This window comes from Chitinophaga sp., from assembly GCF_035538455.1.
GTDB lineage: Bacteria > Bacteroidota > Bacteroidia > Chitinophagales > Chitinophagaceae > Chitinophaga.
The window spans coordinates 1-57671 of the sequence record NZ_DATLKJ010000097.1 but is presented as its reverse complement, the minus strand read 5'-3'; the positions used below and the strand labels follow the sequence as shown (position 1 = coordinate 57671).

Sequence of the window (57671 nt, the reverse complement as noted above, 5' to 3'; positions counted from 1 at the left end):
TTTTTTATTAATTAGGGGACAATGAATAATTATTGTATTTTTTCCGAAGTTTGACCCTTTTTTGTTATCCATTTTGTTGGAGTTATGTATAACCTATACCTGATCATCATACTTTCATTTGCCAACTGTCTTGCTTTTGGTCAGCAGTCAAAAGACAGTATAGTCGCCCATGCGAAGCAGTTGCCTGCGAAAGCGGAGCAGATACCTGGTAAGTACCTTTCACAGGTAAGCCAGAAAACAAACCAATTTAACAAGCAACTGACCCGCAGGTCTGAGAAAGCGCTGAATCGTTTTCTAAAACAGGAAAAACGCATGCAGGAGAAGTTATCGAAGATCGATTCCCTGGCAGCGAAAAACCTCTTCACACGTTCTATTGATTCTTTGTCCAACATGAAGGCCAGGTTAAAGGGCAAGCTGGGAAAGCTCCCGTTGGCGGGCAATTCAGGCTATACGGGTTATCTTGATACTTTACAGAATTCACTTGCCTTCCTGAAAGGTTCCAAAGACCTGTTACAGCAAACAAAAGGTATTTCCGACAAATTGGGCAATGCCACCAAAGGTGTGCAGGCGTTGCAGGACAAACTGAAAGAGGCAGAAGCTATCAAAGCGTTTATACGTGAACGCAAACAACAGCTGAAGGAACAGCTCGGGCAATTTACCGGCTTCACCAAGGACCTGCAGAAAATGAATAAAGAGGCCTACTATTATGCTCAGCAGGTAAAAGAGTATAAGGAAATATTCAAGGATAAGAAAAAAGCTGAGCAGAAAGCAATGGAACTGATGCAGAAAGTGCCTGCTTTCAATGATTTTATGCAGAAGAATTCACAGCTGGCCAGTTTGTTCAACCTTCAGAGCGGTGGTGCTGCTACTGCGCAAAGTCTGGAAGGCTTGCAAACCCGCACGCAGGTGGAGCAGTTGATACAACAGCGTATCGGCAGCGGCCCCAATGCCTCCGCGGCGGTGAGCCAGCAGATGGCAGAGGCCCGCGGTAAATTCGATGAACTCAAAAAGAAATTCCCCGATCTTGATAATGCAGCGGATATGCCCAATTTCAAACCGAATGAAATGAAGAGCAAGACATTCCTGCAACGCCTGGAGTTTGGCAGCAACATACAATTCCAGCGTAGTAACCGCTTTTTCCCTACCACCAGCGATCTCGCAGGACAGGTAGCATATAAATTCCATAAGAACGGTAGCGTGGGAGTAGGTCTGGCCTATAAACTTGGTATGGGTACCGGTTTTGATAATATCCGCTTTACCAGTCAGGGCATGGGTATCCGTTCATTTATCGACTGGAAGCTCAAAGGAACCTTTTTTGCCAATGGCGGCTTTGAACAGAACTATCAGCCAGACTTCGCCTCCGTACAGGATGGCGCTGGTAAAGCCTGGACACAAAGCGCCCTGCTGGGTATCAGCAAAAAATACAAGATCAACAGTAAACTGAAAGGAAACATGATGCTCCTGTTTGATTTTCTCTACAATCAGCATGTGCCGCGTACCGATCCTGTGAAGTTCAGGCTGGGGTATACCTTTTAGTTGTTAGCATGGTAACTGAAAGTTCTCCTGTCACCCTGCATAGATCAGGAAAATAGCGGGCCTCTTATGCAGCTCCGGCAGCGCTTTTTTCCATTCCTTTACGGTTTTGGTTTTAATGTATTCTGTGGGGGCAGTAATATCTGCCGCGATGCATATTTTCGTGTGGTCTTTACAGTTATCCAGCAGATCTTTTAATAGCTGGTTGTTTCTGTAAGGCGTTTCAATGAATATCTGTGTCTGTTTTTTGCGCATGGATTCTTCTTCCAGCTGGCGCAATACCTTGTTTCTTTCCGGTGATTTGATGGGCAAATAGCCGATGAACTGGAAGTTTTGTCCGTTCATACCGGAGGCGATAAGGGCCAACAGTATGGAGTTGGGCCCTATCATAGGGATCACCTGTGCATCGATGCTGTGTGCAACTTCCACTACCAGGTGGCCGGGATCTGCTATGGCGGGGCATCCTGCTTCACTCATGATACCAATGTCTGATCCTGCCAGTAATAGCTTTTTAGCCAGAGCAAGGTCAGGTGGATGGTTTTCATGCATTAGCAACAGCTGCAGTTCGTCTATGTTGATATTCCTGTCGAGTGCCTTCAGATACCGCCTCGCAGTGCGTTCATTTTCCACATAAAATACCTTCAATTGTTTTGCGATGTCTGTAACATACGCGGGGATGCTGAAAAGGGCATCCTGGCTCAGCACAGTAGGTATCAGGTACACTTTGCCCGGAGTATTCATTACATCAGTCTTTTATCCTGTAAATCAATAGTAGCAGCTATTACAGCGTAGGATGGCGCCAGCATCCAGCCGATTACCGGTATCAGCATGAACATATAGAATACCATGCCGTTGCCCAGGGCCATACCGCGGTGCTGGCGTATAAAAGCAATACTCTGCTTCATCGTCAGGCGGTGACGCTCGCAGCTATAGTCCATCATGGAGAATCCATAAAAATATGCTTCAATGAAAAAGCCCACCATCGGGGTAATCCAGCCTACTATTGGTATGAAAGAAACTACCAGCAAGACCAGGATGGCGGCGGTCTGGTATACCAGGTTACGGAGCGACATCCTGACCCCTCTTACTATGTCATGCCAGAGCTGTGCCCAGCTGAAAGGGAATTCGCGTCTTTCCAGAATAGCTTCTGTTTTTTCAGACAGATAGGAGAATACGGGGGAAGCCACTATCAGGAACAGGTATTTGAAGCAGGAGAAATACCAGAATACAAATGCAATCTTCACGGAAAAGCCCACCAGTATGAACAGGAAGCTCAACCAGCCGCTTTCCCGGTCCTGTATCCATTCTGTAACGTGCAGAAGCCCCGTCAGGTATTCTACAAAATCTCCTGAGAATCCCCATACAAAGTAGAATCCAAGAAAAAATAACAGGCAGTATATGATGCCCGGTATCAGTATCCACTTCCACAACTTATGCTTTAATATGAACTGGTGTGCTTTCCCATACGACTGTATCGCCGCCAGTACTTCTCTGAATGAAAACAATGCCTGATTTTTTTGTGTAACAGAAAATAGCTTTTAATCGCCTGATTGAAAGACGGTTAAATAAATGAACGAAACTAAGGCAAAAATTATTTCAATCATTTATGAATTTGGGGATTTCGAGATTTTGGAATTTATAAATACAGCGAAGCCCAATTAGTGCTGGTTTTACCAAAATCGGGCTTCGCTGTATTTATAAATTCCAAAATCTCAAAATCCCCAAAATTCCCTAATATCTAGAAGCGGGGACAGAGTGTCTTGTATTTGTTATTTTCGTTCCGCGTATGAATGTAAATAAGTGATATTTCAAGACCACCGCGGTAGTTGGAGGCCGGTTTCAGGCTAGAAACGTTGGTATCATAAGACAAGCCAACCTGGAAGCCTTTGATCTCGATGCCTACATAAGGGATGATGGCGTCTTTCAGGCGGTACCAGCTGCCGATATAGAAGGTAGCCGGGTTATCATCCATATCATCCAGGTTAAAGCCGTAAGCACCGCCAAAAGTGAATTCTGTAGCAGTGCTCTGTTTCATGTAGAGGACGCTGCCGTGGAATCTGTCTTTTCCGTTCACCGGTACAGAGCCGCCGCCATGTAATGTCCAGCGGTAGCTGAGTCTGTTCTGTGTCAGGTTCATGAACGATTCAGTAGGCTGTGTAATATGATAATAGGAAGCACCCAAGTAAATATTGGAAGCTTCCCCAATAAGTCCGTTGTAAAGAATACCAATGTTGGGATCGAAGTAAGAGATCTTGGGATTCACCAGCGTTTCATTGCTTGGAATGGCAGGATTATAGCCATTGTTGTCAAACTGGTTCTCAAACTGGAGCTTGCTGTTGTCTATTCTTTTCTGTACCAGCGTTCCCTGAAGACCGATGGCCAGTGTGTGATTACCTTCAGGATCAAGCCCTTTGTGGTAGGCAGTACTCATGGAGAGGTAAGTAGATGTAAGGGCTCCACCGCCGCTTCGGTCATACATCGCCATTAATCCAACGCCCCATATATCGGTATACGAAATAACATTTTTCAGGATGCCGAAATCTACAGCCGCAGTACCGGTTACAAAAGGAGAAGAGATACTTCTCCATTGTGATCTGTAGTTACCTGACAGGCGGTAATCGCCGGAAAACAAGCCCGTAAATGCGGGGTTGAGTGTCAGGGGAGAAGCAAAGAACTGTGAAAAATGAGGGTCCTGTGCCCGGGTAGTCGGACTCAGATAAAGGAATATGGTCAGGAGTAGTAAAGCTCTTTTCATATAGTAAAGCTTATAGCATAGGGTTTATGCACAATCTTGGTGAAGGTACATCGAATTATGTCATATTCCAAATTAAATTCATGTATAAAAATATCCCCGGCAGTGTCTGATATAAAAAGAACAGGATGCATGGCGCTGGTACTGAGTACCTTAGTGACTGGCATCCTGTTCTTTTATCTGTAGTCAGAGAATTATTGCTGTAGTTTGTTGCCGAACGCGAGATCTCCGGCATCGCCAAGCCCCGGAACGATATAACCTTTTGCAGTAAGCTCATCGTCAATATCTCCTGCCCAGATGGTCAGGTTGGCTTTGGTATTGCGGAGTACATATTCAATACCCACCGTACATGCAATGGCTACTACCAGGTGAATGTGGCTCGGCTTTCCTATCTCTTCCAGGTGTTCGATAGTCTTCACGAGAGAAGAGCCTGTTGCCAGCATCGGATCGGAAAGGATCAGGACCTGCCCTTCTATAGAGGGGCTGCTCACATATTCCAGGCTGATGTCGAATGAACCATCGTGGTTATGTTTGCGATAAGCTGAGATAAACGCGTGGTCAGCTTTATCGAAGTAATGGAGCAATCCCTGATGCAGAGCCAGTCCTGCGCGCAGAATGGTGGCCAGTACGGGCTGTTGCTTTAACACACGGCAGTTGGCAATACCCATTGGGGTGGTCACCTCTTTTTCAACATATTCCAGCGTTTTGCTGATTTCGTAAGCGGCTATTTCTCCCAGCCTTTCCATATTACGTCTGAAACGCATACGGTCCTGCTGTACATCCACACTTCTGATCTCGCTTAGCCATTCTCCCACCAGCGAGTTGGTCTCACTTAAATTTATTATCATGAACTTACCCTTTGAGGCGGCAAATTACCGAAAATTTTAAACTACTCCTTATCCAGCAGCCTCGCTTTTTTCACCAGCTGTACAAACTCGGCGCGATAACCTTCTTTGTCAACCCCGCGGGCACTGCCAGCCCAGTTCAACACCTGGTCATAGGTAACGTCACCTTTAAAGGCGGAGTTACGCAATAGTTGGCCGAATGCAGCCGCGGCACAAGCCATCCGGAAATCTTCAGAAACCTGTTCTATTTGCTGACGGCGGTAAGGTAATGCCTGTTGCAGCAGTTTACTTTTGTCTGCATCCGGTTCTTTGTAACGGAGCTTCACGGTGAGCACCTCTGTACTATTGCCAATGATCTTTGACTGCTGGTATTTGAGCGGGTCTACCCAGTTTACGCCTGTGAGGTTACTGTTGGTGGGTATGATCTCGTAGAGAGCCGTTACAGTATGGCCTACGCCCATGTCGCCGGCGTCTTTTTTATCATTGTTGAAATCTTCATTCTGCAATGTCCTGTTTTCATAACCTACTAACCTGTATGACTGTACGAATGTTGGATTGAATTCTACCTGTAATTTCACATCTTTTGCAATAGTGAAGAGCGTACCGCCAAACTCTGTAACAAAGGTTCTGCGGGCTTCTTCAAAGTTGTCAATGTAGGCGTAGTTACCATTGCCTTTGTCTGCCAGGAGTTCCAGCTTGTTATCCTTGTAATTGCCCATGCCAAAGCCCAGCACAGAGAGGAAAACGCCTTTCTGCCTTTCGGTTTCGATGATCCGTTGCAGAGCGCCATCGCTGGAGGGGCCAACGTTGAAATCTCCGTCTGTAGCCAGTATTACCCGGTTATTGCCTCTCTTTACAAAATTCTCTTCCGCAATTTTATAGGCCAGCTTTATACCTTCACCACCTGCTGTAGAGCCACCTGCTTCCAGTTTATCCAGTGCATCCAGTATTTTGCCTTTCTCGCTGCCATTGGTGGAAGGCAGCACCATACCGGCTGCACCGGCATATACAACAATAGCTACTTTGTCTTGTGGCCTCAATTGGTCGGTGAGCGCTTTGAAAGCTTTCTGTACCAGCGGTAATTTATTTTCGTCTGCCATAGAGCCAGAAACGTCTATCAGGAAAACCAGGTTCGAGGCTGGCAGTTCGCGGGCGTCTACCTGCTTGCCTTTCAGTGCTATGCGCACTACGTGGTGAGCTGTGTTCCACGGGCATACAGCAATATCTGTGTAAATAGCCACGGGGTCTTTGCCTTTGGGGCTGGCGTAATTGTAATCAAAGTAGTTGATCATCTCTTCTACCCTTACTGCATCTGCAGGTGGTAACTCTCCATTGTTGAGAAAGCGGCGCACATTGCTGTATGAAGCCCTGTCTACATCTGCGCTGAAAGTACTGAGTGGCTGATCTGTAGCCTTATGAAATGTATTTTCATTGATAGGGCTGTAATCTTCCGTATTCATTTTAGGAGCAGGTGATATCATCATGGCAGGTTCGGATACTGCAAGATCCGCTGCAGCATAGGTTTTACGCTCCAGTATCAAAGTTGGCCGCCTGGAAATGACCCTGTTCTTTTCATTGGGAGCAAGTACCGGCGCCAGCACCTGTAATTTGAACTGAACCTTGCTCTGTTTAGCACCCACTGTTTGTTCGGCCTGCTGGAAGTTAACAGCTATCACTTCTATGATAACGTCACCAACCGGCACTTTAAGACTGAATGCTCCCTGAAGATTGGTACGGGTGCTGATCTTGGTACCCTTTACTTTTACCACAGCGTTGTATATACTGTTATTGTGTACGTCTGTTACGGTACCGGTAATCACACGTGTCTGGCCAGCAACGCCAAACGCCATCAGCAATGAAAGAAGTAATAAAGAAAGATATTTTTGCATAGCGGTATGATTTTTCTGACTGCATGATGCTGTTAAGAATCAGATTTCCATAAATAGCAGGAAATTTTTTTAAAAACTACCTTTGCCAAAATTTTAGTCGATGGTATATAACGTGATAGGCACAATGTCTGGAAGTTCGCTGGATGGACTGGACATTGTTTTTGCAGAACTGACGGAGATCCGGGGACAATGGAGCTATGTGATCAAAGCGTCTGAAAGCCTGCCCTACGAACAGGAGTGGGTGGAAAGCCTGGCATCAGCAACTTCGTTGTCTGCACAGGATTACCTGTTACTGCATACGGCTTATGGCCATTATTCAGGACGGCGTATTGCTGCATTCATAGAAAAGAACCAGTTGGATCATAAAGTGCATTTCATTGCATCGCACGGCCATACTACATTTCATCTGCCAGCCAGCCGTACTACAGCCCAGCTGGGCGATGGCGCTGCCATAGCAACAGAAACGGGCCTGCCGGTTATCACAGACCTGCGTGCAGTAGATGTGGCGCTGGGCGGACAAGGCGCACCTATTGTGCCTATAGGCGAAAAGTATCTTTTCTCCGGATACCAGTACTGGCTCAATCTCGGAGGGATTGCCAATATATCAGCACAATTGCCGGGAGGCTTCACAGCATTCGACATCTGCGCCTGCAACAGGGTGCTGAACGAACTGGCAGCTGCCCTGAACAAACCTTATGATGATGGCGGAGCACTTGCTGCTGGCGGGGTTGCTGATACTGCATTGCTGGAGCAGTTGAATGCATTGCCTTACTATAGTCAGTCCTGGCCCAAGTCGCTTGCCAATGATTTTGGAACAGGTACCGTACTGCCTATGATAGCTGCTTTACGGTTGTCAGTACAGGGAAAGCTCCGTACGTACACCGAGCACATTGCAGCCCAGATTGCCAATGCTGTAGCAGCGTTGAGGCAGCAGCAACCGGAAGGCCCTGCAAAGATGCTTATTACCGGAGGCGGTGCTTTCAATACTTTCATGGTGAGCCGCATCCGCGAATTACTGGCGCCGATGGGAATAGAAGCGGAAGTTCCTGATGAGCAGACCGTTGGCTTTAAAGAGGCCCTGGTAATGGCACTGATTGGCGCTTTGAGATGGAGACAGGAAAGTAACGTCCTTTCATCTGTTACAGGCGCTTCACGGGATTCCATTAACGGCGCGTTGTGGACCAGCCAATAGGATTTATGAATCAGTTATAAAAAACGGATCGTATGATAGCATACGATCCGTTTTTTATAACTGATTCATAATCCTACATTTTCACAGTGGTAAAACTGAAAGTGTCTCCATCAAACAAGCCTTTGTCACTGAGTTTCAGCTGTGGTATCACCAGTAAAGCCATAAATGACAAGGTCATGTAAGGAGATGCTAATGTTGATCCCAATACTTTAGCCGCCTTGTCAAAAGCACTGTAACGTTCTGCTACCACATAGCCGTCGAGGTTACTCATCAGCCCTGCAACGGGTAACGGTAATACTTCGGTACCATTCTTACTGCTGACGCTTATTCCGCCTTGTTCGGCTATTACTGCATTGATAGCTGCTGCAAGGCTTTCGTCGTCAGTGCCTACGGCAATGATGTTATGGCTGTCGTGTGCTACGGAAGACGCAATAGCGCCATGCTGCATTCCGAAGCCACGTATGAAGGCAACCGCTGCGGGGGCTTCTTTGTAACGATTCACTACCGCCAGTTTCAGGATGTCTTTACCGGTATCGCTGCTGATCGCGCCGGCAGTAACGGGCAACACATCGTTGATCGTATTGGTGATCAGTTGTCCGTCCATCGCGTCAATGACTCTTACCCCAATCGTTGAAGCAGAATTATCGTCTGCGGGTACGCGAAAATCAGCTGCTGTTTTTGGTGTACACACGAAGTTGTTGACAGGAACAGATGGCACAGAAGGTATAAGTGTACGGCCATTTTCAGCTACTTTAACGCCATTAATGTAGGTAGCAAGGACATTGAAATCCTGCAGATTGTCAACAACAATAAAGTCTGCTGCATCATTCACACGCAGCAGTCCATTGCCGAGCTTGTAGTGTAATACGGGATTGATACAGGCTGCGCGCAGGGTATTGAAAAGGCTGATACCATGTGCCAATGAGCGTTTCACAAGTTGGTTGATATGTCCTTCCACAAGATTGTCGGGATGTTTGTCATCGCTGCAGAACATCACTTTGTCGGGCCAGTCGTGCAGTAACGGAATGAGTGCTTCAAAGTTTTTGGCAGCGCTGCCTTCGCGTATCAGCAGATGCATGCCATATTGCAGCTTTTCGAGCGCTTCCTCAAGTGTAAAGCATTCATGATCCGTGCTGATACCTGCCGCTATATAATCACGGGCGGCTTTACCACGCAGACCCGGTGCATGACCGTCTACAGGTTTATTATACTTTTGAGCCACCGCTATTTTGGCCATCACTTCAGCATCTTTGTTCAGTACACCGGGAAAGTTCATCATTTCCGCCAGGTATTTCACATCATCGCGCTGCATCAGTTGTTCGATGCCATTTACATCCACTGTGGCGCCTGCTGTTTCAAACGCGGTAGCCGGTACGCATGAGGGCGCACCGAAGTAAAAACGAAAAGGTACCTGACTGCCGTTTTCAAGCATAAATTCCACGCCCTGCACTCCCATCACATTAGCTATTTCATGCGGGTCGCTGACAGTGGCAACAGTACCGTGAACAACAGCCAGCCGCGCAAATTCAGAAGGAATAAGCATAGAGCTTTCAACATGCACATGCGCATCGGTGAAGCCGGGGATAAGGTAATGGGAATAACTGCCATTGTTCCTCTCTATGCTGGTAATACGACCGTCCTGTATTTGCAGGGTGGCGGGGTATATTTCTTCTTTCAGTATATCTACAAGATTACCGGAGATCTGATATGTGTTCATGGCGTAAAACTAAGGAATAGACGGCATTTTCAGCTTGTATCAAATTTTTATGAAGATGAAGGGCCGTAATGTTTTTTAATTATCTTTATTCGGATAAATTACTATTAAATCAGACTATATGAAATACTTAAAAGCGTTATCACTGTGTGCCGGACTGATAATAGGCGGCTTAAGCCTGCAGGCGCAGTCGCTGGATGAAATCGTCAATAAGAATACCGCTGTCATGGGGGGCGCTGACAAACTGAAAGCAATCAAAACGCAGTATACAGAGGGCAATATGGAAATCCAGGGTATGCAGGTACCCGTGAGGAGATGGGTAAAGCAGGGAGAAGCGATGCGACTGGAGTTTGATATAATGGGTACTAAAAATATCCAGGTGGTTACCAAAAATAACGGCTGGCAGCTGATGCCCGCAGCGATGAAGAACGATGTAGAAGATATAGATGGCAATATGCTGAAGCTGATCAGATCTCAGCTGGATGTAACCGGAGAGCTCTTCGACTATGCAGCCAAAGGAAAGAAAGTGGAGCTGGTGGGCAAAGACACTGTAAATGGTGCACCGGCATTTAAGCTGAAAGTAACCAATACGGAGAACATTACTGGCATTGCATATGTGGACGCCGCTTCTTTTTATCTGGTGAAAGCTACCAATGAGGTGGAAGTACAGGGACAGAAGGCACAGATAGTAACATTGCTGTCTGACTATAAGAAAACACCTGATGGATATGCATATCCGGGAACTACGGAGCAGTCGCCAATTGGTATGAAAATGAATATCACCAAAGTGGAAGTGAACCAGCCGATAGCCGACTCTCTGTTTACCAAACCTGTGGTACAGTAAGCGCGATCTTCAAAACATAAAATACAAAGGGAGCAAAGATCAGTCTTTGCTCCCTTTGTATTTTATGTTTTGCAAAAGAATTACTTGTAAAGCGCGGTCATTTCTTTCGCTTCAGCAGCCAGTTTTTCAGCGAGGTGTTTAGGCTGCAGTACTTTTACCTGTGCACCATAGCTGAGAAGCGTCATGGTCAGTTCCGGATTGATGACAACGTTAAGGGATATCCGACATTCTTTGCTATTGTCTTCTATCACCTGTTGAGATGCATGTATCGGTTGCGACTTCACGTATTTGCCTTGCCGTGGGGTAAATGACAGCACAACGTTTTCCGGCTCTCCGTCATTAACGGTGATACCTATGGCGTGTTTGAAATAGCTGGCGTCATCAAAATTCTTTTCATCGAAATGTTTGCGGGTTGGCCATAGCTTCACAACTCTATCCAGCGCAAAGGTTCGCACCTCGCCGTCCCTGGTCTGCTGGCTTTTTCCGATAAGGTAGAAGCGGTGCTGGTACTCGCGCAGGTGATACGGTTCTACCCAGTGTTCTTTGGGCTCGTTGCGGTCAAAGCTCTGGTAGGCGATGCGGATCACTTCCAGGTTTTTGATGGCGTCCACAATTTCAGGAATATGTTCAGCGCCTTTGTATTGCGAGGCGCGGCTGAATTTGATCAATCCTTTATGTTGCAGGGCTTCCCTGTTCATTTTCAGGCTGGCGGCTATTTTCAGGATAGCATCTTCAAACTGTTGTATAACGGGGAGACTACGAAACTGTTCGAGAATACCGATGGCAATTTCGAGGCCTTGCAGATCAGCTTCATCAATAGGAATATTGCTTATGGAGAAGCTTTCATCAGAATAGCGGTAGGTGCGGCTGCTGCGTTCATAAACAATAGGCGCCATGTAATTCAGTTCGGGGTCCTGGCGCATATCCTGTATATCTTTTTGTATGGTGCGTGTGGATACCGCAGTATCCATTTTGTCCGATACGTATTCAATCAGGTTTTCGAGTGTTGGTTTCGGTAGCCGCTTATTGCGTAATCTTTCGTCGATCCAGCGATAGCGGGATACTGCATCCTTATTCTTTGGCACACTAGTACGATTTTAGAAAATAAAAATAAACAATTCCCGCAGTTAGCAGGAGGAATAAAATTTTTTTAAAGAAGATTTCACTGCGCAAATCCCTTGCGTGCAGTGAAAATAATTTCGTACTGTCAATAAAAGCTGACAGTTATGAATAAAGCACGTACAACAACAGCTATTTGGGAAGTAAAGGCTATTGCTATCAGCCAGATCATCATGGATGATTCCAACTATCTCACGCTCTGGGGGCAGGTGCAGCAGGATGGCGTGTGGTATCCTTGTGATTTTGTAACTACTTACGAAGTAATGAATACAATGTTAAGGTACAGCCATGATAAGCATGATGCCGTACAGATGACCATTGTGCAGAAGCTGGAAGATATGCGGCGTATCCCTGAGATCATTGATCTTGAGGTGGAGCTGGGAGCGGCGGTTATTTTTGATAACATGACATTCTTTCTGTCTAAGCCAGAAAACCATGAGTGGGAAATCTGTGCAGATGACGGCTGTTACTTTATTCAGAAAGTGATAGCGATACCAGTACCGCCGGTAACTCCGCCACCGATACGTGCTGAGCTTAACGGAAAACTCGGGATGTGTCTCGAAACACTCCGTAATAACTACGATTTATACTTAGGATTTATTGAAATAGACCTGGAAGATGAAGCTGCCCGCATGAAGGCCGGCCTTACAGACGACCTGAGCTTTACCATGGCCTACTATGCCTGGCAGCTACATGCTTCCCAAGCCTGATTAACCCCTAACGATTTGCAAGCCATAATGTTATCATGTTGATTGAATCCGTTTGTTAACCTGTTTGTTAACCCCCATCCCTTCTGGCTTTTAGAAAATAGCATTAATTTGAGAAAAAATTGACCGAAAAGAGAAAAAATTCCTTTAAAGTCTATAATTTTTGTAGGAAAATGCTATTTTTGAACAAGTAAATCGTGAAACTATGAGTTTAAGACTGGGCGATACGGCCCCTAACTTTAAAGCCAAAACAACTTTAGGAGAAATAGATTTTTACGATTACCTCGGCGACAGCTGGGGAGTGTTATTCTCCCACCCGGCAGACTTTACGCCTGTGTGTACCACCGAACTCGGCAAAACCGCACTGCTGAAGGAAGAATTCGCTAAACGCAATGTAAAAGTACTGGCTCTCAGCGTAGATCCGCTGGACAAACATCAGAGCTGGATCGGAGATATCAATGAAACTCAGCATTGTGACGTAACTTTCCCTATTATTGCAGACGAAGATAAAACAGTGGCCAACCTTTATGGTATGATCCACCCTAACGCGTCTGAAACTTTTACTGTAAGATCCTTGTTTATCATAGGACCAGATAAAAAGGTAAAACTCACAATTACCTATCCGGCGTCTACTGGCAGAAACTTCAATGAAGTACTGCGTGTAATAGACTCCCTGCAGCTGACAGCCAAATACAGCGTGGCTACACCAGCTGACTGGAAAGACGGAGAAGATGTAATCGTTACGGCAGCAGTAGCTACCGCAGACATTCCGGAGCGTTTCCCGAAAGGCCATAAAATCATTAAGCCTTATCTGAGAACAACACCGCAGCCTAACAAATAACGAAACACCTGAAAGCTGTTCAACATACAACCAACGACCAGCTTTCCTACATAAAGATTTTTTAATGGTTGGTTTTTGATTTTTACGAAACGGGGATTTTTCCCCGTTTTTTTTTGACAATGATTTGTGTGGTTGAAGTGACGGCGATGATGAGCGAAGTTCAGTAAGAATTATGACCGCGAGCATAAAATTGAAATGCCCGTCTTGCAATAGTTTCTGCAGGACGGGCATTTCAATTTTATACTCCTTTCAGGAAAATCAAATTAGAAAAATCACAGTTTGCTTTTTCTCAGCTGATTCAGTACTGCGCTTATATCTTTAGGCAGTGGTGCTTCAATGCAATATTCCTTACCTGATGGATCTTTGAATACCAACATGGCGGCGTGAAGCGCCAGCCTGCTGAGTAATGGGCGTTCTTCCTCGGTGTGTTTACCCAGCTTGAACTTCTTTTTTATCGTAGATAATAACACTGGTTGCCCGTTGCCATAAAGTTCATCAACCGCGATAGGATGACCCAGGTGTTTCATGTGCACCCTGATCTGGTGAGTACGGCCCGTGTGTATCTGCATTTTTACAAAGCTGTACAGGCCAAACTCTTCCACTACTTCATAGTCAGTAAGAGACGCTTTACCTCTGCGGTTGGTAACCATTTTGCCCTTTTGTACAGGATGCTCCATGATGGGCTCATTCACGCTTCCTTTCTTTTCGGGCAGTTCTCCATGCACAAGGCCCAGGTAATATTTCTGTACATCCCTGCTTTCGAACAGCTGTGAGAAATATTTATGTGCCGCTTCTGTCCGGGCAAAGAGGATGATGCCACTGGTGTCCCTGTCAAGTCTGTGCACGGTGAATATCTGGCCATACGCCTTCTTCATGATGGCTATCAGGGAAGACAGCTCATTATCATGCCGGTCAGGCAGGGTAAGCATACCGGCTGGTTTGCTTACAATAACAAATTCGGGCGTCTCCAGTAAAATATGATCTTCTAAACGCATCAGGTTCGTAGTGGTTATTTTTTAAAATGTTTAAGCAGGATCACTTCTTTGTCAGTGAGATGGCGCCATTGGCCACGGCCGATATTTTTCTTGGTAAGGCCGGCATACATCACGCGGTCCAGCTTTTCCACTGTATATTCCAGGTGCTCGAAGATGCGGCGCACGATACGGTTTTTGCCGCTGTGAATCTCAATACCAATCTGCTTTTTATCCTTGGGGTCTACATAGCCCAGCGCGTCTACAATAGCTACGCCGTCTTCTAAGGTGACGCCCCCGATTATTTTCTCGAAATCCGCTTTGGTGAGGGGTTTGTCGAGTTCTACCTGGTATATTTTCTTGATGTTATGTTTAGGGTGTGCCAGTGCTTGTGCCAGCTCACCATCGTTGGTGAGTAGGAGCAGGCCAGAGGTATTGCGGTCAAGGCGGCCTACAGGGTATACTCTTTCGCTTTCTGTGGCGCCTTTGATCAGGTCCATTACTGTTTTACGGCCTTCGGGATCATCAGTAGTGGTGATGAAACCTTTGGGTTTGTTAAGCAGGATGTATACAAGATTTTTGGTTATCTGCAGTTTCTTGTCCTGCAGGGTAACATTGTCTTTGGCAGTAACTTTGGTGGCTGGTTCGGTAACCGTTTGACCATTTACAGCCACTTTACCTTCCTTGATATAATCTACGGCTTTCCTGCGTGAGCAGAGGCCGGAATGGGCGATATACTTGTTGAGCGGCATTTCACCAGGACCATATACACTTTCCTTTTGCTCTTTCGGATTTTTCGTAGCGGTTTTACCGTTACCTGGTTTTTCTATCTTATGACGACGGCGTTTTTCCTGCTTGTCAGTAGAACGGTCCTCCCTCTTGTTAGCAAAACTTTTTCTATTGGTAGAACGGTCGTCTCTCTTGTCAGTAAAACTTTTTCTATCGGTAGAGCGGTCGTCTCGCTTATCAGTAAAACTCTTTCTGCCAGCAGAGCGATCATCTCTCTTGTCAGCAGATCGATCATGCTTCTTGTCAGTAAAACTCCTCTTGTCAGCAGATCGATCATTCTTCTTATCTGTAAAGCGATCTTTTTTATCTGCGAAGCGATCATTGGTACGATCGAAGAATTTCTTCCGGTTAAATCCGCTAGGAGTCTCTCTGTTGGCGGATTTATCGGTACTTTTTTTATTGAAGTCTCCGTGGAAGGAGCTTTCTTCTTTGTTGTTGTAGTTATCGGCAGGTTTCTTGCCGAAGCTGCGTTTGCGTACCGGGCTACCTTCTCCGTTGCTTGGACGTTTGCGAAAATCGCCGCTGGTATTGTCTTTTGCTGATGCTGCTCCTGGCCTTTCGCCGTCAGTGGAGAAGCGGTTGCGGTTGCCTGCTGCCGGCTTCTTGAATTTGCCAGTGTTCTTTTCGTTAAAAGGAGCAGCGCCCTTTTTAGCAGGTTGTTTCTTCTTCATAAAGTAATATTAATTGATGGCCTTCGTTTGTCGAAGGCCCATAGAAATTTAGTTTTAGTATCAGCCTTTGTTAGCCAGCTGTCCGCATGCGGCATCAATATCTTTACCACGGCTGCGGCGTAATCTTGCATTCACGCGGTTTTTGGAGAGATACTCCATAAACTCTTCTGCGGTCTGTGAATCAGGTTTTTGAAAGCGTGCATTATCGATAGGGTTGTATTCGATAATATTAACGAGATCGGCAGGAACCTGGCGGAAGATTTTGATGAGTTCATCAGCATCCTGCCTGGAATCATTGAAATCCTTGAACAGTATATATTCGAAGGATATTTCATTACCGGTAGCTTTATAGAAGTGGTTCAGTGCGGCCATCAGCTCCTTCAGATTGTTGGAATCGTTGATGGGCATGATCTCGCTGCGTTTCTTGTCATTGGCGGCGTGGAGGGATAGCGCCAGGTTGAAGCGTACTTTATCGTCGCCTAGCTGACGGATCATTTTGGCCACGCCTGCTGTGGAAACGGTAATACGCTTGGGTGACATACCCAGCCCGTCAGGTGAAGTGATGCGCTCAATAGATTGCAGCACATTCTTATAGTTGAGCAGGGGTTCACCCATGCCCATAAATACAATGTTGGTAAGTTTTTTTCCATTATGCTCAAGGGCCTGCTGATTGATCAGCGCCACTTCATCATAGATCTCGTCGAAATCCAGGTTACGCTTGCGGTCCATATAACCGGTAGCGCAGAACTTACAGCTCAGGCTACAACCCACCTGCGATGATACGCAGGCTGTCTGACGGGTATCTGTTGGGATCAGCACGCCTTCGACGAGATGATTGTCGTGCAGACGGAACCTGCTTTTAATGGTTCCGTCGGTGCTTTGCTGTAAGGTGTCTACTTTTACGGCAGGGAGGGTGAAGTGTTCTTCCAGTTTCTGGCGTAGTTCCCTGGAAAGGTTAGTCATTGCATCAAAACTGGTTGCATGGCGCAGCCAGAGCCACTCATACACCTGTTTTGCGCGAAAGGCCTTCTCATTGATAGACCCGAAATATTCCTGTAATCCCGGCAACGTTAAATGCCGGATATTCTTCTTGTCAGACTTCATTATTGACTGTTAAATAAAAAATTGGCTGCCTTACGGCAGTCGGCAAGCATCTGCAAAGATACAAAATATTAAGTTAGTGCCAGAATGACGTTGTAATGCAATTGTCAGCTTACAGCCTGCTTATTAAATAAAAGAATAATGGGTAAAAAATCCCGAACCTAAAAAGTGCTTTATTTGCAGATAAACCAACATCAAACATGCAAGTTGCTTATATAGTCGATGCGGTACGTACACCAATAGGCCGGTATGGCGGAGCATTAAGTACAGTTCGCCCGGATGATATGCTGGCGCTGGTGATCAGGGCCTTACTCATCAGAAATCCGTCACTTGATCCGGCAGTTATTGAGGATGTAATTGCCGGGGCTGCCAACCAGGCGGGGGAAGATAACCGGGATGTGGCCCGTATGGCTGCACTGCTGGCTGGCTTGCCGGTAACGGTTGCCGGCAACACCGTGAACCGCCTCTGTGCATCCGGTATGCAGGCAATTATGGATGCCGCCCGGGCAGTAATGTGTGGGGAAGGCGATGTATACATCGCCGGTGGTGTGGAGAGCATGACCCGCGCGCCTTTTGTGATGGGCAAAGCGGAAGGGGCTTTCAGCCGTAAATCTGAGATCTATGATTCTACCATAGGTTGGCGTTTTGTGAATAAAAAACTGACAGACGTACACTACCCGTATTCCATGGGCGAAACAGCGGAGAATGTGGCGAAGCAATGGAATATCGGAAGAACGGAACAGGACATATTCGCACTGCGTAGCCAAACGCTTTATAAACAAGCCTTTGCGGCCGGCAAGTGGGAGGATGAGATCATTCCGGTTGCCATTACGCCCAACAAGGAAGAGCAGGTACTTTTTGCAAAAGATGAGGCCCCGCGTGACACTTCGCTGGAAAAGCTGGCTGGTCTGAAACCCGCTTTCATCAAGGATGGCACGGTTACCGCAGGTAACTCCTCTGGTATCAATGACGGCGCTGCGGCGGTGCTGGTAGTTTCCGAAAAGGCGCTTAAGCAGTTTAATCTCAAGCCATTGGCTATGATCCGCTCGATGGCTGTTGCCGGTGTGGACCCTTCCATCATGGGAGTAGGCCCCGTGCCTGCTACCCGTAAGGCGTTGCAACGCGCAGGACTGACCATTGATCAGCTTCACCTGGCTGAACTGAACGAGGCATTTGCTTCGCAGGCGCTTGCTTGTATGCGTGATCTGCAGGTGAATCCTGACATTGTGAATGTCAACGGTGGTTCCACTGCGATCGGGCATCCGCTGGGATGTAGCGGTTCACGTATTATGGCAACATTGCTGCATGAAATGAAAAGACGTCCGGGGGCAAAATATGGCTTAACGACGATGTGTGTGGGGGTGGGGCAGGGTGCAGCCATTATTGTGGAGAAGGCCTAAAAATAACGAGCGGTCGGACATTACATCCGGCCGCCCGCTGCTGGCAAGCAAAAAAAGGGTCATTCATAGACAGATTTGTTTCTCCGTCATCATTTTCCGGAGATTGATCAGACCATACCGCATACGACCCAGAGCGGTATTAATACTTACTTGTGTCAGATCCGCAATTTCTTTGAAGCTCAGTTCTGCGTAGTGACGCAGGATGATTACCTCGCGCTGCTCTTCGGGGAGCATGTCCAGCATCCTGCGCACACGGTCATGACTCTGGCGTGTGATGATCTTGTCTTCCACGCAGCTGTCACTGAATCCGAGTACATCGAATATATCCTTATCGTCGCCGGTTTTGATCATCGGCGTACGTTTGATCTTTCTGAAGTGATCTACACACAGGTTGTGTGCAATACGCATAGCCCAGGGCAAAAATTTACCTTTCTCTGTATAGCGCTCCGCCCTGATGGTGTCAATGATTTTGATGAATGTATCCTGGAATATATCCTCCGCCAGAAAAGAGTCTTTAACGAGCAACAGGATAGATGTATACACCTTGTCTTTATGACGGTGAACCAGTTCTTCCAATGCTGAAGTATGACCTTTCTTAAAAAGGGTGATCAACTGCTCGTCGCACAACTTGTACATTATTTGCATAAACTTCTACAACTAGACGGGTTAGTAAATAAATACGGACTTTACAGCCAGTTGGTTGTTTTAATGTTAAGTAGAGTTTATGCTATAGTGGGCAGTTTTAAGTGTTAAAGAATGTGTTTATTTCAAGGTATAGAAAAGGTTCTATGCAAATATAAAAGAATAGTTGAATAAAACAAACAAGAAAATAATAGCTTTCAGCCTTTATTTATTAGGGCTCAGGCACTTAATCCAATGTTATTTTTTGATAATTTTCCTTGGGGTAAACGATCGGTTAGTAACTGCTATTCTAACATCTTTTCCCTTAAATTTGTTCTGTCATGGGTACAAAAGTCAAAAAACAGGAAACCGCAATTGATCCTCAACCGGTTAGTCTTCAGGATCATATCTTCATAAAAGGCGCTAGGGTACATAATCTCAAGAATGTCAGTGTTACCATCCCCCGGAATAAACTGGTAGTGGTGACAGGTGTTTCCGGGTCGGGTAAATCCTCCCTGACTATGGACACCCTTTACGCAGAAGGCCAGCGCCGTTATGCCGAGAGCCTCAGTGCCTATGCCAGGCAGTTCCTCATGAGAATGAACAAGCCTGATGTGGATTACATCAAAGGTATCTGCCCGGCTATCGCCATAGAGCAAAAGGTAATTACCCGTACGCCCCGATCTACTGTTGGGTCTATGACGGAAATATACGACTATCTCCGCCTGCTGTTCGGGCGCGTGGGTAAAACTTATTCTCCCGTATCAGGACAGGAAGTGAAAAAACATGAGGTCAGTGATGTAGTGGACTACATCGTGAAGCTGAAGCACGGTACCAAAGTATTGTTGCTGGCGCCTTTCCGCCGTCATGCGAAGAGAGAAGTGAAGGAAGAGCTGAATATCCTCATGCAGAAAGGGTTCTCCCGCCTCTATACTATTACTTCAGGCAAAGGTAACGGCTTGTTGCGCATTGAAGAGCTGCTGGAACAAAAAAAACCGGCAGTGCCCGAAGATGCATGGGTACTGGTAGACAGGCTGGTAGTAAAGGATTTTGAGGAAGATGATAAACACCGTATAGCCGATAGCGTGCAGACAGCTTTTTATGAAAGTGAGGGCGACTGCTATATTGAAACGGACGGTAAGGACATTCAGCATTTTGCTAACCGCTTTGAGCTGGATGGTATTCAGTTTGAAGAGCCGGTTCCTAACCTCTTCTCTTTCAATAACCCTTATGGCGCCTGCCCTACCTGTGAGGGTTTCGGCCAGGTGTTGGGCATCGATGCTGATCTCGTGATCCCGGACAAGCGTCTCAGTGTATTTGAAGGCGCCATTGCGCCCTGGAGAGGAGAGAAAATGGGTGAATATAAAGAAGCGCTTATTAAAGCTGCCCGCAAGTTCGGATTCCCCGTACATAAGCCCATAGCGGATCTTACTGATGAACAGATAAAGCTGCTGTGGACCGGAAACGAACATTTCTACGGCCTGAATGAGTTCTTCAAAATGGTAGAGCAGAACCTCTACAAAGTACAGTACCGCGTATTGCAGGCCCGTTACCGCGGACGTACCGTGTGTCACGACTGTGGCGGCGGACGCCTTCGCAAAGAGGCGCTGTACATCAGGATCAGTGGCCGCAACATCGCAGAACTGGTGGATATGCCGGTATCGGATCTTAAAGTATGGTTTGATAACCTTCAGTTGAACGAGTATGATCAGCAGGTAGCAAAACGTATTCTCTTCGAAATTAATCATCGTATCAAAACTTTACTGGATGTAGGTTTAGGGTACCTGACACTCAACAGGGTGGCCAATACCCTCAGTGGTGGTGAAAGCCAGCGTATTCAGCTTACACGTACCCTGGGCAGCAATCTTACCAATTCATTGTATATCCTTGACGAGCCAAGTATCGGGCTGCATGCACGTGATACGCATCGCCTTATCAGCGTGCTCAAAGAGCTGCGCGATCTGGGAAACACGGTGGTTGTTGTAGAACATGATGAGCAGATGATGGAGGAGGCAGATTATATCATAGACATGGGACCTCTCGCTAGTCATCTCGGTGGAGAAGTGATCTTCGCAGGCACTTACCCACAGATATTGAAAGACCCGCAAAGCCTTACAGGTAAATATCTGAGCGGTCACCTGCGTATCGATCCGCCGGCGAAGGTGCGCAAATGGAAGAAAGCCATTACGCTTGAAGGCTGCCGTCAGCACAATCTGAAAGATATTACCGTCGACTTTCCGCTGGAAGTGCTCACCGTGGTGAGTGGTGTGAGCGGATCTGGCAAAACCACGCTGGTAAAGCAAATCCTCTATCCTGCGCTCATGAAGCTGAAAGGAGAGTTTGCCGACAAAGTAGGCTTCCATAAAGCAATGAAAGGCGCTGTGGATGACATTACCCAGATTGAAATGGTGGACCAGAACCCTATTGGTAAATCATCCCGTTCCAATCCTGTTACATACATCAAGGCTTATGATGAAATAAGGGATCTCTATGCGAAGCAGCAACTCAGCAAGATGCGCGGCTTCCAGCCCAAACACTTCTCATTCAACGTAGATGGAGGCCGCTGTGACGCCTGTAAGGGAGAAGGAGAGGTGGTCGTTGAAATGCAGTTCCTTGCAGATGTGCATTTGCTCTGCGAAAGCTGTAGTGGTAAAAGATTTAAAGAAGAGGTGCTGGAGGTGACCTATAAGGGAAAGAATATTTACGAAGTGCTGGAACTGAGTGTAGACGAGGCTTTGGAGTTTTTTAAAGATGAAAAGGATGTCTGCAACAAAATAAAACCACTGAGCGATGTGGGCTTAGGTTATGTGAAACTGGGCCAGAGCAGCGACACACTGAGTGGTGGGGAAGCGCAGCGTGTAAAACTGGCTTCCTTCCTCGGCAAGGGTAAGGCGCAGGGGCGCATTCTGTTTATATTCGATGAACCTACGACCGGGCTTCATTTTCATGACATTAAGAAACTGCTTAACTCTTTCAATGCTCTTATAGATCAGGGACATTCTGTGCTGGTGATTGAGCATAACCTGGATGTAATAAGGAGTGCTGACTGGGTAATAGATCTTGGCCCTGAAGGTGGTGCTGGTGGCGGAAACCTGCTGTATGCCGGTGTGCCGGATGGACTGCAAAAAGTGAAAGAAAGTTATACTGCAAGGTTCCTGTAGGAGAAAAATTGTACTCAGACGTCCATTTTAGCTTTTAGCAGTGTCTGCTGAAAGCTGGAATGGACGCTTTTTTTTATAAAAAAATACCCCGAAAAACCCCGGGTGCTGTTTCATATACGGAAGAAATAGTAACTTTAATTGAGTCCTGACTTTGTTCGTAATACCTGAATTTTTTGAATTAAACGCTGGCGCTTTCCCCTATTTCTAAGTGTACGACCTGTAATTCTTAACCCTCAAAAACCGATAACTGTAATGGACACTCTATCCAGTATCCAGGGGCAATGGAATGAGCTTTCCGAAAGCCGTGACCACTGGGACAAAATTGTAAATGCGCTTCTCAGGCCTATTGGTATGCGCATGATTAAATCACTCCAGCTGACGCCGGCTTCGGTAGTGCTGGATGTGGCCACGGGAACGGGCGAACCTGGGCTTACCGTGGCAGAGATGTTTCCTGCATCTCTGGTAACCGGCCTAGACATCTCTGAAAAAATGCTCCAACTAGCGGCTAAAAACGGGCATGACCGCAGAGTCACAAATTTTCTCACCTGTCTTAGCGATGTAGTATCGATGCCGTTTGAAGACGATCACTTCGATGCAGTATTGTGCAGAAACGGTGTTATGTTTTTCAATGATATTGGGGTAGGCCTCCGGGAAATGAGACGGGTGTTGAAAAAAGGATGCCTGATGACGATTTCCACATGGGGGCTGCTGGACAAAAACCTCTGGGTAGCCATGGTATTGGATGCTGCCAGAGAGGTAACCGGCCGGAAGATGCATAATAATCACGTGCCCGGCATGTTTTACTGTATGGAGCCGGGATTTATGACAGACTGGTACGAAGCAATAGGCATGCACGAGATCCGGGAAGATGAACTGACAGGCATTATTGAATTTAATTCTGCGGACGAGCACTGGAACTACGTAACCAGTGTAAGCGCAGCCGTCGTGAATGCACTGGCAGGCTTGTCAGAAGAGCAACGGGAACAGATACGGGAAATTGTAAAGGAAAAGATCACCACGCACATTGTAAGAGAGAAGCTCTATTTCCAATGGACAACCAGGATCACGAGTGGTGTAAAATGAACGTTCAGCAGAAGTAATTAAAAAAGCAAACCCGCTGGGGCAAGCAATCCAGCGGGTTTGGCATGTATTGTACTTATTGTTTGTTAACGAAGCCTGTCCAGTGATTTGATCAATTTCTCGTCTTTGTAAATTCCTCTCGCAGCAAGAAACAGAAAGATAATAATCAATATTGGTAAAAAGGCCGCAGGAAGGTAGGAGGCAGAGGTGATAGACACACCGCCACCCGCAAGTCTGTTGGCCGTTTCCTGTACGATGTAGTACTGGTAGGCGAGGGCCGCCACCGTGAACAGAATGTTAAATATTGTAAAGCGGAATTGCACTTTACGTTTTTTATAAAGAAAGATACAGATCAGTGCTATCAGGATGATAATCGTATACAGTACAAACAGCAGATAATTACTGGAGGCATTCACGTACGATTCAGTGCCATTGCTGAGTTTGGCCTTCCACATATTATAAAACAAGGCGGCTGTACCGGCGCCGGCAGCTAACAGGAGGTAAAGACTCTGGATGCGTTGTATCATGATATTTGCGAATGTTTAACGCCGTAAAAGTAAGGAATTTTAACGGTTGAAAAGATTAATATCTGATAGGGATTCTGCTAATTTGCCTCAGCGCTTACGGCAATACTTCGTATATTGCACGCCCAATAACAATCTTTTATATTTTATATGGCAAGAAAACAGAACAAGCAGGATGCGTTGGACTATCATGCAATGGGAAGGCCGGGCAAAATAGAAGTAATACCTACAAAGAACACTAAAACACAATGGGATCTCTCTCTTGCATACTCTCCTGGTGTGGCAGAGCCCTGTAAAGAGATTTTCAACGATGTAGAAAACGTTTATAAATATACTGCCAAAGGCAACCTGGTGGGCGTTATCAGTAATGGTACCGCGGTACTGGGCCTGGGCGACATAGGACCCGAAGCCGGCAAGCCTGTAATGGAAGGGAAGGCCGTGTTGTTCAAAATCTTTGCGGACATAGATGTATTTGATATTGAGCTGAATGCCAAGGACCCCGACAGCTTTGTAGCTGCGGTAAAGGCCTTGGAGCCTACCTTCGGCGGTATTAACCTGGAAGATATCAAAAGCCCGGAGTGCTTTGAGATAGAGGAGCGCCTGCGCAAAGAGCTGAAAATACCGGTAATGCATGACGATCAGCATGGTACAGCTATTATTTCTGGCGCCGCACTGCTGAATGCACTGGAACTGGTGAAGAAGAAAATTGATAAGGTGAAACTGGTGGTAAATGGTGCGGGCGCTGCTGCCATGGCCTGTGTAAAGCTCTATGTAGCTTTGGGCGCCAAACCGGAAAACTTTATCCTCTTTGATAAAGACGGTGTGCTGAATACATCCCGTACAGATCTTCCCGCCATGCATATGCAATTTGCTACCAGCTCTAAGATTAAGACGCTGGCAGAGGCCATGAAGGGTGCTGATGTATTCCTGGGGCTTTCCGTTGGAAATGTGGTGACGCAGGAAATGGTGAAGAGCATGGCCAAAAACCCCATCGTGTTTGCTATGGCTAACCCTGATCCGGAGATTGCCTACGATACGGCTATTGCCGCCCGTCCGGATATTATCATGGCTACCGGCCGTTCTGATTATCCCAACCAGGTGAATAACGTACTCGGATTCCCTTATATATTCAGGGGAGCGCTCGATGTAAGAGCCACACAGATTAACGAAGCCATGAAGCTGGCTGCTGTAAGAGCGCTGGCAGAACTGGCCAAGTCGCCGGTGCCGGACATCGTAAACCTGGCTTATAACGAAAGGAACATCGTCTTCGGACCTAAATATATTATCCCGAAACCACTGGACCCACGCCTGTTGAGCACTGTAGCGCCGGCAGTGGCAAAAGCGGCTATTGAAAGCGGGGTAGCTCACCATCCGATTCAGGATTGGGAGGCATATAAAGTGGAGCTCAATGGCCGTCTGGGGCTCGACAACCAGCTGTTCCGCGTAATTGGTACCAAAGCCCGCCGCGATCCCCGCAAGGTTGTATTCGCGGAAGCAGATAACATCAAGGTACTGAAAGCTGCACAGGTAGTGAATGATGAGGGTATTGCCTACCCGATTCTTCTGGGTAGTGAGAACCGTATCCGTACTCTCATGGCAGAAAATGCCATCGAAATAGATGACGTGGTGATCATCGATCCTAAAAGCGATGAAATGCAGGAGAAACGCCACCTGTTTGGCGACCTGTTCTTCGAAAAGCGTCACCGTAAAGGATTTAACCTTTATGAAGCCAGGAAGATCATGCGTGAGCGTAACTACTTTGGCTGCATGATGGTGGAAACCGGTGAAGCAGATGCGCTCATCTCCGGTCTGACCCGTAAGTATCCTGATACCATCCGCCCTGCTTTACAGGTGATAGGTATGGAAGAAGGCGTTAAACGTGTGGCTGGTATGTACATCATCCAGACCAAGCGTGGACCGTTGTTCCTTGCAGATACCACTGTAAACTTCAATCCTACCGCGGAAGAACTGGCAGACATTACGCTGCTGGTTGCCAAAGAGGTGCGCCACTTCAATATCACGCCGCGTATCGCTATGGTATCTTACTCTAACTTCGGTTCCAGCCAGACGCCTGAAGCCCAGTTAGTAAGCAAAGCCCGGGAGCTGGTGAAACAGCGTGACCCCAGTCTCATTGTAGATGGTGAGATCCAGGCAGCGATGGCTTTCAACAAAGAGATCCTGAAAGACAACTATCCGTTTACGGAGCTGATGCAGGAAGAAGTGAATACGCTCATCTTCCCGAACCTGACTGCCGGTAACGTAGCCTATAATCTCCTGCAGGAAGTGGCGGGCTTTGATGCTATTGGTCCGGTATTGCTGGGTATGAAGAAACCCGTACACATTCTGCAGCTTGGAAGTACTGTAAGGCAGATTGTGAACATGGTGAATATCGCCGTGGTAGATGCACAGGAGAAATGTTGCCGCGACAAGGAAGCCGCTGCGCCGAGGAAAGGGAAGAAGAAATAAGTCGTCTGTATTTATCATACGATAACAAACCCGCTCTGTACAATTACTGAGCGGGTTTTTCTTTTCACCCCGGCAAAGTCAGTAGTGCGCTTTTAACAGGGCGTTGGGTGGCCTTTGATCCTTAATAAGCGTACAATGCGTTATTTTTATGCTATGCAAACAATCTCCAGGAAAAAAGTATTCTTTCCGATCAATCAGGCTTTCCGCAACTATCTGAAGTTGTATGAGCGGGAAGTGAAGCTGCCACTGACTTACCAGGAGTTGCGATATTACGACCATGCTATTTCGGTATACGATAAGGAGGGGAAAGATACGCTCTGGGAAACTGTCTTCTATCCGCCAAGCATGATGGATAGTATACATGCGGGTCTGAAAAGAATTTACTCTATCCTCAAAGCCGGCGGCGACCAGTCGGCGGAGGAGCACCTGCATATAGAGCGTATTGATTACTGTACCTTCGGCAATTCACATCCGTTCAGGATCAAGATCGTGAATAACTACAACGAGGTATACGATTACTTCTATATCAAAGTGGCGGATGCTTCCCGTATCTATGGCCTGGAGCTGGAACATATCCTCTCGCCTTACTGGATGAACTTCCTCATTGATGGTAACACACTGGTGGAAGAGCATATTGCCGGTGTGCCTGGCGATCAGTTCATATTGCATTACCTCGACAGGATGGACTTTAACCCGAAACGTATCGCCAAGGAATTTGTGAAATTCAATGAGCGTTGTTTTGTCCGCCTGCTGGGAGATATGCGGTCTTATAATTTTATTTTCGACATTACGCCTGATTTTGATGATGTGCAGTTCCGTATCCGTGCTATAGATTTTGATCAGCAGTTTTATGAGGGCAAGCGCACCTTGTACATGCCGCAGTTTTTCAAGGAGAACCGCATATTTGTGGAGCTGGCCATGAAGCATCTTAATGCGGAGGTAGTGAAGCAATACCAGCAGGAAGAGCGTGCTCTGATTGCACGACGTATGAAGGTGCAGCGGCATCGCATCAAAGACCTGCGGGATGTGATCATGACAGACCGTGTCTCTTTCCCTGAAAAGATCCAGCAGCTGGGCAATGAGCTGGCAGAGTATTATCATGATGCCGTTTTTGCCCGTTGTAAAACGATGGGAGAAATTATCGAGCGCAGCTTGAAGCTCGTGCTGGTAGGCAGTTTGAAATAACCGTACTTTTAAATATTAAATTCGGATATGATTGGCAAAATCATTCATATCTTTGGCCAGTTATGGAATTTAGATTCTTCTATCACTTAGGAAATTACCTGCTCATGCTGAAGGGAATGTTTTCCCGCCCGGAAAACATGAAGATGTACTGGAAGCAATTCATGCAAGAATGTGTAGATATCGGCGTAGGCTCGTTCGGGATAGTATTCATTATTTCTCTGTTTATGGGAGGTGTTACCACCCTGCAGACAGCTTATCAGCTGGTGAGCCCTATCATTCCCAAAAGTACCATTGCGCAGGTGGTGCGTGATACCATCATACTGGAGTTTGCGCCAACGCTTACCTGTATTGTACTGGCTGGTGTGATCGGTTCCAAGATTGCTTCTGAGCTGGGTAACATGCGTATCTCTGAGCAGATAGATGCACTGGAGATCATGGGCATCAATACAAAAGGATACCTTATTCTGCCTAAGATATTGGCGGCATTGCTGATGATACCTGTGTTGGTAGCCATTTCCGGCTTCCTTGGCGTTTGGGGCGGTAAAGAAGCCGGCGTATTGTCCGGCGTTATTTCTGCGGAACAGTTTATGCAGGGCCTTCGCCAGGAGTTCAAGGCATACAACGTATTTTTTGCGATGGCCAAATCCTACACCTTCGGTTTTATCATTGCCAGCGTATCAGCCTACTACGGTTATAACGTAAAGGGCGGCGCACTGGAAATAGGTAAGGCCAGTACCACTTCCGTAGTGGTAAGCTGCGTGCTGGTATTGTTTATGGACTACGCATTAACGGCTATATTACTGTAATAATCATGATTGAACTGCAAGACATAACCAAGAGCTTTGGAGATAGGGAGATTCTGAAAGGCGTATCGGCAGTAATGGAGTCCGGTAAAGTAAATCTCATCATCGGCGCCAGCGGCAGCGGCAAAACCGTTATGATGAAATGTATTGTAGGGCTGATGGATGTGGACAATGGAAAAGTGCTGTACGATAACCAGGATTTCACTAGCATGGATTTTCATCAAAAGAAGGAAATCCGCCAGCAGATCGGTATGCTGTTTCAGGGATCGGCGCTGTTTGACAGTATGACGGTGGAGCAGAATGTGATGTTTCCCCTGGACATGTTTGGTACCGGTACGCTGAGAGATAAGAAGAAAAGAGTGGCTGAGTGTCTCGAGCGGGTGCAGCTGAAGGATGCTGCAAAAAAATTCCCTGCGGAGATCAGCGGTGGTATGAAGAAGAGGGTGGGTATTGCCCGCGCCATCGTGCTGAATCCAAAGTATCTTTTCTGTGATGAACCCAACTCCGGCCTTGACCCACAGACTTCCCTGCTCATTGACCTGCTCATTAAGGAGCTGACCCAGGAATACAATATCACCACTGTGATCAATACGCATGATATGAACACCGTAATGGAAAGCGGTGACCATATTGTGTACATGTACCAGGGCCAGAAGCAATGGGAAGGCAGCAACAAAGACATTGTGTTCAGTAAGGACCAGAAGCTCAACGACTTCATCTTTGCCTCGGAGTTCCTCCGCGAGGCCAAGGAGATGCGCCAGCTGGATATGTTCAAGGACAATACGTGGCGTGATCAGCTGAAAAAGCAGGATTCAGACGATAAGGAGAAATAGCAAACCAGACCTGCTGCAATTTGGTAGCTTTATCTTAAAGGCACTAAATTGCAGAATTATGGAATTCGGCTTATTTTTGCCGCATCTTTAGAACAGACATATATAACATTAAACCAATAAAACAAGCGCGATGAGTGTTTTAGTTAATAAGGATAGTAAAGTGATTGTACAGGGATTTACCGGTACTGAAGGTACATTCCATGCTACGCAGATGATCGAATATGGTACACAGGTAGTAGGCGGTGTTACGCCGGGTAAAGGTGGTACTACCCACCTGGAGCGCCCTGTGTTCAACACAGTTGCCGATGCAGTAAAAGCTACCGGCGCTAATGTTTCTATCATCTTTGTGCCGCCTGCATTTGCAGCTGATGCAATCATGGAAGCTACCGAAGCGGGTATCGCCCTGGTGGTATGTATCACTGAAGGTATCCCCGTTCAGGATATGATTAAAGCCAAGAACTTCCTGCAGGGTACATCTACCCGCCTCATCGGGCCTAACTGCCCCGGCGTTATCACTGCTGAAGAAGCCAAAGTGGGTATCATGCCAGGCTTCATCTTTAAGAAAGGCCGTATCGGTATCGTATCTAAATCCGGTACTTTAACTTACGAAGCTGCTGACCAGGTAGTGAAAGCCGGCCTCGGCGTTTCCACTGCTATCGGTATCGGAGGCGACCCCATCATCGGTACACCTACTAAAGATGCGGTAGAACTGCTGATGAACGATCCTGAAACAGATGGTATCATCATGATTGGTGAAATTGGCGGTAGCATGGAAGCTGAAGCTGCACGTTGGATCAAACAGCATGGTACTAAACCAGTTGTAGGTTTCATCGCTGGCCAGACAGCTCCTCCGGGCCGTCGTATGGGTCACGCTGGCGCTATCATCGGCGGTGCTGAAGATACTGCTGCTGCTAAAATGAAGATTATGGCTGAATGCGGTGTTCATGTAGTGGAAAGCCCTGCTAACATCGGTAAAACAATGGCCGAAGTGCTCAGCAAGAAAGCTGCCCTGGTATAATAATCTCAGCTGAAAAATATTCACAAGGTGGAAAGTGAAGGGGAACGACCTGACACTTTTCACCTTTTTTTTGCCCCGTTTATGGAAACCTGGTTGTAACCTGCATCCTGTATATAAATGAAGTAACTTACTGTAAATAACGATCTCATATGCGTTTATTCTTTGGATTATTCATTGTTTTAATCATTACCAGTAATAAAATGATGGCCCAGATTAATTATGACAACAGTTGGAAAAAAGTAGCAGAACTGGAAGAAAAAGGGTTGCCTCAATCTGCACTGGAAGAAGTAAATAAGATTTACCAGCAGGCCGTCAAAGGGAAATCGGATGCACAGCAGCTGAAAGCGCTCATCTACCAGATGAAGTACAACTCGGCGGTGAGCGACAGCAGTGTTATTCAGAACCTGCAGAAGATAGACCAGCAGATTGCCGCTGCCAGCGGCGCCCCACGCGCCATTCTGCAAAGCATCAGGGCTGAAATGTTGCTGCGCTATATGCAGAACAACCGCTACCGTCTTTACAACCGCACTGCCATTGCAGGCGATGAAAGTCAGGATATGACCACCTGGGGCATGGAACGCCTCAACCGCGAGATCACTGCCGGTTATCAGGCGTCGCTTTCACAAAGAAGCCTGCTGGAGAAAACAGACCTCAGCACTTTTGATCCCATCCTGGTAAAAGGTAACAGCCGTGCATTACGGCCTAACCTCTATGATTTGCTGGCCCACCGTGCCCTGGAGTATTATAAATCGGGGGAAAGCAATCTCAGTAAACCTGCCGATCAGTTTGAGCTGGATGATCCGGCTGCATTTGCACCCGCTGCCACCTTTGCAGCCCACCATTTTGCCGCCACTGATACCGCTTCCCTGCAATACCATGCGGTAGAATTGCTGCAACAACTGATACGCCTGCATCAAAATGACAAAGCTGCCCTCCTGGATATTGACCTCGAAAGAGTGCAATATGTAAACCAGATAGCAGTGATGGATAATAAGGATGAACTGTACCAGCAGAGCCTTGAGAACATCACCAAAGCCTACGCAGGCCTCCCCGGTGTTACCGATGCACTTTATATGCAGGCTACCTGGTATTACTCCAATGCCCAGGACGAGCATAAGCCTGGCAGAGCCGACGCGATGAAAAAGGCCAGGGCTATTTGTGAGCAGGCGATAGGCCTTGCACCGAAATCTGCGGGCGGCGTTAATTGCGCTGAGCTTCTGCGTCAGATCAATAGTCCGTCAATAGAGCTTTTTACAGAACAGGTGAATGTGCCATTGCAGCCTTTCCGTACGCTGGTGAAGTATAGGAATATCAGCAAGCTGCAACTGCGCGTGGTAAAGGTGGACGAAGGTTTTCTGAAAGAGCTGCGTAAAGCACAAAGGGATTACAGGGACAATGGCGCCGGTTATTGGAAACTGATACTGGCCCGTCTGCCCCTGAAGAGCTGGGAGCAGCCCTTGCCGGATGTGAAAGATTATGTGGAGCATAAAGCTGAGATCAAAATTGATGCACTGCCTGCCGGTCATTATATGATCATTTCCAGTGTAGATCCTGCTTTTGCGCTGAAAGACAATCCGGTGGCGATGCAGCTGACCTGGGTATCAGCCATCAGCTATGCCGGAAGTGAAAACAGGTATTATGCCCTGGACCGTACTTCGGGTAAGCCGCTGGCCGGGCTGAAGCTGAACATTGTACAGAATGTATCCCAGAATGATGAAGACCAGTGGAAAGTTGTGCAGTCGTATGTTACAGCTGCCGACGGTGGTGTTACCTTCAGTGAAAACCGCAATGTACGTTTCCAGTGGATCGGTAAGAATGATGAACTGTTCCTGGATGACTTTAAATACATATACAACGCGCGGCCCGGAAAAGCCGCACCCATGAAGCCTACCACCTTCTTCTTTACTGACAGAAGCATTTACAGGCCGGGGCAGACGGTATATTTCAAAGGTATTGTAATACAACACAAAGCAGAAGGCTCCGGCAGCGATATACTCACCAGTTATAAAACTACGGTGAGGCTGCACGATGCCAATGGTGAAAAGCTCGATACCATTGCAGTGCAAACCAATGAATTTGGTTCTTACTCCGGTAAATTCGTGATACCTGAAGGCCGCATGAATGGCAGCTTCCGGATACATGACAGCAAAACCAACGGTTCGATTTCTTTCCAGGTGGAAGAATACAAAAGACCTAAATTCTATGTAGAGTTTGACAATGTGAAACAGCGTTATCGTTTAGGCGATAACATTACAGCCACTGCCAAAGCGTTGGCTTACTCCGGTAATAATATTGACGGCGCTACTGTGAAATACCGTGTAGAGAGAAGGGTACGTTTCCCTTATGCATGGCTGTATTACAAGATTGGCCCGGTTGGATCTACCCGTGAAATAGCGCACGGCACCACCACTACAGATGCCAACGGCGCCTTCACGGTGAAGTTTCCTGCGGTGCCGGACAGGTCAATAGATCCATCTTCCAAACCTATCTTCTCCTACGTTATCTACGCTGACGTTACAGACATTAATGGCGAAACGCGCAGCGGTGATAAATGGATCAATGCCGGTTATCAGTCGCTGGAAATTGCCATCAATGCAGAAGCACGCCTGCGCCCTGATCAGCTGGATGAGATCCGTGTGCATACCCGTAATCTCAACGGTACCTTTGAGCAGACAGCCCTGAACATACAGCTGCAACAACTGGAAACGCCGAAGCGCCTGCTGCGCCAGCGTTACTGGGAGAAGCCTGATCAGTTTGTGATCAGTAAAGACGCCTATGTGAAGGACTTTCCTGTAGATATTTATAAAGATGAGGATGAAAAGGAAAGCTGGCCACGCAAAGCAGCCATACTGCAAAAGAGCGCCAACAGCAATGATTCCGGCAGAATAGCACTGGACAACAAAACACTGGCTCCTGGTTATTATGAACTCGTAGTAAGTGCGAAAGACGAAGACGGTCAGCCGGTTACCCAGAAACAGGTGTTTGAGCTGGTTGATCCCAATGCTACTGCGCTGACGGCGCCTGCCTACATCTGGGATTATCAGCAGGAGGAAAAAGCTACGCCGGGACAAAATGCCGCAATTACACTAGGTACATCCGCCAAGGATCTGCATGTGATACAGACATTGAAACGAGTGGACCAGCCGGAAGAAACGACCACGCTTGATTTCTCCGGTATTAAAAAAGCTACTTACGGAATTACGGAGAAAGATCGCGGCGGCGTATATATCGAATATGTATTTGTGAAAGACAACCGCTTTTACAACATAACAAAGAATGTACTTGTACCGTGGGATAATAAAGAACTGAGCATAAAACTGGGTGCACATCGTAACAAGCTGCTGCCTGGTGAGAAAGAGAAATGGAGCGTACAGATCTCCGGTTATAAAGGAGAGAAAGTGGCAGCAGAAATGGTGGCGTCTATGTATGATGCATCGCTGGATGCATTCAGAGCGCATCACTGGGCTATACCGGATATATATCCTGTACTCTATCCTAACCGTCAGATCAATGCTTACGACAACTTCAGGATGATTACCTCCGGGTATTGGTATTCTCCAACAAGTGAAGAACATCCAACTGCCGTTGGTAAAACATATGATGAGCTGAATTTCTTCGATTGGGCGATGTCTGATTATGGTGGTGGAAGACCTCCGGTGATGTATGAAATGGCAGCAGGTGTAAGGGGCAGAGTTCAACATATGGCATTGGCAAAAGGTGCTCCTGTTGCGGCCCAGGCAGCCATGGATGCAACGGTTTCTGCACCTCCGCCCGCCGCGGCTCCTATAGCTAATGCTGAAGCGGAGAAAGCTCCTGCACAAACGGGAGATGCCGGTGGTATTAACATCCGTAAGAACTTCCAGGAAACGGCCTTCTTCCTGCCCGATCTCCGTACGGACAAAGACGGTAACATCTCTTTTGAGTTCACCGTGCCTGAAGCACTTACCAAATGGAACTTCCAGGGACTTTCCCATTCGAAGGATCTTGCATTCGGATATGCGGGCGCAAGTATCGTTACCCAGAAAGAGCTGATGGTGCAGCCTAACGCACCGCGCTTTGTAAGGGAAGGCGATAAGATTGAATTCACTGCCAAAGTGAGTAACCTCTCTGATACATTACAGATAGGCCAGGCACACCTTGAGCTGCTGGATGCCACTACCATGCAACCTGTAGATGGCTGGTTCCAGAACGTTTTCCCGGTGCAGCACTTCACTGCCAAAGCAGGACAAAGCACTGTGGTGGCATTCCCTGTTCAGATTCCTCATGGATTTAACAGTGCGCTGCTTTACCGCATCACTGCCCAGGCAAGCAACTTCAGCGATGGTGAGGAAAATGCGATACCCGTGCTTACCAATTCCATGCTGGTTACAGAATCACTGCCGCTGCCGGTTCGTGGTGATGGAAAGCATGAATTCAAATTTGAAAAGCTGTTGCATGCAGATTCTTCTCAAACGCTCCAACAGCACGCGCTGACAGTGGAATACACCAGTAATCCTGCGTGGTATGCGGTACAGGCGCTGCCTTACCTGATGGAGTTCCCATATGAATGTGCAGAGCAGGTATTTAATCGTTACTACGCCAATGCACTGGCTACGCATATTGTAAATGTTACGCCTGGTATCAAGGAGGTGTTCAACAAATGGAAGACTACAGATACCGCTGCGCTGATGAGTAATCTTCAGAAGAATGAAGAACTGAAATCTCTGTTGCTCCAGCAGACACCGTGGGTGCTGGACGCAAAGAACGAAGCACAGCAGAAGAAAAATATCGCTTTGTTGTTTGATCTGCAAAACATGCAGCGCCAGCGTAAAAAAGCACTGGACCAGCTGGCTGGCAAACAGTTACCTAATGGCGCTTTCCCCTGGTTCAGCGGCATGTGGGAAGACAGGTTCATCACACAATATATCCTGGCTGGTATTGGCCGTCTGCAACAGCTGTCTTCAGCCAAAGATCCACAGACGGAAACCATTGCCAACAAAGCAATAGATTATCTCGATAAATTACTGGATAAGGATTATTATCAGCTGGTGCATGCCAAGGCAGATCTGAAAAAACAGCAGATCAATGACATTCAGATACACTACCTGTATGCGCGTAGCTTCTTTGATCGTCCGGTGCCTGCTGCCATGCGCACATCTTTTGATTACTATACTGCGCAGGCAAAACAGTTCTGGACCAAACAAAGCCGTTATTCACAGGGTATGATTGCGCTGGCGCTGTACAGAAAGAATGACAAGGTAACGCCAACGGCTATATTAAAGTCGCTGAAAGAGAATGCTATGAATAACAAGGAGCTGGGGATGTATTGGAAAGACATAGCGGCCGGTTATGGCTGGTACCAGGCGCCGATTGAAACCCAGTCGCTGTTGATCGAGGCATTCGAAATCACCGGTGATGATAAAGCTGCCGTAGCAGATATGAAAACATGGCTGCTGAAAAACAAACAGACTAATAACTGGAATACCACCAAAGCTACTGCTGATGCCTGCTACGCTATGTTGCTCAGAGGCGATAACTGGTTGAGCGCAGCACCACAAGTGAGTATTCAGCTGGGCAAAACCACCATCACAAGCAGCGACCGTAAAACAGAAGCCGGCACTGGTTACTTCAAAGAACGTATTGAAGCTAAATCAGTAAAAGCGGATATGGGTAATATCACTGTAACCGTGCAGGACAGCAAGGGGCAACCTTCCTGGGGAGCTGTATACTGGCAGTATTTTGAACAGCTGGATAAAATAACAGCTGCCAAAACTCCGCTGGTTCTGGAAAAAGAATTGTTCAAAGAAGTGAATGGTAACAGTGGTCCGGTGCTCACAAAAATAACTGACGGCAACCAGCTGAAAATAGGAGACAAGGTGAAAGTAAGGATTATACTGCGTGCTGACAGAACGATGGAGTACGTTCATCTGAAAGACATGCGAGCGGCTTGTTTTGAGCCTACCAATGTAATCAGCAGCAGCAAATGGCAGAATGGGGTCAGCTATTATGAGAGCACCCGTGATGCTTCTACAGACTTTTTCTTCAGTTATCTGCCTAAAGGTACTTACGTGTTTGAATACACGCTTTTTGTTACCCATCAGGGCAAGTTCTCCAATGGCATCAGTACTGCACAGTGTATGTATGCGCCAGAGTTCAGTGCTCATAGCGAAGGGCTGAATGTGAAGGTAGCGGAGCAGTGAAATATGTAGTTATTTTTTGATTTTGATATTTAGTTATTTAAAATGCAGCGGAGATCGGAGTTTGGTGTCTATACCATACAATTCCGGTCTCCGCTGCATTTTAAATAACTAAATAAAAAAATATCCCAATAAAGAAATGAAAAGAGTGGATTATCTGATTGTAGGACAAGGTATCGCCGGTACTATGCTGAGCTGGTTTCTGCTGCGTGCGGGCAAGCGTGTGATAATGATGGACGATGGAAAAGCGAACAGTGCATCACGGGTGGCAGCAGGGATTATTAATCCTGTGTCTGGCCGCCGCTTTGAGCCGGCCTGGATGTATGATACTATTTATCCGTTTGCCAGGGCGACCTATGAGGAGATGGGAAAGCTGCTGCAGGTGGATGTTTTCAGGGAAAGGGAGTTGTGGTCTGTTTTTCCGACGCAGCAGATGCGGGATGCGTTTATCAGTAAAACAAATGGTAACGCCTATACGGAAATGCCGGCACAGCTGAGATATGAGGGGCTGCTGGACCAGCCTTTTGGGGCTGCTATTGTAAGAGGGGCTACGGTTAACCTGCGGGCTTTGCTGCCGGCTTGGCGGAGTTACCTGGAGGCGCGTGAAGCGCTCGTTAGCAGTCATTTTCAACAAGACCGGCTGGAAGTAAAAGGTACGGGTGTTGTTTATGAAGATATACAGGCAGATAAAATTATTTTTTGTGACGGGATGGCCACGGCTGCCAGTCCTTTTTTCAAAGAGGTAAAGTTTCTGCCTAATAAAGGAGAAGTTTTGCTGGTGCGTATTCCTGGCCTGGATACGGCCGATATTATTAAGAAAGGTATTACGCTGGTACCGCAGGAAGATGGTCTTTTCTGGGCGGGTTCTTCATTTGTATGGGATTATGAGAACGAAGCCCCAACGTTGCAACAGCGGGAAATACTGGAAAGAAACCTGGGGCAGCTGTTGAAGGCGCCATATGAAATACAGGGGCAGCTGGCTTCTGTACGTCCTTCCGGTAATGATCGCAGGCCCATAGTGGGGTTACATCCACAGTACCCTGCCATCGGCTTGTTTAATGGGTTAGGTACTAAAGGGTGTTCGCTGGCGCCCTTTATGGCAGCGCATTTCGCGGAGGTGCTCTCTGGTAATGCCCTGCTGATGCGGGAAATCAGTCTTGAACGATATTTTAACATCTCCCGGGGCTGAAATGCCCGCAGCAAACCGTATCTTTGCCCCCCTTACAGGTATGGCTGAATAACTGGGAAGTGGTCACAGCAGTTGGCAGCCTATCCCCAATTTCAACCATAAAACTTTTAAAATCAACTTTTTACGCATGTATAGGACGCACACTTGCGGGGAATTAAGGATAGAACAGGTGGGGCAGGAAGTAACACTGGCCGGATGGGTACAGACCATCAGGAAATTCGGAAGCATCACTTTCATTGACCTTCGCGATCGTTATGGCATTACACAGCTGCTGTTTGGAGAAAATCTGAATGTTAAGCTGGATGCTCAACCTCTGGGCCGCGAATTTGTTATACAAGTAACCGGTAAAGTGACTGAGCGTTCCAGTAAGAATAAAAATATCCCGACCGGCGATGTAGAAATCACTATTGATGATTTTACCATTCTGAACGGAGCTAAAACTCCGCCTTTTACTATTCAGGATGATACGGACGGCGGTGATGAGCTGCGCATGAAATACCGTTTCCTGGATCTGCGCCGCAATGTGGTAAAACAAAACCTGGAGCTGCGTTATAATGTAGGCCGCGTTGCCCGCAATTATCTGCACGCCAGGGGTTTTATGGATATAGAGACGCCTTTCCTGATCAGTTCTACTCCGGAAGGCGCCCGTGACTTTGTGGTACCCAGCCGCATGAACCCTAACCAGTTCTATGGCCTGCCACAGTCGCCCCAGACATTCAAGCAGTTGCTGATGGTAAGCGGTTACGACCGTTACTACCAGATTGTGAAATGTTTCCGAGATGAGGATCTGCGTGCAGACCGTCAGCCGGAGTTTACACAGATTGACTGTGAGATGAGCTTTGTGGAGCAGGAGGACATTTTGACCACATTTGAAGATATGGTGAAGCATATCTTTCAAGAGATAAAGGGTATTGAGTTTGAAGGTGCGTTTCCACGTATGACATGGGATGATGCCATGGAGTATTATGGTAACGACAAGCCGGATATCCGCTTTGAGATGAAGCTGGTGAACCTGAACGATACGGCGAAGAATAAAGGCTTTAAAGTGTTTGATGAAGCTGAGCTGGTGGTGGCCATTGCTGCGGAAGGTTGTGCGGAGTACACCCGTAAGCAGCTGGATGATCTGACTGAGTGGGTAAAACGTCCGCAGATTGGTATGAGCGGCCTCATCTATGTAAGGTATAATGCTGACGGCACCCTGAAAAGCTCTGTGGATAAGTTCTTTGATGAGGAGCAGCTGAAGCTGTGGGCGCAAAAATGTCAGGCGAAGCCTGGGGATCTGATCCTGGTGCTTGCTGGCAGAGAAGAGCGTACCCGTAAGGCGATGAGCGAGCTTCGTCTTGAGATGGGTGAACGCCTGGGATACCGCAATAAAAATGTGTTTAAGCCGTTGTGGGTTATAGATTTTCCACTGTTTGAGTATGCAGAGGAAGAAAACCGCTGGGTGGCCCGTCACCATCCGTTCACATCCCCTAAGCCGGAGCATATTGCTTTGATGGACGATCAGTCCCAGTATGCTGGTATTAAGGCCAATGCCTATGATATTGTATTAAATGGTACAGAGATAGGAGGAGGTTCCATCCGCATTTTCCAGCGTGATTTACAACAGAAGATGTTTGCAGCGCTGGGTATGTCTAAAGAAGAAGCAGAACACAAATTTGGCTTCCTGCTGGGAGCCTTTGAATATGGTGCGCCGCCGCATGGTGGTATTGCCTTAGGATTTGATCGTTTATGCTCTCTGTTAGGTGGTAGTGAAAGCATCCGTGATTTTATCGCCTTCCCTAAAAACAACTCGGGACGCGATGTAATGCTGGATGCACCGGCTGAGATAGATCAGAAACAGCTTGATGAATTACGGATTAGTCTGGTAAGATAATAGCCCGGCATAGTATTTGCCTATAGCGGAGGTTTATGCGAAAAGTCCCCTTTGGTGTGTGAAAAAGACGCATCAAAGGGGATTGGTGCAAATATGAGGGACAATTTTTTTTAACAATAAATTAACGGGTAGGGAAGAAATTAAGAGAGAGAAGACGTATTATTTAATTTTTTAAAGTAATATTGCGGTGTGACTTTTAGGATCATCGTTGATATGTGAGGTAAGAAAATGATGCTGAAAACAAACAACAATCTATCACCTGATACAAAAAATACTCCCATGAGAACAACAAAATTCCTCAGGCGGAAAGTATGGTTATGTGCGGTGTTTTTATTGCTGATGCTCAGCAATGTTGGGTATGCTCAACAGTCCACGAACAATTATCTGAAAAAGTACAAACCGATTTCCGTACAATTGATGCAGGAAACAGGTGTGCCGGCCAGTGTGATACTGGGTGTGGCCATGCTGGAATCTGGTACAGGTACAAGTAAGAATGCTAAAGTCCTGCATAACCATTTTGGTATTGTAGGTAAGAATGATCTGGCAAAGACAAAAACGGGTCATCGTTCCAGGTATAAACAATATCTGAGTGACCTGGCATCCTACGAACATTTTGTAGCTTTGTTGGCGAAGAAGAAATGGTTCAGCCGTGTAAAGGGTAACCCCGATCATAAGGTCTGGCTGACTAATATGAACCATAGTGGTTATTCTTCTGCTGGAAATGAATGGATCAGGCGAGTAACTGCTATTATTAACCGTTATAAATTGTATAAGCTGGACGCAGGAATGGACAGCGTAGCCCGGGGAGCATCGTGGTTAACCGTAGGCATGCCGCCAGCTACTGCAGAACGCTGAGCGCAAAAGATTCATTAGAAGATTATGTCTGGCGAAAATAAGTCTGCCTACCCGTTTTTCATTATCGTAGGATCACTTGTGTGTCTGTTGGCACTGTCACAGCTCAACTACACTTTTTCATACAAAGACTTTCAATTCAGGAAACTGGATATGTTGTCGGAATTGAGAACGGCAAATCCGGGTACTGATCATAAAGGGCTTACCACTGATAAAACCGGTGGTAAGCCTTCTCATTTGGATTCGGCTACAGCAACTAATCAAGCTGGTGCTCCGAATCCGGATGCTGTTCACGATTTCATGTCGTACGGTGGAATACTTAATTATGCTTCTCCGCAGACAGGTGATAATACTGCTGGTATCCAGCGTTTCCTGACCGCGTTGCGGGAGCTGAAGGAGGGAAAGCGTAAGAAAGTGCGCATTGCTTATTTTGGGGACTCCATGATTGAAGGGGATCTGATCACCTCTGATCTGCGTGACAGCCTGCAGACCTATTTTGGCGGTGCGGGTGTTGGCTTTGTGCCGGTAACCTCTGTGGTGGCTTCTTTCAGAACGACTATCAATCATACTTTTTCCGGCAACTGGAAAGATTATCACTACAAGAATTCGCCTCCATCTGATATTACCCTTGGCTTTTCTGGTCATACTTTTTATCCTGGCTCTGATAGCTGGGTGAAGTATTCACCGGTGCGTAAGCCTCACCTGGATAAATTTGATGAGGTTTCTTTGCTGTATGGTCCTGCTGAAGCAACCACTGTAAGTATTAACGATAAAGCATATACGCTTTCTGGCGGTGCGCCTGTGAACAAGCTGGATCTCCGCCAGGATACCGGGTTCCCGTCTATCGTATTGAAATATGCTGGTGGCCCTGCTGCGCCTCTTTTTGGTGTTTGCTTTGAAGAGGAGCAGGGTATTTATGTGGATAACTATTCTTTCAGGGGTATCAGCGGAGTGGAATTGGGGCATCTTTCTGCGGACATGGTTCGCCGCATGCAGCAGGAACGCCCGTATGATCTGGTGGTGCTGCATTACGGCGCCAATGTGCTGTTTCGTCCGGAGCTGACAGACTATAGCTGGTATGAGCGTCCAATGAGAAAAGTGGTAGACTCCTTGCGCAATGATCTTCCCGGTACTTCTTTCCTGATTGTGGGTACTGCTGATAAATCTTACAAAAAAAGTGATCGTTATATAACAGCGCCAGGTGTGGGAGCGTTACTGAAAGTGCAACATGACCTGGCGGCTGAAAATGGTACGGCTTACTGGAACCTGTTTGCCGCCATGGGTGGGGAAGGTTCTATGACTCATTGGGTTGAAGGGGATACCGTACTGGCCAACAAGGACTATACACACTTTAACAGACAGGGAGCGGCCAGGGTGGGAGCGCTGCTGTATAAAGCTATTATGAATGATTACAGGGCTTTACAACCTTAGGAGGAGATTGGTAGCAGGGCTTTTACTGTTACTCACCACCATTGCAACTTATGCCCAACAGAACGCGGTTAACACTATACAGCAGGATACCGCTTTATATCGTGTTTTTAATCGTTTATCGGAGGCTGACAGTAATGTAGTGTCTATTCTTCACCTGGGAGATTCACATGTACAGGCAGGATACTTTCCGTTTGCTACCGGCGCGCTGCTGCAACAGCGGTTTGGCAGTGCCGGAAGAGGGTTTGTATTTCCCTATAATGTAGCAGGCACTAACGGACCGGAAGATTATCGCTGGAGCAGTACTGTTCCCTGGCGTTCTGAAAGGCTGGTAGACCGCTACAAACCGCCTGTACTGGGGCCCGGCGCGATCGCCATCAATACTATGGCCAGTGCACCTACGCTTGCTTTCAACGGTAAAGATGGTACTGAGATGGATAACAATTTCCGTAAAGTACAGCTCTTCTATGACGCCGGTATTGAAAATAGTTCTGTTATATGTAGCGATGCTGCTATAACGGTGACGCCTACACCGTTTTCCGGTTCACCCACGCTGAGCATGGCTACACTGGATTTCCAGCAAACCAATCAATCCTTCCAGGTTCGCTGGGAAGGTAAAGGTTCCGGTCCTTTCCGGTTCTATGGGGCCATCATGAGAAACGGCCGTAATGGAGTGCTGTATCATAGCGTGGGCATCAACGGCGCGATGTATCAACATTACAATGACCTGAGTAATATACTGCTGGCGCAGATGACAGTGCTGCAGCCGCAACTGGTTATCATTTCGCTGGGAACCAATGAGGCATACAGCCGTTTTGATCCTTTGCAGTTCCGTGATGAGATTGATAAAATGGTGGAGCTGATCCGCCGTCAACAGCCGGGGGCCAGCATTCTGCTTACCACGCCACCGGATTGTATGAGAGCAGTGCGTCATGCGACCAGGAAGAAGATTGGCAAGAGGAAGTATAAAACTATTTACACAACCGCATATTATCCTAATCCATACATCGCTATGGTTACGCAGCAGATTATGGGATATGCAAGACAGCATGGTATTGCCTGCTGGAATTTCAATGCAGTCAACAAGGCAGAGAGTGGCAGATTTGCAGGAGGATGGGCCGGAGATCATATTCATTTCAGTACAAGAGGCTACCAGTTGCAGGGACAACTCTTATATGAAGCATTACAACAATCCTATACTAAGTATTTACAGGAAATAAAGAAAAATCCAGTAACCTCCGATGATCAACGTTAATAAGCTGTTATCAGAACTTTTGTATGATCCGAAAGATCCTGTGCTATTTAACAGCGCCTTCTTTTTTTATTTCTTCGCGTTATTCCTGATGTGCTACCTTGCGGTGAGCCGCAGCAAGCAGGGACGCGTATGGGTATACACCATCTTTTCTCTTTATTTCTTCTATAAAGCGTGCGGCTTCTATGTGGGGCTGGTGATACTTTCCGCCATAGTGGACTTTAACCTGTCCAGGTGGATTTACAACACGGAGAACGTAGTGAAGAAGAGATCATTACTGATATTGAGTATCGTGCTCAATATCGGGTTGCTGTTTTACTTCAAGTATACCGACTTCTTCATTGGTATTATCAACGATGTTACAGCTGGTCATATAACTCCTTTGCATCTGCTGCTGCCGATAGGGATCTCATTCTATACTTTTGAAAACCTCAGTTACACTATTGATGTATATCGTGGAGAGATTAAGCCGGTACAGCATTTCATGGATTATCTCTTTTTCCTGTCCTTCTTCCCGAAACTAATGATGGGGCCTATTGTGCGTGCGGCCGACTTTATTCCGCAGATCTCGATGCCCTATCGTCTCAATTCGGAAGATATGGGGAAGGGGATGTACCTGATTATGGGAGGGTTGTTTAAGAAGATCGTTATCTCTGATTTTATCTACCAGAACTTTGTACAATACATTTTTGATGATCCCAGCAAACACACCGGTCTGGAGTGCCTGTTGGGCGTATATGGTTACGCGTTAGTGATCTACTGTGATTTCTCCGGTTATTCGGATATGGCGCTGGGGATTGCCCGGTGGACCGGCTTCAAGATTCCGCCTAACTTTGATTCGCCTTACCAGAGTTCTTCTATCACTGAGTTCTGGCGCCGCTGGCATATTTCATTGTCGAGCTGGTTGCGTGATTATCTTTATATTCCACTTGGAGGTAACCGCAAGGGCAGGGTGCGTCAGTACGTTAACCTGGCGCTTACTATGCTGATTGGTGGCTTTTGGCATGGCGCCAGCTGGAACTTTATCTTCTGGGGTGGTATGCATGGTGTTGCTCTTGGTGTTGATAAAGTGCGCATCGATTGGCTGAAGCGTACCAAGAAAACATTCACCGGCTGGAAAGCGGGCGTGTTGAAGGTGTTGGGAGTACTGCTTACATTCCACTTTGTATGTTTCTGCTGGGTTTTCTTCAAGGCGGCCACCTTCCACGACGCCTGGTCTTTGATTCACCAGGTAGTATACGATTTCCAGCCAGAGATCTTAGCAGAGCTGTATAAAGGTTACACAGCAGTGTTCTGGGTGATGGCGCTGGGATTTGTGCTGCACTTTATGCCTTCGAAAGCAGAATTTTCATTGGAGAGGTTCCTTGGCCGTGTACCGGTTGTGGGTAGTATTGCCCTCATGGTTGTATTTATATGGTTACTGGTACAGGTGAAAAGCACGCAGCCAATGATTCCTATTTATTTCCAATTCTAACTGGGATTTTTTTGATTGGTATGATTCGGGTGATGAGCGAAGATTGTAGAGAATTATAATAGAAAGATAAAACGAGAAGCCCCTTCCTGCTGAAACCGTTACAGGAAGGGGCTTCTCGTTTTATCTTTCTATATCAGCATCATCACAGTGTTCGCTTCATCCAGGGGATATAGATTTCGCAGTCGTTCATACCTGTGAGGGAGATGAAGAAGTGGTTGCTGCTCATTTTGAAATGGCCAGCCCGGCAGTTGTTATTAATGAACTGGTACATGGGGAGGCCTGCGGCGGCGAAGCTCATGGGTACCGGTAATTTCTTATAGTCGCCTCCGGGGATCCTGCGGGTCAGTAACCCGAAGGGTTCCTGGAAGGCCAGTTTTATATGGAGGTGGGCGATATCATTATCAGTAGTATTGGGTAATAGCAGACCTACATACATCATCATGCGGCTATAGTTGGTAACGGGTACCACGTCGAGCGTGCCGGTGATGATCATGGCTCCGCTCATGGGGACAGAAGCTTTGATGGCTTGTAGTTGGTATGTGTAGGTGGTCATGTAGGCCACCAGGCTATGTACCGGATCATTGCTGCTGGGAAGGATATTGTAATACAGTGCGTAATTGGGGAGTCTTACATTTTCTGTTCTGTCGACCGTGAAAATGTTCTCCATATTTTTCTGGTGGGCGGCAGTGATGATGTTTGTTCTTTCAAGCGTATGTACTTCGTTGTGGAGAATGGGAATATCGCGGAACGCCACGGGGCTGTTATGAAACATGGCCCTGAAAGCCTTACTGAAACTGGAATTGGTGTATCCGCAAAGTTCGCTGATCTGGCTGATGCTGTAATCGCTGTGACGGAGATAGCCGGCGCCAGCTTCAAGCCTGCTGCGTTTTACAAACTGTTTATATGATTCGCCATGTAGTTCTGTGAACTTATGGGAGAAGATATCTACGGAAACACATAATTGGTCTGCTACCTTTTTCAGGTCTATATCATTGAAGGGGGCATCATGGGCGATGGCGACGGCTTCTTGTATTTTGCGGTTCCAGAGCTGAATAGTGGTTGACTTCATATGAAGGAAAATGCCTATTAATTTACCGAAATGATAAGTAGCAAATCATATTGTATCCAGGGATTAACAGTGGATTAACAAGCGGGTAACGAAAAAAACAGGAGTGTGCTAACCCCTAAAAACATACTTTTGCGCAAAAATTTCCCGGCTTAATGCGGACGGCAAAAAGAATCCTGATTGTTATCGTATTGATTTTTACTTCTGTGGCAGCACGCGCGCAGTTCCTGATGGATATGATTGATACCACTACGGAGCTGGGGAAGGGCATGGTAGCTATGTATCACAAGTATGATGCCCTGCGGTTCAGCGGCTATATACAGCCGCAGTTCCAGATGATTCAGAAGAAGGGGGCTGCCAGTTTTGCCGGCGGTGATTTCTCCAAGGAGGTGGACAACAGGTTTACACTGCGCCGGGGACGTTTGCGGCTGGATTATGAGCGGTATAACAAGCATGACATGCCTGTTGTGCAGTTTGCCTTCCAGTTTGACGGGACGGAGAGGGGCGTGTTTATCCGCGATTTTTACGGACGTTTTTTTGAGCCGAAGTTTAATATGTTTTCCCTGGCGATGGGGATGTTTGCGCGCCCGTTTGGCTATGAGGTGAATCTGTCTTCGGCAGACCGTGAGACACCGGAGCGCGGGCGTATGTCGCAGTTGCTGATGAAGACGGAGCGTGACCTTGGCGCGATGATTTCTTTTGAGCCAAGGGACAAGAAGAACCGGTTGCGTTTCCTGAAGATTGACGCGGGGCTTTTCAACGGGCAAGGGCTTTCGGCTTCCGGCGCCGGTGATTTTGACAGCCATAAGGATTTTATTGGCCGCATTGGTATCAAGCCGGTGAAGCTCAATGCTGATAAATGGATGATCTCGGGTGGCGTGTCTGTTCTTTATGGCGGTATGGCGCAGTTTACACCGGCTATATACACCATGGGGACTACAGGAGGGCGTCAGGGCTTTGTGGTGGATTCGTCTGCCGACAACCTGGGGAAAATAGCGCCGCGCCACTATTATGGGGGAGATATTCAGCTGAAGATACCGAATGGCTCCGGCAAAGGATATACGCAATTCAGGGCGGAATATATCAGGGGGACACAAACGGCTACTGCTGCGACCACAGAAACACCGGGTATCATACCGGTAGATGCAACAGGGAAACCACTCCCGTTGTATATCAGGAGTTTTGACGGCGCCTACCTGTATTTTATACAGGATCTTGGCAATCCGCATCACCAGGTTGTTGTGAAGTACGACTGGTATGACCCCAACAGGCAAGTGAAGGGTAAAGATATTGCGCCTGGAACGGGGTTAACTCCGGCGGATATACGCTACAATACACTGGGCTTTGGCTATCTGTATTACGCCAATGAACACCTCAAGTTTATGTTCTATTACGACTGGGTGCAGAATGAAAGCACGGCGTTGCCGGGCTATGAAGATGATCTGAAGGATAATGTGCTGACTTGCAGGGTGCAGTACCGATTTTAACTATTCCCTGCCTGATTCCAGTGTGAAGCCGAAGGTGCTGCCTATTTCCGGTTTACTACGCACGGTGATGGACTGATCGTGCGCTTCCACAATATGTTTTACGATGGCAAGACCCAGACCTGTGCCTCCGATATCGCGGCTGCGGGCCCTGTCTGTACGATAGAAGCGTTCAAAGACGCGCGGCAGGTGGTCTTCGGACATACCGATACCGTCATCGGAAATTTCTACCAGTACTCTTTTTCCATCCATATTATAGAAGCTGGCAATGGTGTGGCCATCAGGCTTGCCGTATTTGATGGAGTTATCTACCAGGTTGATAAGCACCTGGCGGATCTTTTCTTTATCTGCGAGTACCGGGATGGGCGCTTCGCAACCTTTTTTGATATTGAATTTAATGCCTTTGGTGTTTGCTTTGAGTGAGAGGGTGTCGAATACGTCTTTCACGAGGTCCTGGATGACGAATATTTCCTTATTGATGGTCATTTCGCCACTTTCCAGTTTGGAGATCTCATCGAGGTCGTCTATCAGGCGGCAAAGACGGTCAATGTTCTTGGTGGCGTTTTTCAGGAACATTTTATTTACAGTGGGATCTTCCAGGGCGCCATCGAGCAGCGTGTGGATATAACCCTGTACTGCGAAGATGGGTGTTTTCAGTTCGTGCGACAGGTTCAGGAGGAATTCTTTCCTGAATTCTTCGTTGCGGCGGAGGTTTTCCAGTTCTTCTCTTTTCTGGCTTGCCCATTTCTCCACATCTTCACTTACTTCTTCGATCGTTTTCAGCGGAAGGATGTTTTTTTGGAAAAATTCTTCTCTTTTGGACGCTTTTGTCTGGTAGATGAATTTGTAGATGAGCTTTATTTTCCTGTAAATAAAATTCTGAAGGGTATACAGATACAGGTAGTAGGAAACGAGGAAGGTGAGTAAAAAGGCCCCGGTGACCACTTTCCAGTTACCATCCACTAACAGGCTGCCCAACGCTATGATGGCCGATAATATAAGGGCAGTGAACCCCGCGAGTTTCTGCGGGGAGAGATTTTTAGCTTTAAACATACTCCAAAGTGAGTAATTAGTGTAATAATGGGAAATTACTTTAAATTTCTTTCTGGCCATAAAAAAAGTTGTTGACTACTAGCATAAGCTATCAGCCAACAGGTTTGGGTGGAATAAACTGGAACGGGTAAACGAAATATTACATTTCGAACTTGTAGCCCACGCCTTTCACGGTTGTGATGAGGTCGATACCAATTTTCTGGCGGATTTTCCGGATGTGTACATCAATGGTACGGTCGCCTACTATTACTTCGGTGCCCCATACCTGGTTAAGGATTTCATTGCGCAGGAACACACGGCCGGGTTTGGATGCCAGCAATTGCAGCAATTCGAACTCTTTCTTCGCAAGGATGATTTCCTGGCCTTTATAAGTAACGGTGAATTTCTCTCTGTCGATGATGAGATCGCCAAGGTGTACCTGCATTTCCTCTGGCTTGTGCAGGCGGCGGAACAGTGCATTGATACGGCTTACCAGTAATTTGGGTTTGATAGGTTTGGCTATGTAATCGTCTGCACCCATATTCAGCCCGTCTATTTCTGATTTCTCGTCGTTCAGTGCAGTTAAGAACAGTACCATTGTGTCTTTGAATTCGGGTAGTTTCCTGAGTTCGCGACAAGTATCAATGCCGTTTTTATTAGGCATCATAATATCCAGCATGATCAGATCCGGTCTGAAAATCTTAGCTTTCTGGATAGCCTCGCTGCCGTCTTTCGCTGTTACCGTGTCATAACCTGCTGTTTTCAGATTATAGCTGATAATTTCCAGAATATCCAACTCATCATCTACAACCAGTATTTTTCCTACAACCGCTTGGTCTATCATGATTATTTGCTTTTTAAAGACGGCACAAAATTATGACCCTGTGTCGGTGATTAATGGAAAATTAACATTATGAAATTGTTAATTCACTACCCCTCTTTTTCTCTTTGATATGCAGTAAGTTACATCAAAAATGCTTCAGTCTGACATGTGTATTATTTCCCATCTGTATTCTTGTGATTATGATTACCGGCTTTGATGGTGTTGATCAGCTGGTTGAGCATCTCCAGCTGTGTTTGCTGTAATTCCAGTACATCCTGTTGTTGCCGGATCAGCAGGTGGTCGATTTTTTCGTGCAGGATACGCACTTCCAACTCGGCCTTGAGATTGATCATGTAATCCTTTTTGGCGCGTTGCCTGTCTTTCGCTTCCTGCCTGTTCTGGCTCATCATGATCACAGGCGCCTGCAAAGCAGCCAGGCAGGATAGTATCAGGTTCAGTAATATGAACGGATATGGATCAAAGGGTTTATTAAAGAGCCAGAGTACATTTATCGCCATCCAAATGGTGATAAAGAGAAAGAAAATGAAGATAAAGGTCCAGCTGCCTCCAAAGGAAGCGATCCGGTCGGCCATTTCTTCTCCATAAGTAAGTTTCTGATGGGGGCTTTCTTCTTCCAGTTTATTGGTAAGTGTTTCATCATTTTTCAGTTGCTTCAGTACAACTTTTTCCATCTCCGTCAGTTCGCTCAGTTCTTTCGAAAACAAGGTGTTGTAATAGTTGTGGCGGTACTGGTCCATTTCGGAGATGGCGATGTTGCATTTGTTGGTAAAATGAGGGTGTTCGTTCCGGATCATAGCCAGTATGGAGGGCCGGATCATTTTGGCATTTACTTTCTCTGATTCCGGGAATGATTTGCCTGAAATATCGCTGATGAAGGTTTGCATAAACTAAGGGTTTGTTTTTCTGTTTTAATTATACTTCATTTTTTGTGCTAGTGATATAATATGTAATATTGTAATTTGTTTTATGTTGATAAATAGCATGAAAGGTAGAAGGGGTTTTACCTAAGATAAATTGGTTGTAAATTTGCTATCTCGACCATGTGAAAAAGAACATCTACATGAGAAAATTTCTAATCATTTTGTTACTTGCCGCCTTTCAAGGTAACTGGACACACGCACAAGGTAATCATATTCAGATCCCCATTTCCCGTCAGGGATTTCATGACAACATCGACAAAGAGCAGGCTGCTGCAGCAAAGTTTGACGGCAAGGCTGATGATTTTGTAAAGGTATCAGATGACCAGACTATCAATCTGCAGGTAACAAATGCACTTCTGAAAGATGTAGATAACATGCAGCTGGAAATAGAGCGTGATTCGGCGTTGGATCACCGGTTGAAGGTGAAATATCTTTCGGGGCTGTATGTAACGCTTAAGGATTATAATCAGAAACGTGCTCACCGCAAGATAGAACCTGAGGAAGCTCCGGCCATCATACAGGCTTACCGCAATATGATGCATGCCGATATAAAAGGAAAGAGTATTGCTCCTTACGTTAAAAGCCTGTCCTTTGACGCTTCAGAAAGGATTATAGAAATATTCCACGATAACCCCGGCTATAAGGATGCGAGGGGGGAGGTATTTGGTAAATATGCCTTCAATAACCTGGAAAACATTATGCCTAAACTGGCGGGTTACCTGGATTATTCCGGTACAGACTCTATTGTTGCGGCAGTGGCGCGCAAGTATCCCAACCAGATACTCACTTATGCTACGTCCTACACAGCGATGGCGAATGTGATCAAAAGAAACCAGGATCCCATTGTACAACAGATTGTGAGGATAGGACAATCAACTGAGAGTACGAGGATACTGCCGTTCATTGATGAACTGCTGGCTGGAACTACTACGATTGATAAACTGGAGAAAATTGTAGATAACGACTACCAATACTATAAGCAGATGGTGAAATCCACCATCGCATTGCAGAAGCTGAAGAACGAGGGCCAGAATCCATTCGGTTTGAAAGCCATGAATGAAAATATGCAGGCCAAATCGCTGCTATATATCCGCAACGTGAATGACCTGCATGAAGAAGGCGCTGCAGTGCGCTTCCGTATTGTAAAAGATTTCACACCGGAAGAGCTTTATTACCTGATTATCAACGGTCAGGAAGAGTTGTATACATCCAGCTATACGAACCATAACAACGCTGGTTTATATGATCAGATGATGCTGCGTATGAAGCCTCCGCGTGGTGACAGTCTTTTGCTGAAGGTGAACTTTGACCGCTTCAGGAAGTTTATTGCGATGGCAGCCGGCTTCAATACGCTGGACAACTTCCTGAAATCCATGGCGCCGGAGAATGCCAACTACCTCATGCAGAAATACATGCAGAACCTGGAAAAGACCGAAGATCTGGAAGATGCGGTGGATGTAGCCAATTCATTTGGCAGTATCCGTGATCCCAAACTGCTGGACTTCCTGCGTGAGGAAGTGAAGAAGAACCTGTCTTATGTAAAACGTCACAGCGACCGGCGTGGAATAGTAATATATCAGTTGCTCAGCAGCCTTTTTGATACAGAGACCAACAAAGAGAACGACTCTTCCAAAGCCTCTGACATGGCTACGCAACTTCAACTGCCGCCGATCAATTATGTTTCTTTCAATACGTTACAGAGTGACAGCGGTATGGTATACCAGCAGGTGTTCTTTTATGGAGACAAGGATGGACAGGAATCTTATTCCAGCTTCATGACCAACTTCCCGTCTTCAGAATGGCGGGTCAACAAGAATAAGTACTGGACTACTATTACATCGCTGAAAGGTAAGCCGGTAACTATTTACGCCAATCTTCCGATTGATGAACCGGGAGATAAGGATGCAATACAAAGGCTTTCAGAATACCTGGACGAAAACGATATTCACCCTACAGTGTTTATACATCGTGGTCATAGTTACCATATCAATACTACGCTGGATAATCTGCAGAGTTCTGCCAAAATAGTTGTACTTGGCTCTTGCGGTGGTTATCATAACCTGGCTACTGTGCTGGAGAAATCGCCGGAAGCGCATATCATTTCATCCAAACAGGTGGGTACCCGTTTTGTAAACGAGCCTATCATCCATAGTCTGGAAGATGTAGTGAGAGCGGGTAAGAATGTTGACTGGGTGGTGATGTGGGCGCAACTTGCGAAAAAATTTGCGCCGGATGCAAGAAACCGTGAGCTGTTCAGCGATTATGTGCCTCCGCATAAAAACCTGGGCGCCATATTCATCAAGGCTTACAGGCAGATTATGAAAGACGATAAGAAGAAATAGTTTCTCGCAAAGCAGCAAAGGGAGCAAAGCAGCAAAGAATATTTTTAAGTTTGATTAAGACTGATTTCGAGTATCAGAATATAATATGATCTCAAATTTAATCTTACAAAACTTAAAAACGTTCTTTGTTGCTTTGCTCCCTTTGCTGCTTTGCGAGAAACAACGTAGGTTTGTTATATCGTTTAAACCTGGCACATTGGAAAATCTGGCGGTAAAGAAAGTATTTGATTTTAGTTTGCTTCGTCGCATCTTCACTTTTGCGGCACCATATAAAAGGGCTTTGTATCTCTCGATGGTAATGACCGTGATCTTTGCGGTAATATCTCCGTTACGGCCTTATCTAATTCAGATAACAGTTGATAAATACATCTCTAATCAGCTTATGCGGATGCTGGTTATTGTGACGGTCATACAGATCCTGTTGTTGTTGCTGGAAACGGTGGTTCGTTTCTGGTTCTCTTATCTGACTAACTGGCTGGGGCAATCAGTGATCAAAGATCTGAGGGTGACGGTATTTAAGAAGATTGTGCATCTGAACCTGGCCTTTTTTGACAAAACCCCTATTGGTACGCTGACTACCCGGAGCATCAATGATATTGAGGCTATCAATGATGTGTTTTCGGAGGGGATCATTTCCATTATTTCGGATCTGTTGATGATTATTGCCATACTGGTGGTAATGTTTATTGAAGACTGGCGGCTGACGCTGGTGAGCTTGTCGCCATTCCCGGTGCTGATTTTTGCCACGTATGTGTTTAAGGAGAGTGTGAATAAGTCTTTTTACCGGGTGCGTAATGCGGTGGCTGCGTTGAATGCCTTTGTACAGGAGCATCTGACTGGTATGGTGGTGGTGCAGGCCTTTACAGCGGAGAAACGGGAGCATGCGCGTTTTAAGCATATCAACAAGGAGCATCGCAGGGCCAATATAGATGCCATTTTCGCTTATTCTGTATTTTTTCCTGTGGTGGAAATCATCCTGGCTATATCATTGGGTTTGATGGTATGGTGGGGTTCCAATAAGGTGTTGAACTATGAGGTGACCCAGGGAGTGATGATTGCTTTTATTATGTACCTCAACATGCTGTTCAGGCCGCTGCGTATGCTGGCGGATAAGTTCAATACCCTGCAGATGGGTATGGTGGCCAGCGAGCGGGTGTTCAAGATACTGGACAACGAAGACTATATACCTGACCGGGGCACACAGCAGGCCGATAATATGAAGGGAGACATTGTGTTTGACCATGTGCATTTTGCATATATAGATGACCGTTATATACTGAAGGACATTAGCTTTCATGCTTCTCCTGGTGACACGGTGGCGATTGTGGGGCATACTGGTTCGGGTAAGACCACGATTATCAGTATTTTGAACCGCCTGTATGAGATTCAGAGGGGGCATATCCGGATTGATGGCGTTGACCTGCCGGATTATTCGCTGGAGGCGTTGCGGAGTAGGATCGGGGTGGTGTTGCAGGATGTGTTTCTGTTTTCCGGATCTATTTATGACAACATCACGCTGCATAACAGCGCCATTACGAGGCAGCAGGTGGAGGAGGCGTCGAGACTGATTGGTATTCATGACTTTATTATGCAATTGCCTGGGGGGTATGATTACCAGGTGATGGAGCGGGGGAGTACGTTGTCGCTGGGGCAGCGTCAGCTTATTTCCTTTGTGCGGGCGTTGTTGTATAATCCGGCTATCCTGGTCCTGGATGAGGCTACCTCTTCCGTGGACACGGAATCTGAGATGATGATCCAGCAGGCTATTGACAAGCTGATTGCAGACAGGACGGCGATTATTATTGCGCATCGGTTGTCTACTATCAGTAAGGCGGATAAGATTATTGTGCTGGATAAGGGGGAGATCAAGGAGATGGGAACGCATGAGGAGTTGTTGAAGCTGGAGGGGTTTTATTACAAGCTGCACAGTATGCAGTTCGGTGTGAAGAGGGCGGTTTGAGGGAGCAAGGTATAGTGAAAAAAAATATATATTGTATTAAGACAGAGCGGCTGGTTTTCAGCCGCTTTTTTTATGTAGAAAAATATCTCTTCAGCAAAACTAATATCCTGATTATCAATATAATTAGATAATACTACCCTTTTTTTTCATCGTCGCTTAATTTTTGACTTAAAATCGTTTATCTTTGCGCAAAATTTCAGAAAACGGTGATTTCTTTCAGTCAGTTCAAACATAGAATGGTAGCACTTGTGATGGTCCTTGGACTTCACAGTTTTGGTAATTTTTCTTTTGCGCAGGAAGCGCACCCGGAGCACGCTACAGAAGCTGCTGCCGGCGCGCATGAAGCACATGAAGCGGAAGCAGCCGAGCCAAAGAAATTTGATGCCAAGGAAGTTATTCTGGGCCACGTAAAAGATGCACACGACTGGCATCTTTTCAGCATTGGCGAAACTCACGTAACCATACCGCTTCCGGTTATCATATATAACCCTAACCGTGGTACTTCTGTATTTTCTTCTTCAGCATTTCATCATGGTCATGCGTCTCATGATGGTTATCGCCTGGTGAATGAGCATTATCTGCATGAAAAGGGACTGGAAGAAGCGAAATATCCTGCAGGTAAGATCATTGCGGTGGATGCCAACGACAATCCGACTGGCGAAGAGATCTATGATCTGTCGATGACCAAGAATATCACCTCTATGTTCATTGCCGCTATCCTGCTGGTAGTGTTGATGTTGAATGTGGCGAAAGCATATAAAACACGTGGTTCCAAGAAGGCGCCTAAAGGTTTCCAGAGTCTGATGGAGCCGGTGATCATCTTTATCCGCGACGAAGTGGTGAAGCCTAACATTCCTGGTAAGGCTGAAAAATATACTCCGCTGATTCTGACAATATTCTTCTTTATTCTGATCAATAACCTGTTGGGTCTGTTACCTGGTTCTGCCAACGTAACGGGTAACATTGCGGTGACTCTCGCGCTGGCGGTGGTAAGCTTTGCTGTTACTATGTTCAGCACCAACAAGCATTTCTGGGGACACATTTTCAATCCTCCGGTTCCTGGATTTGTAAAAGTGATTCTGGCTCCGGTGGAGCTGATTGGTATCATTACCAAACCGGTATCTCTCACTGTCCGTCTGTTTGCCAACATCATGGCGGGTCACATTATTATTCTCAGTATTATATCCCTGGTATTTATATTCGGTTCACTGAACAAGGTTGCCGGTTATGGATTTCTGCCGATTACGGTTGCCTTCAACATTGTAATGATGATGCTGGAGTTGCTGGTGGCATTTATCCAGGCATTCATTTTTGCCAACCTGACAGCGGTGTTTATCGGACAGGCGATGGAAGGCGGTCATGACGAAGCGCACCACTAGAAGACATTAGGTTTCAGGAGTTAGCATTTAGCATGGACTAAAAGCTAACTCCTGAAAAGCTAAAAGGGGGTTCTGATTTTAAGTTGAAATTTTTTTAATTACAAATACATATTCATTATGGCACTTTTGACTGTTTTATTGCAGGCTGCTGCTGCATCTGGTTTAGCTAAAGCTGGTGGTGCTGTTGGTGCTGGTATCGCTGCTATCGCAGCTGGTATCGGTGTAGGTAACATCGGTAAGAGCGCTCTGGAGTCTATCGCTCGTCAACCAGAAGCTGCTAACGACATCCGTGCGAACATGATCCTGGCTGCTGCGCTGGTAGAGGGTGTTGCCCTCTTCGGTGTAATCGCTGGTCTGCTGGCGGTAGTTCTGTAAGCCAAACTTTTTACTGCATCCGGCGCACAGGGCAATGGATGCAGTAAATCTTTCTATCCGGCATTTTATTATTCAGAAAAGGAGTTTTCTGAAACCGATAAATATCAACATAAAAAAATAATAAAATTCTAACTATATGGATCTGTTGCTACCAGCGTCAGGCTTGTTTTTTATCTCATTACTGATTTTCATTATTGTATTCCTTATTCTGAAGAAATTTGCCTGGAAGCCTATTCTGGCGGTATTGAAGGAGAGGGAAGGTTCCATTGCTGATTCTATTGCTTCTGCTGAAAGAGTGAAAGAAGAGATGGCGCAGATGAAAGCAGAGCATGAGCATGTACTGGCTGAGGCCAAAGCAGAAAGAAGCAAGATCCTGAAAGAGGCTAAAGACGCTAAAGATCAGATCATCAGCGAAGCTAAAGCTCAGGCTCAGGCTGAAGCGAAGAAGATCATCAGCGAAGCTTATACAGCTATTGAAAACCAGAAAATGGCAGCTTTGACTGACGTGAAAAACCAGGTGGGGACACTGGTAATTGAAGTAGCTGAGAAAGTGTTGAGAAAAGAACTGTCTGATAAAACAGCTCAGGAAAGCTACGTGAAACAACTGGCAGGAGAAATAAAACTGAATTAAGGTACTGGCGCTGTATCAGGTAGTGATGCCTGGCACTGGTGCTAAAAGATATAAACTATATGCAGAATCCCCGTTTAGCATCCCGATATGCAAAATCATTGATAGACCTGGCGAAAGAAAAAGACCAGGTTGAAGCGGTGCATAACGACATGCTGTTATTACAGCAGATCATGAAGAGTAACAAAGATGTGGTGAGTTTGCTGAGAAGCCCGATCATCAAGGCAGACAAGAAGGGAAAGATCCTGGCTGCAGTGCTGGATGGTCGTATTAGCGCAGCCACTATGGCATTCATCAATCTGCTGGTAAATAAAGGACGTGAAAGCTTTCTGCCTGAAATAGCTGTTGATTTTTCACGCCAGTATAACATTTTGAACAACATTGCTCTGGTGAAGATCACTACTGCGGTAGAACTGGATCCTGCCACCCTGGATGTTATCAAGCAGAAGGTGGCTTCTGAGATGCCGCAGCAGGTTAAGCTGGAAACAGCTGTAAATGCAGATCTGATCGGTGGTTTCCTGCTGGAGGCTAATGACCGTTTGTTTGATGCGTCAGTGCTGCGTGATCTGAAAGATATCAAACAGCAGTTTACAAAGAATATTTACGTATCTAACATACGTTAATTATACAGCAGCCGCTGCGTACACGCAAAGCTGTTGTCGTTATACTAAATTTATCTAACGACTTTTTTTAAAATCATAATTATGGTTGATATTAAACCTGATGAAATTTCGGCGATATTACGCCAGCAGTTAAGCAACTTCAATGCTTCTGCCGATCTCGAAGAGGTGGGCACAGTATTGTCGGTGGGTGATGGTATCGCCCGCATTTACGGTTTGGGCAATGTGCGTTACGGTGAACTGGTTGAATTCAGCAATGGAACCAAGGCTATTGCATTGAACCTGGAGGAAGATAACGTGGGTGTGGTATTGATGGGTGAATCAGCAGGCATTAAAGAAGGCGATAAAGTTCGCCGTACCAATAAGATCGCTTCTATTAACGTAGGTGAAGGTCTGGTAGGGCGTGTAATTAATACCCTGGGCGAGCCTATCGACGGTAAAGGCCCTATCACTGGCGAACTGTATGAAATGCCGCTGGAGCGTAAAGCGCCGGGTGTATTGTTCCGTGAGCCGGTAAAAGAACCGCTGCAGACAGGTGTGAAAGCGATTGACGCGATGATTCCTATCGGCCGTGGTCAGCGTGAGCTGGTGATTGGTGACCGTCAGACTGGTAAAACTGCCATCTGTATTGACACTATCATCAACCAGAAAGAATTCTTTGACGCAGGTAAGCATGTGTATTGCATATATGTAGCTGTAGGTCAGAAAGCGTCTA

General features: G+C 46.5%; 43 protein-coding genes and 1 pseudogene. 28 read left to right on the top strand and 16 right to left on the bottom strand.

The features are described 5' to 3' along the window. The first annotated feature begins 84 nt into the window (after positions 1 to 84). A complete protein-coding gene (locus VM802_RS11660; RefSeq protein WP_325530560.1) occupies positions 85 to 1536 on the top strand; it encodes a hypothetical protein in 1452 nt (483 codons plus the stop codon). 30 nt (positions 1537 to 1566) lie between these two features. On the opposite strand, the gene VM802_RS11655 is transcribed toward VM802_RS11660, so the two are convergent. From VM802_RS11655 to VM802_RS11635, 5 genes are all read right to left on the bottom strand, one after another. Then, positions 1567 to 2274, bottom strand: a complete 708-nt coding sequence (locus VM802_RS11655) for an SAM-dependent methyltransferase (RefSeq protein ID WP_325530558.1) — start codon at positions 2272 to 2274, stop codon at positions 1567 to 1569. Further along, positions 2274 to 3038, bottom strand: coding sequence for an EI24 domain-containing protein (locus VM802_RS11650; RefSeq protein WP_325530556.1), 765 nt, complete (start codon positions 3036 to 3038; stop codon positions 2274 to 2276). Before VM802_RS11650 ends, VM802_RS11655 begins: the two co-directional genes overlap by 1 nt. Positions 3039 to 3271: 233 nt before the next feature. After that, complete coding sequence (locus tag VM802_RS11645; protein ID WP_325530554.1) at positions 3272 to 4288, bottom strand: PorP/SprF family type IX secretion system membrane protein; 1017 nt, start codon at positions 4286 to 4288, stop codon at positions 3272 to 3274. A 191-nt stretch (positions 4289 to 4479) separates the two neighbouring features. Then, on the bottom strand, positions 4480 to 5133 hold the full coding sequence (gene upp, locus VM802_RS11640; protein ID WP_325530552.1) for a uracil phosphoribosyltransferase: 654 nt from the start codon (positions 5131 to 5133) through the stop codon (positions 4480 to 4482). A 41-nt stretch (positions 5134 to 5174) separates the two neighbouring features. Next, entirely contained in the window at positions 5175 to 7019 is a 1845-nt protein-coding gene (locus VM802_RS11635) for a vWA domain-containing protein (protein ID WP_325530551.1), read from the bottom strand. 100 nt (positions 7020 to 7119) lie between these two features. Between VM802_RS11635 and VM802_RS11630 the strand changes: the two genes are divergently transcribed. Further along, positions 7120 to 8211: an anhydro-N-acetylmuramic acid kinase gene (locus VM802_RS11630; protein WP_325530549.1), complete on the top strand. Its 1092-nt coding sequence runs from the start codon at positions 7120 to 7122 to the stop codon at positions 8209 to 8211. Positions 8212 to 8284: 73 nt separating this feature from the next. On the opposite strand, the gene ade is transcribed toward VM802_RS11630, so the two are convergent. After that, positions 8285 to 9928, bottom strand: coding sequence for an adenine deaminase (ade, locus tag VM802_RS11625; protein WP_325530547.1), 1644 nt, complete (start codon positions 9926 to 9928; stop codon positions 8285 to 8287). Between the two features lie 118 nt (positions 9929 to 10046). On the opposite strand from ade, the gene VM802_RS11620 reads away from it, so the two are divergent. After that, positions 10047 to 10769: a hypothetical protein gene (locus VM802_RS11620; protein ID WP_325530545.1), complete on the top strand. Its 723-nt coding sequence runs from the start codon at positions 10047 to 10049 to the stop codon at positions 10767 to 10769. Positions 10770 to 10849: 80 nt separating this feature from the next. On the opposite strand, the gene VM802_RS11615 is transcribed toward VM802_RS11620, so the two are convergent. Beyond that, positions 10850 to 11854: a helix-turn-helix transcriptional regulator gene (locus VM802_RS11615; RefSeq protein ID WP_325530543.1), complete on the bottom strand. Its 1005-nt coding sequence runs from the start codon at positions 11852 to 11854 to the stop codon at positions 10850 to 10852. Between the two features lie 141 nt (positions 11855 to 11995). Between VM802_RS11615 and VM802_RS11610 the strand changes: the two genes are divergently transcribed. Continuing rightward, a complete protein-coding gene (locus VM802_RS11610; RefSeq protein WP_325530541.1) occupies positions 11996 to 12598 on the top strand; it encodes a hypothetical protein in 603 nt (200 codons plus the stop codon). A 202-nt stretch (positions 12599 to 12800) separates the two neighbouring features. Then, complete coding sequence (locus tag VM802_RS11605) at positions 12801 to 13436, top strand: peroxiredoxin (RefSeq protein ID WP_325530539.1); 636 nt, start codon at positions 12801 to 12803, stop codon at positions 13434 to 13436. 272 nt (positions 13437 to 13708) lie between these two features. Here the strand turns inward: VM802_RS11605 and VM802_RS11600 are convergent, their stop codons facing one another. The 3 genes from VM802_RS11600 to rlmN are packed head-to-tail and all read right to left on the bottom strand — an operon-like array spanning position 13709 to position 16971. After that, a complete protein-coding gene (locus VM802_RS11600; protein ID WP_325530537.1) occupies positions 13709 to 14431 on the bottom strand; it encodes an RluA family pseudouridine synthase in 723 nt (240 codons plus the stop codon). 14 nt (positions 14432 to 14445) lie between these two features. Then, complete coding sequence (locus tag VM802_RS11595; RefSeq protein WP_325530535.1) at positions 14446 to 15867, bottom strand: pseudouridine synthase; 1422 nt, start codon at positions 15865 to 15867, stop codon at positions 14446 to 14448. A gap of 60 nt (positions 15868 to 15927) precedes the next feature. After that, positions 15928 to 16971, bottom strand: coding sequence for a dual-specificity RNA methyltransferase RlmN (gene rlmN, locus VM802_RS11590; protein ID WP_325530533.1), 1044 nt, complete (start codon positions 16969 to 16971; stop codon positions 15928 to 15930). Positions 16972 to 17168: 197 nt separating this feature from the next. Between rlmN and VM802_RS11585 the strand changes: the two genes are divergently transcribed. Then, positions 17169 to 18368, top strand: a complete 1200-nt coding sequence (locus VM802_RS11585) for a thiolase family protein (protein WP_325530531.1) — start codon at positions 17169 to 17171, stop codon at positions 18366 to 18368. Positions 18369 to 18431: 63 nt separating this feature from the next. On the opposite strand, the gene VM802_RS11580 is transcribed toward VM802_RS11585, so the two are convergent. Beyond that, positions 18432 to 19004 (bottom strand): RNA polymerase sigma factor, encoded by a 573-nt coding sequence (locus tag VM802_RS11580; RefSeq protein ID WP_325530529.1) that lies wholly within the window; start codon positions 19002 to 19004, stop codon positions 18432 to 18434. Positions 19005 to 19330: 326 nt separating this feature from the next. On the opposite strand from VM802_RS11580, the gene uvrA reads away from it, so the two are divergent. Beyond that, positions 19331 to 22150, top strand: coding sequence for an excinuclease ABC subunit UvrA (gene uvrA, locus VM802_RS11575; protein ID WP_325530527.1), 2820 nt, complete (start codon positions 19331 to 19333; stop codon positions 22148 to 22150). Between the two features lie 252 nt (positions 22151 to 22402). Continuing rightward, on the top strand, positions 22403 to 23233 hold the full coding sequence (locus VM802_RS11570; protein WP_325530525.1) for a class I SAM-dependent methyltransferase: 831 nt from the start codon (positions 22403 to 22405) through the stop codon (positions 23231 to 23233). An 83-nt stretch (positions 23234 to 23316) separates the two neighbouring features. On the opposite strand, the gene VM802_RS11565 is transcribed toward VM802_RS11570, so the two are convergent. Next, entirely contained in the window at positions 23317 to 23757 is a 441-nt protein-coding gene (locus VM802_RS11565; protein ID WP_325530523.1) for a DUF4293 domain-containing protein, read from the bottom strand. A 147-nt stretch (positions 23758 to 23904) separates the two neighbouring features. Here VM802_RS11565 and VM802_RS32485 point away from each other — a divergent pair, with 147 nt between their 5' ends. From VM802_RS32485 to VM802_RS11505, 12 genes are all read left to right on the top strand, one after another. Continuing rightward, a complete protein-coding gene (locus VM802_RS32485) occupies positions 23905 to 26220 on the top strand; it encodes an NADP-dependent malic enzyme (protein ID WP_325530521.1) in 2316 nt (771 codons plus the stop codon). Between the two features lie 153 nt (positions 26221 to 26373). After that, positions 26374 to 27405: a hypothetical protein gene (locus VM802_RS11555; protein ID WP_325530519.1), complete on the top strand. Its 1032-nt coding sequence runs from the start codon at positions 26374 to 26376 to the stop codon at positions 27403 to 27405. Between the two features lie 62 nt (positions 27406 to 27467). Beyond that, positions 27468 to 28211, top strand: coding sequence for an MlaE family ABC transporter permease (locus VM802_RS11550; RefSeq protein WP_325530517.1), 744 nt, complete (start codon positions 27468 to 27470; stop codon positions 28209 to 28211). A gap of 5 nt (positions 28212 to 28216) precedes the next feature. Next, on the top strand, positions 28217 to 29041 hold the full coding sequence (locus VM802_RS11545) for an ABC transporter ATP-binding protein (RefSeq protein WP_325530515.1): 825 nt from the start codon (positions 28217 to 28219) through the stop codon (positions 29039 to 29041). 130 nt (positions 29042 to 29171) lie between these two features. After that, positions 29172 to 30059: a succinate--CoA ligase subunit alpha gene (gene sucD, locus VM802_RS11540; protein ID WP_325530513.1), complete on the top strand. Its 888-nt coding sequence runs from the start codon at positions 29172 to 29174 to the stop codon at positions 30057 to 30059. A gap of 149 nt (positions 30060 to 30208) precedes the next feature. Continuing rightward, positions 30209 to 36238, top strand: coding sequence for an alpha-2-macroglobulin family protein (locus VM802_RS11535; protein ID WP_325530511.1), 6030 nt, complete (start codon positions 30209 to 30211; stop codon positions 36236 to 36238). Between the two features lie 136 nt (positions 36239 to 36374). Then, the gene (locus VM802_RS11530) at positions 36375 to 37424 is read left to right on the top strand and encodes an NAD(P)/FAD-dependent oxidoreductase (protein WP_325530509.1); all 1050 of its coding nucleotides are present in this window, start codon (positions 36375 to 36377) and stop codon (positions 37422 to 37424) included. A gap of 127 nt (positions 37425 to 37551) precedes the next feature. Continuing rightward, the gene (aspS, locus tag VM802_RS11525) at positions 37552 to 39300 is read left to right on the top strand and encodes an aspartate--tRNA ligase (RefSeq protein WP_325530507.1); all 1749 of its coding nucleotides are present in this window, start codon (positions 37552 to 37554) and stop codon (positions 39298 to 39300) included. 279 nt (positions 39301 to 39579) lie between these two features. After that, positions 39580 to 40155: a glucosaminidase domain-containing protein gene (locus tag VM802_RS11520; protein WP_325530505.1), complete on the top strand. Its 576-nt coding sequence runs from the start codon at positions 39580 to 39582 to the stop codon at positions 40153 to 40155. Positions 40156 to 40179: 24 nt separating this feature from the next. Beyond that, positions 40180 to 41583, top strand: a complete 1404-nt coding sequence (locus VM802_RS11515; RefSeq protein WP_325530503.1) for a GDSL-type esterase/lipase family protein — start codon at positions 40180 to 40182, stop codon at positions 41581 to 41583. After that, entirely contained in the window at positions 41558 to 42835 is a 1278-nt protein-coding gene (locus tag VM802_RS11510; protein WP_325530501.1) for a GDSL-type esterase/lipase family protein, read from the top strand. The genes VM802_RS11515 and VM802_RS11510 overlap by 26 nt, the downstream gene beginning before the upstream one ends. Continuing rightward, complete coding sequence (locus tag VM802_RS11505) at positions 42822 to 44306, top strand: MBOAT family O-acyltransferase (protein WP_325530499.1); 1485 nt, start codon at positions 42822 to 42824, stop codon at positions 44304 to 44306. The genes VM802_RS11510 and VM802_RS11505 overlap by 14 nt, the downstream gene beginning before the upstream one ends. A gap of 142 nt (positions 44307 to 44448) precedes the next feature. On the opposite strand, the gene VM802_RS11500 is transcribed toward VM802_RS11505, so the two are convergent. Next, entirely contained in the window at positions 44449 to 45375 is a 927-nt protein-coding gene (locus VM802_RS11500) for a helix-turn-helix transcriptional regulator (protein ID WP_325530497.1), read from the bottom strand. A 152-nt stretch (positions 45376 to 45527) separates the two neighbouring features. Here VM802_RS11500 and VM802_RS11495 point away from each other — a divergent pair, with 152 nt between their 5' ends. Then, on the top strand, positions 45528 to 46859 hold the full coding sequence (locus VM802_RS11495; RefSeq protein ID WP_325530495.1) for a putative porin: 1332 nt from the start codon (positions 45528 to 45530) through the stop codon (positions 46857 to 46859). Here the strand turns inward: VM802_RS11495 and VM802_RS11490 are convergent, their stop codons facing one another. From VM802_RS11490 to VM802_RS11480, 3 genes are all read right to left on the bottom strand, one after another. Then, a complete protein-coding gene (locus tag VM802_RS11490; RefSeq protein ID WP_325530493.1) occupies positions 46860 to 47909 on the bottom strand; it encodes a sensor histidine kinase in 1050 nt (349 codons plus the stop codon). It abuts the gene before it with no gap. A gap of 139 nt (positions 47910 to 48048) precedes the next feature. After that, positions 48049 to 48732, bottom strand: a complete 684-nt coding sequence (locus VM802_RS11485) for a response regulator transcription factor (RefSeq protein ID WP_325530491.1) — start codon at positions 48730 to 48732, stop codon at positions 48049 to 48051. 152 nt (positions 48733 to 48884) lie between these two features. Then, positions 48885 to 49616: a DUF1003 domain-containing protein gene (locus tag VM802_RS11480; RefSeq protein WP_325530489.1), complete on the bottom strand. Its 732-nt coding sequence runs from the start codon at positions 49614 to 49616 to the stop codon at positions 48885 to 48887. Positions 49617 to 49792: 176 nt separating this feature from the next. Here VM802_RS11480 and VM802_RS11475 point away from each other — a divergent pair, with 176 nt between their 5' ends. From VM802_RS11475 to VM802_RS11445, 7 genes and pseudogenes are all read left to right on the top strand, one after another. Next, positions 49793 to 51994, top strand: a complete 2202-nt coding sequence (locus VM802_RS11475) for a hypothetical protein (protein ID WP_325530487.1) — start codon at positions 49793 to 49795, stop codon at positions 51992 to 51994. A gap of 196 nt (positions 51995 to 52190) precedes the next feature. Next, a complete protein-coding gene (locus VM802_RS11470; protein WP_325530485.1) occupies positions 52191 to 53954 on the top strand; it encodes an ABC transporter ATP-binding protein in 1764 nt (587 codons plus the stop codon). 236 nt (positions 53955 to 54190) lie between these two features. Continuing rightward, positions 54191 to 55333 carry a F0F1 ATP synthase subunit A gene (atpB, locus tag VM802_RS11465; RefSeq protein ID WP_325530483.1) on the top strand — a complete coding sequence of 381 codons (1143 nt, stop codon included), beginning with the start codon at positions 54191 to 54193 and terminating at the stop codon, positions 55331 to 55333. Between the two features lie 117 nt (positions 55334 to 55450). After that, a complete protein-coding gene (gene atpE / locus VM802_RS11460) occupies positions 55451 to 55708 on the top strand; it encodes an ATP synthase F0 subunit C (RefSeq protein ID WP_078670146.1) in 258 nt (85 codons plus the stop codon). Between the two features lie 136 nt (positions 55709 to 55844). After that, on the top strand, positions 55845 to 56339 hold the full coding sequence (gene atpF / locus VM802_RS11455; RefSeq protein WP_325530478.1) for a F0F1 ATP synthase subunit B: 495 nt from the start codon (positions 55845 to 55847) through the stop codon (positions 56337 to 56339). Positions 56340 to 56398: 59 nt separating this feature from the next. Next, positions 56399 to 56959, top strand: a complete 561-nt coding sequence (gene atpH / locus VM802_RS11450) for an ATP synthase F1 subunit delta (RefSeq protein ID WP_325530477.1) — start codon at positions 56399 to 56401, stop codon at positions 56957 to 56959. 81 nt (positions 56960 to 57040) lie between these two features. Next, positions 57041 to 57671 (top strand): annotated as a pseudogene (locus VM802_RS11445) (F0F1 ATP synthase subunit alpha); the annotation flags it as partial.

Bases quoted from the DNA above. Each gene is read 5' to 3' on its own strand.
- VM802_RS11660 (WP_325530560.1), top strand. From the start codon at position 85: ATGTATAACCTATACCTGATCATCATACTTTCATTTGCCAACTGTCTT.
- VM802_RS11655 (WP_325530558.1), bottom strand. From the start codon at position 2,274: ATGAATACTCCGGGCAAAGTGTACCTGATACCTACTGTGCTGAGCCAG.
- VM802_RS11645 (WP_325530554.1), bottom strand. From the start codon at position 4,288: ATGAAAAGAGCTTTACTACTCCTGACCATATTCCTTTATCTGAGTCCG.
- upp (WP_325530552.1), bottom strand. From the start codon at position 5,133: ATGATAATAAATTTAAGTGAGACCAACTCGCTGGTGGGAGAATGGCTA.
- VM802_RS11635 (WP_325530551.1), bottom strand. From the start codon at position 7,019: ATGCAAAAATATCTTTCTTTATTACTTCTTTCATTGCTGATGGCGTTT.
- VM802_RS11630 (WP_325530549.1), top strand. From the start codon at position 7,120: ATGGTATATAACGTGATAGGCACAATGTCTGGAAGTTCGCTGGATGGA.
- ade (WP_325530547.1), bottom strand. From the start codon at position 9,928: ATGAACACATATCAGATCTCCGGTAATCTTGTAGATATACTGAAAGAA.
- VM802_RS11620 (WP_325530545.1), top strand. From the start codon at position 10,047: ATGAAATACTTAAAAGCGTTATCACTGTGTGCCGGACTGATAATAGGC.
- VM802_RS11610 (WP_325530541.1), top strand. From the start codon at position 11,996: ATGAATAAAGCACGTACAACAACAGCTATTTGGGAAGTAAAGGCTATT.
- VM802_RS11605 (WP_325530539.1), top strand. From the start codon at position 12,801: ATGAGTTTAAGACTGGGCGATACGGCCCCTAACTTTAAAGCCAAAACA.
- VM802_RS11600 (WP_325530537.1), bottom strand. From the start codon at position 14,431: ATGCGTTTAGAAGATCATATTTTACTGGAGACGCCCGAATTTGTTATT.
- VM802_RS11595 (WP_325530535.1), bottom strand. From the start codon at position 15,867: ATGAAGAAGAAACAACCTGCTAAAAAGGGCGCTGCTCCTTTTAACGAA.
- rlmN (WP_325530533.1), bottom strand. From the start codon at position 16,971: ATGAAGTCTGACAAGAAGAATATCCGGCATTTAACGTTGCCGGGATTA.
- VM802_RS11585 (WP_325530531.1), top strand. From the start codon at position 17,169: ATGCAAGTTGCTTATATAGTCGATGCGGTACGTACACCAATAGGCCGG.
- VM802_RS11580 (WP_325530529.1), bottom strand. From the start codon at position 19,004: ATGTACAAGTTGTGCGACGAGCAGTTGATCACCCTTTTTAAGAAAGGT.
- uvrA (WP_325530527.1), top strand. From the start codon at position 19,331: ATGGGTACAAAAGTCAAAAAACAGGAAACCGCAATTGATCCTCAACCG.
- VM802_RS11570 (WP_325530525.1), top strand. From the start codon at position 22,403: ATGGACACTCTATCCAGTATCCAGGGGCAATGGAATGAGCTTTCCGAA.
- VM802_RS11565 (WP_325530523.1), bottom strand. From the start codon at position 23,757: ATGATACAACGCATCCAGAGTCTTTACCTCCTGTTAGCTGCCGGCGCC.
- VM802_RS32485 (WP_325530521.1), top strand. From the start codon at position 23,905: ATGGCAAGAAAACAGAACAAGCAGGATGCGTTGGACTATCATGCAATG.
- VM802_RS11555 (WP_325530519.1), top strand. From the start codon at position 26,374: ATGCAAACAATCTCCAGGAAAAAAGTATTCTTTCCGATCAATCAGGCT.
- VM802_RS11550 (WP_325530517.1), top strand. From the start codon at position 27,468: ATGGAATTTAGATTCTTCTATCACTTAGGAAATTACCTGCTCATGCTG.
- VM802_RS11545 (WP_325530515.1), top strand. From the start codon at position 28,217: ATGATTGAACTGCAAGACATAACCAAGAGCTTTGGAGATAGGGAGATT.
- sucD (WP_325530513.1), top strand. From the start codon at position 29,172: ATGAGTGTTTTAGTTAATAAGGATAGTAAAGTGATTGTACAGGGATTT.
- VM802_RS11535 (WP_325530511.1), top strand. From the start codon at position 30,209: ATGCGTTTATTCTTTGGATTATTCATTGTTTTAATCATTACCAGTAAT.
- VM802_RS11530 (WP_325530509.1), top strand. From the start codon at position 36,375: ATGAAAAGAGTGGATTATCTGATTGTAGGACAAGGTATCGCCGGTACT.
- aspS (WP_325530507.1), top strand. From the start codon at position 37,552: ATGTATAGGACGCACACTTGCGGGGAATTAAGGATAGAACAGGTGGGG.
- VM802_RS11520 (WP_325530505.1), top strand. From the start codon at position 39,580: ATGAGAACAACAAAATTCCTCAGGCGGAAAGTATGGTTATGTGCGGTG.
- VM802_RS11515 (WP_325530503.1), top strand. From the start codon at position 40,180: ATGTCTGGCGAAAATAAGTCTGCCTACCCGTTTTTCATTATCGTAGGA.
- VM802_RS11510 (WP_325530501.1), top strand. From the start codon at position 41,558: ATGATTACAGGGCTTTACAACCTTAGGAGGAGATTGGTAGCAGGGCTT.
- VM802_RS11505 (WP_325530499.1), top strand. From the start codon at position 42,822: ATGATCAACGTTAATAAGCTGTTATCAGAACTTTTGTATGATCCGAAA.
- VM802_RS11500 (WP_325530497.1), bottom strand. From the start codon at position 45,375: ATGAAGTCAACCACTATTCAGCTCTGGAACCGCAAAATACAAGAAGCC.
- VM802_RS11495 (WP_325530495.1), top strand. From the start codon at position 45,528: ATGCGGACGGCAAAAAGAATCCTGATTGTTATCGTATTGATTTTTACT.
- VM802_RS11490 (WP_325530493.1), bottom strand. From the start codon at position 47,909: ATGTTTAAAGCTAAAAATCTCTCCCCGCAGAAACTCGCGGGGTTCACT.
- VM802_RS11485 (WP_325530491.1), bottom strand. From the start codon at position 48,732: ATGATAGACCAAGCGGTTGTAGGAAAAATACTGGTTGTAGATGATGAG.
- VM802_RS11480 (WP_325530489.1), bottom strand. From the start codon at position 49,616: ATGCAAACCTTCATCAGCGATATTTCAGGCAAATCATTCCCGGAATCA.
- VM802_RS11475 (WP_325530487.1), top strand. From the start codon at position 49,793: ATGAGAAAATTTCTAATCATTTTGTTACTTGCCGCCTTTCAAGGTAAC.
- atpB (WP_325530483.1), top strand. From the start codon at position 54,191: ATGGTAGCACTTGTGATGGTCCTTGGACTTCACAGTTTTGGTAATTTT.
- atpE (WP_078670146.1), top strand. From the start codon at position 55,451: ATGGCACTTTTGACTGTTTTATTGCAGGCTGCTGCTGCATCTGGTTTA.
- atpF (WP_325530478.1), top strand. From the start codon at position 55,845: ATGGATCTGTTGCTACCAGCGTCAGGCTTGTTTTTTATCTCATTACTG.
- atpH (WP_325530477.1), top strand. From the start codon at position 56,399: ATGCAGAATCCCCGTTTAGCATCCCGATATGCAAAATCATTGATAGAC.